Here is a 57671-nt window from a genome sequence, read left to right on the forward strand (position 1 = left end):
GATCTTACGGGGGCGTCAGCGGGCGCACTACCGTCCAGGCGCCGATCATCTGTCGGACTCGCGCCAGGGTCGGATCTCAACACTCCTATCTCCCGTCAACAGACCGAGCCTTGCAAACATGCAACTCTCCCGCGTCAGCGCCTTGGTTCAATCCTGTATGCCATAAATGGCGACCCGCTTTAGGGAACTGACGAATAGATCCTCCACGGGCCTGCCCAGCTAATGTCGGGCATGCAGCAAAGTTAGTAGAGAGATCCCGTTGTTTGGAAAGTGTTTTCTGGCACGATACGTGCATCGTTGCTCACAGCGGATTCACGGACTAACGAGAAATCGTGCCATGAGCAGGTTCACCGAAAATACCATCGCCGCCGTAAATACCCGGCTCTTCAAAAACCGCCGTCGATCAATTCGTCGGCCCCGATGTTTTCACACATGAATCCGGTGTGCATGCCGCAGCGCTGCTGAAGGATATTCGCACTTATAGTTCGATCCCGCTTTCGTGCCCCCCGCTGGCAGATTGTTATCGGCAAGCATTCCGGCGCGAACGCTATTGCCACTGTGCTGAAGGAAAAAGGTCGCGAGCTGGATCCGGGTCTCGCAGCTGCCCTCGTCGCTCGTGTCCGCGGCAAGGCGCGCGAGACGAAACCGACGGTCACTAAAACTCAACTGCTCAAAATTTACGACTAACTGTGCCGCGAGGCGCCCGGCCAAGCCTTGGAATCGAATAAGTCGGCAATGTCGAAGGAAGTGACCCGAAAAAGTGGGGCAAGCCGTTGGACGCTGAAGTGATCGGGCTCGCGGCAGCCTTCCTTGCCATCGCATTGGTATATGCGGCAGTCGGGCAGGCTGGAGCGTCGGGCTATATCGCCGCAATGGCACTTGTCGGTTTCGCCCCAGCGGCCATGAAGACTACAGCCCTTGCCCTGAACCTCTTGGTCGCAACGGTCGGCACCTTCCATTTCATGAAGTCTGGACGCTTATCGTGGCGGAATGTCTATCCTTTTGCCATTTTGGGCTTCCCATTCTCCCTGGTCGGCGGAGCAGTTCATCTTCAGGAAGAACTTTACTATCCGATTGTGGGTGTGATCCTCGTGCTCTCTGCGGCCCAAATGGCCCGGTCCGCACTTCGCAAAGGTGCAGCCGTCTCCTCACCAAACGTGCCGCCCTTCTGGCCTGCTTTAGCGACAGGCGCTATCATCGGTTTCTTCGCGGGAACAACCGGGACGGGCGGCGGCGTATTTCTTGCCCCATTAATGCTGGTTATGAATTGGGGAAACGCGCATCAAACAGCAGCTACAACCGCGGCTTATAATCTGATCAACTCTGCCGCCGCCTTGATAGGCGCCCATGCATATTGGAATGCCCTGCCAACGTCGTTGCCATTTTGGTTATTTGCCGTAGCGGCGGGCGGATCGATCGGCGCATTCGTTGGAAGCCGATATCTGGCAGATCGCTGGTTGCGCGCGATCCTTGCTGCTCTTTTGCTGATGTCGGGCCTCAAGCTGCTTTGGTAGCGAGGGCGCGAGCCTGCGCAAAGCCTGCTCGATCATGGCGAACGCTGCATCGAAAAAAAGCAGCATCACAGCGACTGAACTCGGCCGTGCGACTACGCATATCGTGGATGTTACAGTCGGGGGTGCTCCTGACTCCAGCCAAAGCACCGCAAATGACCCTGAACTTGAATGAAAGTGAGTTCATCCTAGTATAGGCCCGTATCAGGCGTACTTCCGTCTTCAGACGGGATTGACTCACAAGCTTCTCGCTACAAGGGGGAAGCTTGTGAGCCAGCGTGTGTTCATATTCTGTACGACACGCGGCAGAGCACCTCGTTCTAAGTCGAGGTGGCTTATTAATGCGGCTTCCACCACACCCGGTGCGCTGCCGAGTTGGGGCATCGCGTCCGTTAGCTTTGCGATGCTTCTCCCGAAAGAAGTTGAAATCTCAGATGCGGCTATTTCCATGCGTACAGTGTGAGTGCAAAAACAGAACTTGTCGATGATTTTGCACATCTCGCAATTTGATGCCGCCTGGGCGATTTCGGTGAAGATCGCTTCCGCCCTAAGTGCGAGTTCGGCCGGCGTCAATTCATCAAAGGGGGCGCAATGGCAGGCAGCCTGAGGCCGTACACGCGCTAATGCGAAGGCGAGAATTTCGCGCGCCACGGCATATGAGTCCAACAGAGCCCACTCGATGAGGGGCCTCGTGAAGTAGCCCCTTTGGGGAAGCGATACGATCTTTCCTTCAGCTGCAAGTCGGATAAGCGCTTCGCGTAGGGGAGTTCGGCCCATCTTGAGTTTCAACGCCAGGTCCCGGTCGCTGAGATGCTGTCCCGGCACCAAGGCGTGGCTGCAGAGCAATTGCACTACTGCATCGTAGGCTGCGTCGGCCTTTCCACGCGCCGCCGGTTCGGTGGGAAATTTTGATAGGTCTATTCCATGACACTGGGCGGCCTTTTCACAGAACCACATCTCTACGCTCTCCTTTGTCGACGTTTTTGAACGATATCCAAACGGCATGCCAGAAAGCTCGTTCTGTCACACACCCCATATATTTGGCGACAACACTTAATAGACGTTTTGTAGCTCGATTTAGAGCACCGTAATATTACGGCAATCATTCGGAGAAACGATGCGTTGTCAACGCCATATATTCTAAAATATAACGACGTACTATTATTGCTATCTTGCGATTGCAAATCGCTCATGGAATTCAGCGCGAGGATATTCTTTGAAATATACCTGGTTAGCTATTGCTTTTCATGAAAAATGCATTCAGCCTTAGCTTTTATGAAGGAGGAATGACAATGAATCGGGGAGCTTTTATACCCGGGCCGATCGCCGCCGTTGAGGACCCGACGACGACCCTCCGCGCTCTTGTCTGCTCCAGCGATCTGTCTTTCCTCATGGAGGCCCATGACGGGCTTTCGGCAGCAATCGCCACGCAGGCTGGCTTCAAGGGGCTTTGGGCCTCCGGACTTTCGATCTCCTCGGCGCTCGGCTATCGAGACGCGAACGAGGCGAGTTGGACTGAAGTCGTGGACGTGGTGGAGCGCATGGCCGACGCCAGCGGACTGCCAATCCTCGTCGACGGCGAGTCTGGGTTCGGCAACTTCAACAACGCCCGGCTACTGGCGATGAAGCTCTTGCAGCACGGTGGCGCTGGCGTCTGCCTGGAAGACAAGGCCTTTCCGAAGAGGAACAGTTTCGTGGGAGACCGCCACCCGCTGGTCGATATCGATGAGTTTTCAGGCCGCCTAAGAGCCGTCAAGGACACAACGGGGGACGACCTCTTGCTGGTCGCTCGCATCGAAGCGTTAATCGCCGACTACAGTCTGGACGAGGCGCTACACCGCGCGGACGCCTACGCTGACGCTGGCGCCGACGCGATCCTGATCCATTCGCGTAAGAGCGATGCGGACGAGATTCTCGCTTTCGCGAAAGAGTGGCAGACGCTTCCGATCGTGATTGTGCCCACGAAATACTACCGAACGCCGGTCTCGGCTTATCGAGATGCCGGCATCTCGACGGTGATCTGGGCCAATCATGCGATGCGGGCAGCAGTCGCCGGGATGCGCGCGGTGTGCGCTCGCATAGCCGCCGAAGAAAGCATTGCCGGAGTCGAGCCGGAAGTCGCCACGCTCGAGGAGGTCTTTGAACTGTTGCAATACGATGAATTGGCATCGGCTGAAGATCGCTATCTGCCGAAGCACTGATGACCGGGCAGAGCACTTTGAGACCGGCACAACTTCGACCATCAATTTCTTGAGGACGCGCACATGCTTGCGCAACGGACAGCCTTGTTCAAATCGTCGGGGACGGCTGCGGCGCGCGCTGCGGCTAAGGCGGCAGCCGAGCCGGGAAAAGAGATTATCGATTTGACTGCCGGCGAGATCTGGAGCGATCTTGCCCCGACGGTCCGGGTCGGTGCTCTCGATGCGATCCGCAGGGGCATCAACCGTTACACCGACACTATCGGAATGATAGAGCTTCGCGAGGCGCTCGCCCAGAAGATCTCCGGCCATACCGGCCAGGTCTGGCACGCCGACGAGGTCGCTGTAACGTGTGGCGCCAAACAGGCGCTGTTCAACGCTGCCATGGTGCTGCTCAACCCTGGTGACGAGGTCATCATTCCTGCGCCGTACTGGACGACTTTTCCGGCGCAGGTACTGATCGCTGGCGGAAAGCCCGTCCATGTGGAGACGCGCGCCAATGGCTATGTACCGAGGGTCGAGGATATCGCGGCCGCAATCACTGACCAAACCCGCGCCATGGTTATCAACACCCCGAATAATCCGACTGGCGCCGTGTATGATTCCGAAACGTTGCTTGGCATCGGAAAGCTTGCGATCGAACGCGACCTATGGATCATTTTCGACGAATGCTATGGCGACTTCATCCACGTTGACGATGCCCATTGTCCGATCGTCTCGATCCTCCCGGAAGCTCGCCCGCGCACTCTGATCGTCAACTCCTTCAGCAAGTCGCTGGCACTGACGGGCTGGAGGATCGGTTATCTCGCCGGACCAAAAGACGTGATCAGCGCGGCGAAGGCCCTGCAATCACATACAACCTCGAACCCGAATGTGATCGCGCAGCACGCGGCGCTCACATACCTTCTAAACAGCGATGGCAGCTATGAGAGCCATCTGCGGTCGCACCTCGCGAGAGCCAGGCAGACGGGTCTCAGCGCACTTTCGGCCCTGACGCGGATTCCCGTACCGAAGGCGACGGGGGGCTTCTATTTCTACCTCGACGTTTCCGGTCTGCTCGGCGTGAGATTCGGCAATGACGAGGCCAAGACGGTCGACAATGTCGTGCACGCTCTGCTGGCGAGAGCTGGGGTGGCCGCGGTTTCGGGCATGACATTCGGTGACCCGGCTGGCCTTCGCCTCTCCTACGGCGTACCGCCCGAAAAACTGGAGATCGGCCTCACCCGGCTCGTCGAGGTCCTGAACGCCTGGGAATGACAAGATCATGCAGCGGCGCCAACACTAGGGAACTACAAGAATGACGAATGCTCCCAAGACGGCCGTCATACTCGCCGCAGGTTGCGGATCTCGCCTGCGGCCTTTGACCGACCTTCGGCCAAAGCCGCTCGTCGAAGTCAACGGTACGCCGATCCTACACAACGCGCTGCGCAACCTTGAAGCTGTCGGCGTAAAGGACGTCACGATCGTCGTTGGCTACCGCAAGGATGATATCAAGTATTCCTGCGGCAACCACTTCGGTAATCTCGAAATCAACTATGTCGAGTCTTCGGTCTTCGACAAGACAGGCAGCGCGTATTCCCTTTGGTTGGCGCGCCATGCGCTGCTGACCGGCGACATCTACCTCCTGGAAGGGGACGTCTTTTTCGAGCTGGATGCACTTCACTATCTCGGGACGATAGGAGCAGAAAATGTCGCCGCGGTCGCACCGTTCGACCCGTCGATGGAAGGCTCTGCTGTTGTCCTGACAGAGAACGACTACATCGCCGAAGTTCGGATGAAGCAGACGGCGGCCAACCTGATTGACGGGTCGCCGCAGCTCTTTAAAACCATGAATCTGATACGCTTTTCCGGCACTGATCTCCGCGAGACGATCGTCCCGCATCTGGACCATCTCATCGGCTGTGGAGCCGTAAAGTCTTATACCGAAGAGTTGCTCTCCGACCTCGTGCAGATAAAGGACTTGCGTATCGCCGCCGCCAGATGTGACGGCGTTCGGTGGTATGAGATCGACAATGAGGACGATCTGCGCATTGCAGAGGCAATGTTCCTGACCGCCCGCGAAATCGTGTGCTAGCGGCTCGGTGGAGGAGAAGGTAATGCTTCGTTATCTCATCGATCCAGCCAATGCGATCACGATGTTTGGCCTGATATGCTCGTCGGTTGCACTTTGTTTCGCCTTGGACAGGCGCCTTGATCTCGCTGTTGCCGCCGGATTGTGGGCGGTCCTCGCGGACCACCTTGATGGCGTCGTTGCCAGTTATACGCGCAATCGCGAGCCTGATATAGCGAAGATGGGAAAAAGCCTCGATGGCTTTGGCGACATCATTTATGGGGCGATCCTCCCGGCTGTGATCGTTGTTCAGTTGAACAATGTCTCGCGACTCTCGTTTTTCATTGCGATACTGCTGTTGCTCACCGGCACAATCCGACTGAGCTACTTCGCGAATTTCGGGAAATCGAGTGAGGGGCGCTTTCTTGGTGTGCCTTTATCCTACGACATTCCATTGCTGGCGGCGCTGCTCCTGTTTCGGCCCCTCTTGCAGCCGGACGGCTTCGTGCCGATTGTCGATGTCGCGTTTATCGCGCTCGGCATTGCCCACGTAGCCTCCGTTCGCGTGCCGTCCCCCAACAAGGTCATGTACCTGCTGATCACTGTATTCGCCATCGCGGCATCAGCGATTCTACTTCACAGGGGAGCATTTTGATGCCGTCGCCCTCCGCCTCTGAGGTTCCGCATTCGTTCGACAAGATCGATCCGAAAACTCTAGGATGGGTCTACAGGTCACTCGGCGTTGAACCGGTCATCAACTGCGTCGGCGTTCGGACGAACTACGGTGCAAGCAACCCGAGCGGCGAAGTGATCGCCGCAATGACGGCGGCAGCAGAAGCCTTCGTGGACCTGGATGAGCTCGCCGAGGGTGTTGGCAAAAAAATGGCTGCGCTCACGGGCGCGGAATGGGGTGTTGTTACAGCGGGCACCGCCTCCGGTTTGGCACTCGCCACCGCGGCCTGCATAGCCGGCAACAATCCCGAGCTGATGTTGAAATTGCCGGACACATCAGGCCTTCGAAACAAGGTGGTTATCCCCGCCGACCAGCGTTTCGCCTACGAGCAGGCAATCCGTGTTGCCGGAGGCGACATCGTCTCGGTTTCGACGGCTGAGGAACTGCTGAATGCGATTGCCGGGGGGATTGCGATGATCTGCTTGCTCGGCCGCAAGCACGAGTCTTCGGCATTGTCTCTGGACTTCGTCAGGCCTGTGGCGCAAGCGAATGCGGTACCCATCCTGATCAATGCCGCGGGGCTCTCGCCCGAAAATCCGGACCGATTGATCACTCGTGGGGCTGATTTGGTCGTCTATGCAGGCGGAAAATACATCCGCGGCCCGCAGTCCACCGGCATTGTTCTCGGCAAGGAGCACCTCTGCCGGGCGATGTGGTGGAATGCTGCACCCCATCAATCCTTCGGTCGCCTAATGAAGGTCGGCAAGGAAGAGGCCATCGGCGCGGTCGTTGCGCTTGACCGATGGATCAATTTTCAGTCGGCTCGAACCGAGCGCGAACAGTGGCTCCCTCGGTTGAAGCGCATATCGTCCCATTTTGCCGCTGTACCAGGTGTTGCGACAAAAGTGATGACCTGGTCAGGTTCGGTGACGGCAACTCGTCTGAAGGTGAGTTGGGACCCAACAATGATTCCCTTTGACGCCGAGGCGCTACGATCTGCGATGCTCGAGCGCCGGCCACGGATACTCATCCATGATTTCTGGTCGACGCCAACATCAATCACGTTGGATCCCGTCAATCTTTCTGATGAAGAGGCCGAAATCGTCGGGGAGGCTCTGGCAACTGCATTTACCGTCCCTCAACTTATCGCCCGTTCAGTTCCCAAAACGGCCGCAACGGTCGACATCTCGGGAGCGTGGGAGGTCGACGTTGAATTTCTCCATGGGTCGTCGAGACATCGCTTTCAAATCGAGCAGAAGAACTCGAAGATCAGCGGCGTGCATCACACGGAACAGAGCGCCGGCGCAATTTCAGGCGAAGTCAGCGGCAGAGCTGTCCATTTCGAGGCTGCACACGAAAGGACACCGATCTGGCTATTCTACGCGTTCGACGGCGAAGTCACCGGGAGCGGCACAATTTCAGGGACCATGCGGATGGGCGGCGCGGCGAGCGAACACCTCGGACCCGTATTTAAGGGCCAATATGGCACCGCGAAGTGGCATGCGACCCGCGTTGCTCCGCAAGACCTTCGTCGATATGTCACCTCACCACCTCCCGCCAGTCGAGGGAGGGCAAAATGATCGCCCACGATATGGTCCAGTTCGACAGCCCAATCAGCTTGTACGGCGAAGTCGCACTCGTCGTCGGCGGGTATGGTGCGATCGGGACCACGATTTCGCAAATGTTGGCAAAGGCGGGCGCGACGAGCGTCATTGCCGGGCGCGACGGAAGTAAGGCCCGCGAGCTCGCCGCTGAACTCACCGACAAGGACTGTAGTGCCGAAGGCTTCGAGATGGACGCCTGTGATGTGACGGCCGTCCGAATGCTCGCGACCTCCATCTCGGATCGCTATGGCAGCATCGACATTCTGGTCAACTGCGTCGGCTTCAACAACGAGGAGAAGTTGCTGGATGTGACCGAGCGGGCCTTCGACGAAGTCTTTGCCAAAACACTGCGGCCGGGAATGTTCCTCTCACAGGCCGTCGCCTCCCATCAGGTGGCCGCCGGTAGGGGTGGCAGCCAGATCCACCTTCTCTCGGTTCGTTCGTCACTCGGCTTCCGCAACCGCGGGTACAGTGCGGTTTGCGCGGCGAAGGGCGGCTTGGCCGTTCTGCTGAAGCAGCAAGCAACCGAACTAGCGCCGCACGGTATTACGGTGAACGGCGTAGCGCCAGGACTTGTGCGCACGCGAAAGAACGACAAGGCGCTTGAGGATCCAACAGCATTTAAGCGCGCGGTTGGGAACATTCCGTTCGGCCGCCTGGCAACGCCAGTCGAAGTGGCTGGCGCTGTGCTGTTCTTTGCGTCTCCGCTTGCGCGGTACGTGACGGGGCAGATTCTATACGTCGATGGCGGCCTAACTGCGAGCGCCTAAGCCGATGAAACGACAATCTGAAGTGCAAAGAGGATCCCTCCACGCATCACTGCGTATTTGCTGAGACCACAACGATGACCAGTATCCAAGGCGCAGCCTCGATTAGTTCAAACGATAGTCGCGATTGTGGTCATCAGCGAATATTCTGACCGAAAAACCCTCTGAATCCTATCGTTTAGTATCGAATTCTTCTAATCGCCCTCGGAAAGTCAGGCCTCTCGAAGACCGATCCACCGGGCGGGCTGTGTTCGCGGTCGCATCACCGCCTGATGAAGCACCGCGGGCCGCGTCTTCATGAAGCGTCCTGAGCGAGGTGCCGCCGGTCAAGGTTTGCATTGTGATGCGAGTGGGTCAGATCCCCATTGCGAGCAGCGCTGCGCTTTTCAATGCGAACTGCGAACGTACAACGAAATCGGCCTTGTCGCGCTCCTGCGCAAACAGGGACAAGGTATCGAGGCGATAATCCTCAGACAGGTAATTTTCGAAGACCGTCTTCAGACGCGCTCTTGTCTGTGCTCGACCCTCTTCGGGAACGCGGCCGGTCAACGTCATATGAAATCGGAAACGATCGAGCACGTAGGGATAGCCCCACCGGACGAGATGAACTGTCTCGATCTCATCAAGCGGAGTTTGCAGCCGCCGCTGGAGTTCCGATGCAATCATCGGCGCCCGGAAACGATCGAACTCTTCTACGATCTGCGCAGCAAAATTACGCAAGGTCAGCATCGGATTGGCAGGAACAAGCGCAAAGAAACCGCCCAGGAGATCGATCCTTAGAGGCCCGATCGGACACGGGGGCCGTGAGCCAGCAAATTTGCTGAGCGCCTGTTCCAGATCCTCAACGGAAGTGCCTTCCTTCAACCGAAAGGGTGGCTTGATCGTTGCGTGAAAACCATACCGGCGCGGCTCGGAAGTTAGGAGGACGTCCGCTTCGGGCCGGGGGTCATTGGTAGCATCAACCCTGCCGAACGCATCGCGGCCAAGCCAGGAACTCGCCGCTACGGTCAGCGGATGCGCACGAGCTGGTGTGTAATAAATGGCGTAGCGGGGAGTGCTTGGTTGCGGCATCAGGCGCACGCCTTTGCTTCGGCAACACCGGACGCAGCGGTAGCGGCCGATTGATTGCCCATCTCTAACAGCCTGTCGGCAACGGCGTCGCGAACCTCCTCGTCATGAAAAATGCCCACGATGGCGGCGCCGCGGGATTTCGCCTCGTTGATCAGATCAACGACGGTCGCGCTGTTGGTAGTGTCAAGCGAGGCGGTCGGTTCGTCGAGAAGCAGGATCGGGTAATCGACGATAAAGCCACGGGCGATGTTGACTCGCTGCTGCTCGCCACCGGAGAAGGTGGCGGGGGCCAGCGACCACAAACGCTCGGGGATGCGCAAGCGGGTTAGCAGGGTTTTGGCAAGCGCCTTAGCCGCCTCGGCTGGCATGCCGTTTGCGATAGCTGGTTCGGCGACCACGTCAAGGGTTGGAACCCGGGGAATGACGCGCAGGAATTGGCTGACATAACCGATCGTACTGCGGCGGATTTCAATCACTTTCCAGGGTTCGGCGGCGAGCAAGTCGACCGTCTCGCCCACGTGCTCGACGAGGATCTTGCCGACATCCGGTTTGTAGTTGGCATAAAGCGAGCGCAAGAGCGTCGACTTGCCGGCGCCGGAAGGACCGTGAAGGCAAACGCATTCGCCGCACTTCACTGTAAGTTCGACATTGTCGAAGATCGGAAGGGTGATACCCTGGGTGTGGACCGTGAAGCTCTTGGCGAGGCCCTTGGCATGCAGTATCGCAGGACGGCTACGATATCCTGCCGGGTCTTGCAGTTGATCATCTGCCATCACAGCGTGATCGCCTTGGAGGCAGCTCCGAAACCGGCAAAGCGGCTACTGCGGGCAAATTCATAATAGAGCCTGGCGCCGTCATGGACCCAGTTGCCGACGTCGAAATCCACCATACGACGTGGTTCATGCATCTGGACTTCGATCTCCTTGCCTAGTTTCACCTCTGTCCAACCGACGCGTTTACGCCCGCCAAATTTCGGACGCCACTCTTCCATCATATCCGTCACAAAGGCCGTACTGGGAGCCCAGACATGCCGGACACCGTCGATCAGACGATCCCGGCTCTGGTGCATGTCACCGCTCAAGACGAGCTCGACCTTCCCCCCAAGGAGATAGGTACTTAGCATCGCGCGGCTTTCAGCCGGCATGAACCAGCCGGTTTTGTCAAATTCCGACAGCGCAACGTCGCAGACGGCCATGTGGGACAGGAGAGCGATCCGCCGAGAACCGGCCTCCGCAATCGCGTCCGCCAGGAATTTCTCCTGTTCCGCTTCTGCTGCGAACCCCGACGTGAGAATCATGCTGTTCAGCCCAATGATCCGCCACTCGCCTACGTCGAACGACCAGAAATCCCAGCCGATCGCTTCGAGATAGCGGTTCCGGCGTTCCTCGCTGACTGCGGTTTCCGGAACGGCCGATTTGGCGATATCGCCAATATCGTGATTTCCCGGAACCGCCAGCCACTGGCATGGCAGCCGATCGAGTTGTCGTCGCGCAAACCGTAGATCTGACGGGTTATTCGCCCCATCGAGCGCGAGATCCCCACCGACAAGAACCAGATCCGGCTGTCGCTGTGACAGTTCATCGAGCAGGATTTCCCAGTTGAACTGAAAGAAAGGCCGATCTGCGGACAAGTGAGGATCGGAGATAAAGGCGATAAATGAGGAATCGGTCATGATGTTTCACGGCGTTGGAGGTCAATAAACGAGGTTGCCGGCGCGCCACACGGATCGGATGACGGGCAGCCGGTTGTGAAGGCGGACCCGCAGGAGATCGGCACGCTTTCCCAGGACTATTTCGCCTCGATCATCGAGGCCCACGCATGCTGCGGGAGATGACGTTACCGTGGCGACCGCCTGAGGCAGCGTCCAGCCGATCGTCTCCCCATTCAGGAGAAAAGCGGCATGCAGAAGGCTTGCTGGAATGTAGTCGGAGGCCAACACGTCGAGCAGACTCGCTCTTGCGCATTCGCTGGCAGAGAGATTGCCGATATGCGATCCTCCGCGTACTAGGTTGGGCGCTCCCATCACAATCTGTACATCCCGCCTACGCGCTTCGGTCGCAGCCAGACGGGTGGTCGGAAACTCGGAAATTCTGTTACCGAGCTCTTTCGCCTCGAGAACATGGTCGAGCGTGGTATCGTCGTGGCTTGCCACGACAATGCCCTTCTCCTGGCAGATTTTAGAAATGGCGCGCCGATTTCGGATAGCGTATTGATCTCGTGCTTCCTGCCGTGCCGCCAAAATGGCGTCGAGTTCCGCATCGGAAGCGCCGGTCCTGCGCTTCTGGTGCATCTTCCACTTATTCGAGTCGGGAAAGGTCCTCTGTCCGGGCGTGTGGTCCATCAGGGAAACCAGCTTCAGCCGAGGATGCTCCTGCAAGGTAGCAAAACGCTCCACAATGTCGGCTTCGATGATTTCGCAACGCAGATGGATGAAATGATCAGCGCGTAGCAACCCTTCAATTGCGGCCTCCTCCATGCCCTGCAGCATGCGCCCGAGAGCGCCATTGCGGTCGCTATCGAACTCTTCCCCTACGAGTCCGAAACTGTCGAACATCGTCGTGATACCAGAACTGATCACCTGGGCATCGTATGAGACTGCCGCCGAAAGAGCATGCCAGTAGACGCCTGCTCGCGGCATAATATGCTTCTCGAGATGATCGCTGTGCAGATCGACCAGACCCGGCATGAGGAAATCGCCGGCAAAATCAATGGCTCCGACCGGCAATTTTCGCCCGGTATCGATGCTGGTGATCCAGCCGCCCTCGGCCGTCACATGGCCGTGCACGACATCGTTTGGCAACACGATCCTTGCGTTGCCAAGAACTATCCGCGTCATTTCTGCTCTCCAATATGTCTTGCGGTCATGCTCGCAACATCGACGACACGAGCAATTGCGTATAGGGGTGATGGGGGTCATCAAGGACCTGATCTGCGAGGCCATGCTCGACGATCATTCCTGATCTCAAAACGTACATCCGGTCCGCGAGCATGCGCGCAACTCCGAGATCGTGGGTAACGAGGACAACGGCCGCGCGGAGTTCGCGCACCAAATTGCGCAGAAGATCGAGAATCCGCGCCTGAACCGAGAGGTCGAGACCACCGGTCGGCTCATCCATGAGGAGCAGCGAGGGACGTTTGACCAAGCTGCGCGCGATCTGCAGGCGCTGCTGCATCCCGCCTGAAAAGGAGCCCGGAACATCGTCAACACGGCCGGGATGTATCTCGACACAATCGAGCCACTCCTTTGCGATCCGGCGCATCTGGGAAAAATCGCGAAGACCCGAAAGTGCCAAGGGTTCGACGATATTGGCGCCTGCGCTAACATTGGTGCGCAGTCCGTCGCGAGGACGCTGATGGACAAAACCGACGTGCGAGCGCAGGAGCCGGATACGTTGCTCTTCCTGAAGCGACCATATTGGATGTAGGGTGTCATCTTTGCTCCGAAGTTCCACGATGCCATGGTCGGGTCGCAGATGACCGCCAAGGCAACGCAGGAAGGTCGTCTTTCCGGAACCACTCTCCCCGACTATGGCGACGACTTCCCCAGATGCGATTTCCAGAGACATGTCGTGGCAGCCGAGCCGACCGCCACCGAAACATTTGGCGACCGATCGGGCCCGCAGCACCAACTGATTTCTAGCGAGGCCGGTCATGCTCGGCTACCTACGGGTTCGCCAATTCGCCGAGTGGCACAGAAGGAGGTATCCGAGCAGACGAAACCGCTAATGCCATTATCATCAGAGATCACATCCAGGTAGCTCTCAGTCGATCCGCACACGCTGCATCGGCCCTCAACCTTTCGCACGACAAACGGCCGGTCGCGGAATGACAGATTTTCGACGGAGGTGTGCGGCGGGATGGCGTAGATACGCCGATGGCGGCCGGCTCCGAACAACATCAATGCCGGACTGCGATCGAGTTTGTGGTTGTCGAATGTCGGGATCGGCGACGGGGCTGCGAAATACCGACCATTGACGAGTACAGGATGATTTGTTCCGCCGCCGGCATCACCGAGTCTCACCATGTCTTCATAGAGTCTGACATAGAGCATTCCGTAGTCTTGAAACGCATGGAGGCGTCGGGTCACAGTCTCCGAGGGCTCCAGCGATCGCATTGGCTCCGGCAGCGGCACCTGAAGCACGATGATATGGCCTTCAGAAAGTCGCTCCTCCGGTATGCGGTGCCGGGTCTGGATAATTGTCGCTTCGCGCGTCGATGAGGTGGTACGGCAATCTGTGACGCGCTCGAAGAATCTTCGGATGCTTGTGGCATTGATGGAATCGTCGGCGCCCTGATCGATCACCTTGAGTACGTCGGAGCGACCGATCAGCGCTGCCGTGATCTGCATACCGCCAGTCCCCCAACCGGGAGGAAGTGGCATCTCGTGCCCCGCAATCGGTACCTGAAAGCCTGGAATCGAGACCGCTTTCAAAATCGCGCGCCGAAGCATGCGCTTCGTGACTTCGTTTAAGTAACCGAAATTGTAGGAGCGCTGCTCCTGAAGACCTGCGTTCACGGGGATCATTGTGAATTCTCCCCTCGGAGTAGGTGTTTAGCTTGAATGTCCCTCAAGCGCTTGAGTTCTGCCTGAAAGCTGACATAGTGAGGCAACTTCAGGCTTTGCAGCAAACCGGCTGCCTCGACACCGTCAGCGTTTGACAGCACGAACTGCTCATCCTCGATGGGGCACTGGACAGCCTCACCTAAATCGCGGCCCTTCAATGCTCGGTCATTAACGGCCATCGCCATCGCCCGCCTTTCGCTCCGCCCTAAGGAGAGTCCGTAACCACGGGTGAAGCGAGGTTCATCGCTTTGCACATCCAGCTTCTTGTTGAGAATTTCGCATTCGCTTAGCGTCACTCGCCCAATCGTGACTGCAAACCCCAGTTCAGGGATCGTAAAATCCACTGCCACGTCGCCCACGCGCAGTTCGGTCACCAGCGGAAAGTTCTCTCCGTAACCCTGAAGGGTGGAGTTTGCTAGGCCGGTCAGGAAACCTTCGTCCGCCCTTGACAAGGACTGCAGCCTAACCTCCCGGTTGGCCGGATACATAACCGGATCGCGCGTGATGTCGAAAATGTCAGCGCCTGAATTTGCGGACGGCAATTTTTCAGCAATCCCGTCGCGGGCAAGTCGATCGGCAAGATGCGGCGCAATGATAGGATCGCTCTCGTTGTCAGTCGAAATCGGAGATTTATCGGGACCCGTCGGTTTCTCATCAAGAAGCCTGTGAATGTAGTCGTAGGTTGCTCCTAAGTATTGACCGCCGGGTGCCTCCTTTACGATCGGCGTAATCCGCCGCTCGATCTGCATAGAGGCGGTGTGGAGCGGCTCGGAGTAACCCGCTCGTGGCAACGTTGCCCTAAATGTCCGGAGAAGGAACGCCGCTTCTGCCGCATCGCCCTGTGCTTGCTTGAGAGCAAGGCTCGCTGCGTGTCTGTCATAAAGCGCGCCCTCATTCATCGTGCGATCGACGGCCAAGGATAATTGTTCGCCAATCTGTTCGACCGATAATTCTGAAATCGCGGGATCACCGCGGCGCTGCTCGATAAGCAGCCGCTCCGCATTTTCGATCGCCTGTTCGCCTCCACGGATTGCTACGAGCATTGAGAACTCCGGCGTATCGAGCGAGGAAGGCCCGAGAAGCTATTGGCATCGACAAGGAGAACGTCGACGCCCACGGGGAAGCGAGCTGCGTTTCCATCCCATGACGTCCAGAACCACGGCGGTAGGCCACTGGGGGCGACCGATACTGCGTTCTTGATTCCGGGTCCGCACAGCGATATCGGAGTTCCGCCCACGAGACTCGGTAGCTGAATGAGAAGCGTCGCTGAGCGATTTGGCTCCATCAATGTCCCTGCTCTAAACGTCCTCAGGTCTGGCATTTCCTGCGCATCGCCAATAAGAGCGAAATCGACATCAGTTGGATCAGGGCTGACCGAGACGCCCATCCGCAGCCGGAGGAATTCTTCAATTTCCGAGGTCCTGAAAGCCGGATCGAGCCACGTGGAAACCTCACCGTCCAAAAGACAAAGCACGGCAGACAACATGCCCTCGCTCATCGGCCCGACCGTCTGGGACATTCGCGGCGCCGCAACGATTTTGCCGGGATGGCTGAAGGCGCGCAAAATAGATCTGAAACTAGCCTGCGCAAGCTGAACCGCCTCGGACGGGGTCACAGTCGCACAGCGCGAGGCAAGGTGTGGCGCCGTCATGTTGGCTGCCCCGCGACTGACATTGAGAATGAGACCTCGGTCGCACGCACTTTCGCTGCCTTCCCCACTTGATATTTCCTGCTTGTCTCTGCGATGGAAAGCACTGCCTCGCGCGCGCGCTCACGCCATGGCGTCTCCTCTGGGCATAACATCATGGCGTCGAAGACTGCCGCAATTGCCGCATGCCGTTTATCCCGCCCGCCAATACACGCGATCCCCACGGTACCGGTGCGCAATGAAATGGAACATCGCGTGACAGTCATTTCGCCAAGATTGAACAACATTCCACTGCCGTCGGCGCGGGCGCGCAGCATGACCGTCTCGAACTGCGGAGGGCTGATCCAGGTAAAGTCCGGCTGGGCCGGCAGCGCCTGCCAGCTATCAGACAAAGCCGCCGACGGTGCCGTCGCAAGGGCGGACATCCAGCATCTACGATCTGAAAGCAGGGAAGTTTCACACATCATGGAGCCACAAAAACCGTAACGCCTCGGCGATCCGCGAGGCCGGTGCAGTGTCTACACCATTCTGACTGTGGCAGTCGTGAACACTGGATGACGAAAACCGGACAAGCGCGGCGGTGACACATATGCCGAGCCGGTCCTTCCCAAGGCAAAATCACTCCAGCTCATATTTTAGGCAGATCCCGCAACTTAGGCATGACGACCTGAGAGTCACGCGCTTGTTCATCCAACCGTCACGAATTTGTCACCGATCTGATACGAGCCTACCGCCAATCTCACTCCCGCGCTGGCTTTCGCTTGGCGATCAAGAATCAAGAATGAAGAGGGAGCGATGTCTGGACTTGAACTGCGCAACATCTGCAAGAATTTCGGCTCCACGAACGTCATTCGGAACCTTTCGTTGGATGTTGTTCCCGGCGAGTTCCTGACGCTGCTCGGTCCCTCCGGGTGCGGGAAATCGACGCTTCTGCGCATCATCGCGGGTCTCGAGCTTCAGGACGAAGGATCTGTCGCGATCGGCGGACGCGCGGTGGACGGATTGCGTCCGAAGCGGCGCGATGTCGCCATGGTGTTTCAGTCCTACGCGCTATATCCGCACATGAGTGTCGCCAGAAATCTCGCCATTCCGCTGCTGATGCGACGCTTGAATACATTGCAGCGCCTTCCGGTCTTCAGTGCATTCGTTCCGGGGACTGCAGCCAAGAAGGCGGAAATCGCCAGTGAGGTCGCGAGGATCGCGAAATCTATCGGCATTGACCACCTTCTCGATCGCAAGCCGAGCCAGCTTTCCGGTGGCCAGCGCCAGCGCGTCGCCGTAGGCCGAGCCATGGTGCGCCAGCCTGCGGTCTTCCTGATGGACGAACCGCTGTCCAATCTTGACGCTAAGCTGCGTGTCCAGATGCGCGCGGAAATCAAGGAGTTGCACCAACGGCTGGGCGTCACTTTCATTTACGTGACCCATGATCAAGTCGAGGCGATGACGCTTTCCGATCGCGTGGCGGTCATGCTCGACGGCGAGCTTCTTCAGGTTGCGCCGCCCCAAGAGATCTACACCAACCCACATGATCGTAGGGTGGCGGAATTCGTCGGTTCGCCGAAGATCAACATGATTGATGTTAAAGTGCGCGAAGGCGGGCTCGCCAAGATTGGTGGGCAGGTGCTGCCGCTTGAATTTGATGCAAAGCAGGACACTCTCACTATAGGAATTCGGCCAGAAGCGTTCCGTCTCACCGATAGCAGAGATCCAAATTCGCTTTCCTCCATAGTTCGCCTGATCGAGCACATGGGATCTGACCTTTTCGTCCACGTGGATCTGAGCGGTGTTCCTGATCCAGTTATCGCCCGCCTCCCCGCTTGGAGCAGCCACATCGCGCCGGGCAGCAGTCTACATCTGCGCATCACAACGGAGCAGGTGCTCCTCTTCTCAAAGGACGGCAAACGGTTGAAGCCGCAAGCCTCGGTCACACCTCTTCGGGGACTTGTACGATGACCGTCGTCGAGCAAGGCCCGCCGCCGAACCACGCAGATGCTCGGACATTTCGACCGACAGAGGTAGCGTTGCGCCGTTTGCGTCTTGCGGAGAGCCTAGTTGCCTGCGCGCTCGCCGCCCCCGGCCTATTTTTGCTTGTTGCACTCTTCATCTTGCCGGTCGCCGGCGTCCTGGTCATCGCCTTCACGGATTGGCAATTCGGTGCGGCGTCTCTGAATTTCGTCGGTCTCAAGAACTTCACCGAGATCTTTGCGGACGCGGCGTTTCGTAAAGCGCTCGCCAACACGATGCTCTATACGGCAATCGTCGTTCCAGGGACTATTGTCCTAGGCCTCGCCGTCGCGCTGGCAATCGAAAGCGGCCAAACCATGCGCGCCTTCTACCGTGCGGTCCATTTCCTCCCTTACATGGCAACATTGGCCGCCATGGCGATCACGTGGGAAGCGCTCCTTCATCCGACGATCGGCCTGGTCAATCAGGTCCTAACGGCGGCCGGATTACCGACCGCAAATTGGCTTCGCGATGAAAGAACCGTTCTGCCCGTCCTCGCGATCATCGGGATTTGGCAGAACCTCGGCTTCGCAATGGTACTCTTCCTGGCTGGCCTAACGGCCATTCCGCGCGACCTCTACGACGCCGCGGACGTGGATGGAATCGATTTCTGGTTCGACCGTTTCCGCCTGATTACTCTCCCCATGCTCGGGCCAGTGCTGATGTTCGTCGTCATCGTCGTAGCTCTCCATGGGCTTGAGATATTTGACACCGTGCAAACCCTCACCCAAGGGGGCCCCAATCACGCCTCTGACGTGCTGCTTTACACCCTCTATCGCGAAAGCTTTCAGTATCTGCGGACAGGATATGGCGCGGCGGTGACCGTCGTGTTCCTCATGATCGTTGTGGCGCTCACGCTGATCCAGACCCGGATCATGGATCGAAAGGTGCACTATCAATGAAGCCATTCACCATTTCACTCCGAAGCTTGGGTCGTCACAGTTTTTTGGCCATCACTACGACTTTCGTTCTTGTACCCTTCATTTGGATGATCAGCCTCTCATTAAAACCGCCGGGTGAGAGCTTTAACGGGTCGTTCTCGCTGCTGCCGCAAACTTGGCACGCGGCGCAGAACTATACTCGGGCTATGACGGCCTCGCCTCTTCCACGCTTCATGTTCAATGGCTTCTTTGTCTGTGGTGTCATCCTGACTCTTCAATTACTTGTCTGTACCCCGATCGCCTATGCACTAGCCAAACTCAAATTTCCCGGCCGCAATGTCCTTTTTGCGCTGGTGCTCATCGGCCTGCTCGTTCCGGGCCAGGTGCTCGCGCTGCCGCTCTTCATCTTGGCCCATCAGCTTAATCTGCTGAATACCTATGCCGCGCTCGTTTTCCCGTTCATCGTCTCCCCGTTTGGCATTTTCCTGTTTCGCCAGTTCTTCAACACTATACCGGACGACATCGTGCACGCGGCGCGGCTGGACGGCATGTCGGAATTCGCCATCGTCTGGCGGATAATGCTGCCCATGGCAGTACCGGCGCTGATCGCGTTTTCGATATTTTCAGTCGTGGGCCATTGGAACGATCTTTTCTGGCCGCTTATCGCGGTTCGCTCCCAGGAGCTTATGCCTCCTCCGCTGGGCCTCATGGCCTTCAAGAACGAAGACACTGGAATAGATTATGGCCCCTTGATGGCGGCCAGTACCATCGTGGTCGCGCCGCTGGTGATTGTTTTCCTGGTCGCGCAGAGCTGGTTCATCAGGGGCCTAACTGCCGGCGGCGTCAAATGACAGCTTGCCTGGGACTTCGATGAATACTTTCATAAAATCTTGTATCGGAGCTTGATCGTCGTCGGATTTTCATCATTGGCATCAGGTACATAATTGTGGCTGCCAACCGCAGAGCCACGATTATTTCTCTTACGGGCGAACGCTCGGAACTTCCCAGAATCTCCTCGCGCCCGCCGAAGGTGCCGTGAATGCGGCGCGCGAGTTCCTCTTCTGCCGCCAACCGTTCTCCTCAAGCAAGCCGGACGATGATGCAGTACTTATTGATGGCAAAAGAGACTTCCTGTTCACACGGTCCTTTGCGACGCCAACATGAGTGGTCGTTTTCTTCGGTTTAAGCTCCCATTGAAGTGCTTTTGGCTAAGACTCGCCTTCATCACTATCGCCTGCTTGGGGAACACCAGTGAAGACAGAAGGTGGGTATGAGTCAAGGGCTCATCCATTCTTCTTCACGAGGTGGTCACTGTGCCATCAACTCTGTAACATGAGACAATGCTTTTTATGTCGGCGCGGCCGAGATAACTGCTGGAAAGGGGACATTTTTCCAAAGCTGCTATCAAAGCTGAAGGCCATAAAGCATTACAGCCACTTGGGGAATGGATATGATTTCCGACCTTAACAGACGCGATTTTCTTCGCGGAACTGCCGCTATAGCCGCCGGTGCATTAGCTGCGCCGGCCCTGGCTCAATCAGCGCCGATCGCTCTTCGCATTATAACGAGCACGCCAAAGGAGCTCTACGATGGCCTCTGCGCCGATTTCGCGCAAAAACGGCCAGACATCCGCGTTACCGTAGACACTCCTTCACCGGATTATGACGATCTAACTCTACGTGTCAGGCGCGCATCGGTAATTGGCGACGTCCCGGACGTCGCGTTCCAGGGTTTCAACCGCATCAATCTACTTGCCCAGCCAGGCCCTGCCATCCCGCTGGATCCCTTCGTAAACGCAGAGGGCAACCAAGCATCCCTCGGCTACCAGCCATCGCTTCTCGACATGGCCAAAGTCAACGGCAAGACCTTCGGCCTGCCCTTCGCGATATCGTCGCCAACGCTGTTCTTTAATCTCGACCTTGTGGAGAAAGCGGGCGGCAACCCAGACAAGTTGCCTGCCGATTGGCCTGATATTATAGAATTGGGTAGAAGGATCCGTGGGCTCGAAAACGGCGTAATGGGCCTCCACTACGCCTATATCGGGCATTCGGGCGCCTGGACCTGGATGGCCTTGGTCATGAGCCAGGGTGGCCGAATCATGACGCCAGATCAGAAGGATGTCGGTTTCGACAGTCCGGAAGGCCTCTGGTCCTTGGAGATGTTCAAGCAGTTTGGCCAAGCCGGCCAAATCGAGATGTCGCTCAATCAGAGCCGGCAAGCCTTTTCGAGCGGCACCATGGGTATCCTCGGCACCGCCAGCAGCTATTTGCGCTCCGCCGAGAAGGCAGCCATGGGTGAATTCCAAATCCGCACCGCCAACCTGCCACTCAAGCCGAACGGCAAATTGCCAGTAGGCGGCAATGCGGCGATGATTGTGACCAAAGATCCTATCCGTCAGAAAGCCGCTTGGGACTTCATCAAGTACATGACGGGACCGGAAGCTCAGACGAAGCTCGTCAACACCACCGGCTATATTCCGGCCAACGACATTGCGGTAAGGACACCCGAATTCCTTGGAAGGTTTTATGCTGACAATCCGAACGCGATGGTGGGCGTTCAGCAACTTCCGATCCTGACCGCATGGCCCGGCTTCCCCGGTCAGAATGCGATCAAGATCACCGATCTGATTCGGGATCACATCCAGTCAGTCGTGACCTTGCGTCGCGAGCCGAAAGCGGTGCTGCACGACATGGTCCGTGACGTTCGAGCCCTCCTGCCGCCCACTTGAGCAGGTAACTCCAAGCACCTGATCACGCTATACAAAAGGCGAGCCATGGGTGGCTCGTCACTTCTCCTAAAATTCGGCTTAGTCGGCTACCAGCCAGTGCGCGTCCCGCTCAAATCACTTGACCGCATTGTCGGCAGCCCCACCAAACCGAAACCGCAGCGGTTGAGATAGGCTTCCATCTCTAGCGGTAGCACGATGCGGTAATCGCTGCTTTCGACATCGATCACTTTGTCGTCCACTGACCAGGTCCTCTCAAGATGGCAGGCGAAGTCGGCAGTTGCACCGCGCCGCGGCACCAGACGACCGCTGGACTCATTCACTCGCTCCAGCCTGGTATGCTCCGAAGCAGGTCGCATATCCCCACCCGCTATTTTCGCTTTCGGATTTCTTGGGCTCTCGGATTTTTACCATCAGCGGCAACGCGTCATCCCCACCGTTCAACTCGGAATCGGTAAGGGCGGACGAGGCCCGGCCCTGTGCCGCAACCGGCCTGTGAGCGAAGCGGTGAACCACCAGGAAGCAGTTCTGGGCTCATCCCGCTGGGATTGGACCACCGCTTCGGTCGATGGCATCGGCACGACGCCAGTGGGTCCTCAGCGCGTCACTTTGCAGCATAGGTCATATCAAACAAAGTTATGGCAAATCTCCGCAGGGCGTCTTTTCAACCGGACTTTGAGACTAAATGTTCGAGAAAACGCCGCACATCCAATGGCGGATTGTAGAAGACAGGAGAAATCAGCAGCCGCGCACCGGGGTGCGCGGCCCCGATGGCTTCAAGAACAGCGGCCTCGAAGTTTTTAGCGCGAACAACGGGCGGCATCATTCCACCCGTTTCTGCGAGTGTCCGCTCAATGATATCTCCGCCTTCGTCGAACAGCACGACGCTAGTCGCTTTTCTCAGAAGCGCTTCGCAAAACAGCCTTAGATCGCCCATTTCCAGTGCGCTATTGACTCGTTTTTCCCCGCCGACCGATTGGACTGCGCCTCCGGAGACCACTACCAGCGATTGATCGGGGAAAGTTTCCAAGCCATTTAACGCCTTTCGCGGATTCATGCCGATCGTGTCGTCGTATATCTCGATGCCGTCTCGAATCCCGAGAAATTGACACCGCTGAGGAAGGCCCTGGAAGATCACCAGTGCGTCGCGCAATGTTTCGGTCTTTACTCCGAGTTCGATGGCAACCGCCGCAGCGGCGAGAGCATTCGGTATATGATGGCGCGGCATCCTCAATTCCGAAACAGCGCAAATTTTGTGACATCCACCCCTGGAACGTAGGGCGATATGGCCATCAGCGACGACGATCCCATTCGCTATCTTGTCCATAGCGCTAAAGTAGAAGTTGCGTCCCCGCCCGAGCCCGTGAAAATGTCCGCGCACTTCCGGGTCGTCGAAATTTAGCACCGCTACGTCGCCGCTCTGCTGAAACCGCAACAGGTTCTGTTTGGCGCTTCGATAGGCTTCAAAAGAGCCGTGCCAGTCCTGATGGTCTGGAAAAAGGTTGGTAACAACCCCAATTGAGGGGCTGGTCGTGACATAACTTAGGTGGTGGCTGGTCAATTCGACCACGGCCCATGAGGCATCGTTGAGTGACGTGACTGCTTCCAGCATTGCTTTTCCGGGCCCGGATGGTGTGAGCCGATAGTCCGTCGAGCCAATGACGTCGAACCCCGCATTCCGCAGAATTGCCGACAGCAGAAATGTCGTCGTCGTCTTCCCGGCCGAACCCGTTACACCGACCGTTCCACCGGGCGCATCCCGCAGAACAGTGTCCGCGAGACTGGAAATAGTGAACCCCTTGGCGCGGGCATGATCGATAATGACATCATGCGATGGCGTCGAAGGGGAAACGAAGAGCGTTCCCGCTTCACCTATATTGGCGATTTCAGTTCGAAGCCGAAAATCGACGTTCCCGCCTTCGGCACGCAAAGCCCTTCGGGCGTTTTCTGGGTCGCCGTATTCAGTGTGAAGAACGGTCACGCGTTTGCCGCGACGGGAAAGATGCTGAGCAAGGGCGACCGCGTCCTCATTCACGCCGTCGATCAGCACATGTAAGTGTTCAACCGAAAACCTGCTCTCGCGATTGTAAACCGAGTTACCCATAGTCGCCGTCCCCTCCGTCCGGAAATGTGGTCGCTGAGGGACGACTAAGGATGCACTATCTCGCCCACAAGAGGGATTGGATACGACCGTCGGATACATCCAAATTTCTTAATAACGATGTCATAAACTGGGAAAACGTTGATGGTTTCGCGCGTGCACCGTGCGGCCCTCTGGCTAGAACGCTGCGCGCACAGCTCGGTCCAAGCCGACATTGGCACAGGCGAGTCTGCAGCTCGACCTCGATGCCACCCAGCTCAGGTTCATCGAACCGCAGCCAACCGCCTGCAAACAGGCTCTTTCCCGCTCTATCGGACGCACCAAAGCCGGCCTGAACTCCGAGCTTAACGCCGTCACCGGCGGGTTCAGTCGTCCTTTACGCCGCTGCTCACCGAAGGTAGGTCAGCGACTTTACGGGCGCGTGCCCGCTCATCGGACGCCTCCCCAAGGTCAAGGAGTTGTTAGTCGATCGCGGCTGTGATGCCTACTAGTTCCGCAATGAGCTGAGCAAAAGGGAGATCTCTCCCTGCGTCCCGCCCAAACGAAATCGCAGGCAATCCATCGTATACGACGCGGTTCTCTTCAAACAAGAACGATCCCGGATCGAAAACATGTTCGGCAGGGTCCACGACTGAAGATGCATCGCAACCCCGATGCTATCGATGTGCCCACACCGAGCGTGTCGGCAAGGGCCGAGGTGTCCGCGCTGACGCAGCCGACCAACCTTCCGAACCAGATATTCATCAGGCTGCCTGTCCATGTGAAGGCGCGACGTCGATGATGCCGTTCTCATGGCCTAGCGAAAAGGCTGATCCGATCGCAACTTCCCACGCCAATGTTGCATCGCCCGATGTTCTGTAACAAATCAATTTGCATATTTGGTGCTTGGTGGCTTGCCAACTTGATCGCATGTATCGTTCACTTAATGGGAAAATGAGCCATAAGCAAAAGTATACATCAGGCCATATTTCAGATAATTAAAGCTGCGGACAAAAAAGACAGATTAGCTAAAATGCACCCCAGTATATACTTAAATATATTCTAACGAAGCTCTTGCCTCAGCATCACTTCACGGTTATTGTTTGTTCTGACCGGCCGGAGCCAGATCGAGGCCCATTTGCCGACGCCGCTAAGTTTCAAGTTCATTACGCAGTGTTCGCGGCAGGTTCCCGAGCAACCGTAACGTGACATACGAGGGAACGAATGCAAGCCGTCCAGTTGCGAAAATGGGGCGACTTCGGAGCGGTCGCAAGTTACTATCACAATTGGCCATCTTATTCGCCAGCGCTGCTGAAGCATCTGATTGCTTTTGTCCGCGCCGAAAAGACCACGGTCGTGGCCGACATCGGAGCTGGCACGGGCACGCTCACGCGTATGTTGCAGGCGCACGGGCTGCATGGCTATGCGATCGAGCCTGACGAAAAAATGCGATCCGCAGGCATCGAACGTTGCGGGACGAACAGTTTCGAATGGACTGCCGGTTCCGCGGAAGACACGGGCCTTCCTTCTAAGTCCATTGATTGGATCGTCATGGGCAATGCATTCCATTGGATCGACAGCCATCGCTCGCTGGAAGAGTTCCGACGCGTTCTAAGGGATCGCGCAACGGTCAGTCTACTGTGGGTTCTTCGCGATATCCGCCGGGACGCGTTGCTTCAAGAAATCGAGAGCATCATTCATGACGCTGCCCCCAATATCCGCCGAACACTCGACTTAGTCCTAAAATGCATGGATAGCGTTGAAGACTGCCTGATGGCGGCCGGCTTTTCCGACTGCTATCGCCTGGAAATGCCCCATAAAGAGAAGATGAGCGCCTCTCGTTTCCGCGATGCGTGGAGAACCATCACCGATGTTCCATGCCAGGTGGGAGAAAAGAAATGGGCCGAAATTCTCAACCAAATCGACGCTTTAACGCTCGACGAAATCAGCATTGAAATGAGCATGCGAACGTATGCGTGGACTTTCCGCGCACTTTAGGCTTCCCGACCGAACTAACTTTACTGGTGGACCTGATATGCATGGAACCGGATTGTTCGAAGGTGCTGCAATATATTACTCGCAATATCAACCCGACTATCCCGCGGAGATCTTTACTCTCTTGACCGACCGTTTTTCCCTCAACGCGAAACATCGGCTTCTCGATCTGGGATGTGGCACTGGTCAACTCGGGATTCCCTTTGCAAGTCGCGTGGGACGCGTTCTGTGCATGGATCCTGATGCAGATATGATTTCCGAGGCACGACGCTCGGCGACAAAGGCGGGTGTGCGAAATGTTGAATTTGAAGTCAATGGCGTCGAAGCAATCGACGCATCATATGAACCAGTTCAACTGGTCACTATGGGACGATGCTTTCATTGGATGCCCCGAGAGCACGCCCTTGGGTTGCTGGATATGATAGTCGCCGAGGGAGGCGGCATTGCAATTATTGACAAGGAACGGTCGGCCGGCGAGCCCCCCGGATGGTGGGACGACATGTGGCGGTTCGTCCTTGACTGGCATGGAGGAACTCTTCCTGCGGGCAAAGGGCAAACTCGAGCACCTCTCCCGAGACCCCACATAGATGTCGTAGCTGCCTCTCCTTTTGCGGCGATGGAGCAATTGTCGATCCCATATTCTATCGAATGGGCCGTTCAAGACATGGTGGGCTACGTCCTTTCGACGTCACGGGCATGCCCTGGTGTTCTGGGCGATGGGCGTAAGACATTTGAAGAACGGCTGTATGGCCATTTGTCGGATCGTGCCAAGCACGGTTATCTGATCGAGACAGGAACGACAGTCCTGTTAATAGCCACGCGGAGGAAACCTCGCCATGGATTTGCAAGGAGACGATAATTCCCGCGGTGGACGAGAGCCATTAAAACTCGGCGGTTGGCATGAGTTCGTCGAACCATCGGCCAGTCAGGACGAAATCACAACGTTGAACGGCAGCATATTGCGCATAAGCACTCGTATCGTCGCTGCGGATCTTGCCCTCAGGTTGGCATCAAACCTGAGCTCCGCTTCGCCATTTTTTGCTTTTCATCGTCCGCTTTGTTTGCCACGAGCATGTCCGCCTTCGGTCAGGGGAAACTCTCGGGATATTGAGGTGCGGCGGAGGCACGAACATAGCCCTCGCTCGCCTTTCCTACAATTCGCTGTAGCGGATGATTAACTCGATCCATTTGGACGACATTCGGACCTGCGTAAACAGAATCGGCTGGTTAGCACTATCGACCACAATGTTCTTCACATTTAAGATTGGCTGCGATCTTGTTTGTTGGAGCAGTTCCGCCTCCGGGCGGCTCGCGTTCCTTGTCGAAATGCGTGTTTCATATCTAACCATCTCCTCTACCCCCAGTCGCTGCAGGCCCTCGGGAACAGAGCCTGTCTCCTTAATGGCCTTTTCGATTCCATGGAAACGAGGAAGCGGAAAAAAACCGGATGTCACCATGACAGGGTTGTCGTCGACAAAGGTCAGAAGATTGACACGCCTTACATATTGTCCTTGTTTTAGCTTGAGAGCGGAACCCACGTCGCGGGCGGGTCGGATTGTCGAGCTATCGAGCACATCCTCCCGACCGATGCGATTCAAGCCCTTGAGAATAATGGGCAGCGTCTGTCGGCTGCCCATCGGATGGGAGATCACTTTCTCCCGCACAAAACTGCCGTGCCCATGTTCCACCCGTATCAAAAATCTGTCTTCTAAGGCATCGAGTGCTCGGCGGACGGTATTGCGATGGACCTGGAACCGAGCTGCCAACTCCTCTTCCGTGGGAAGACGGGCGCCGGGTGCAATTCTCCTCGACAGTATATCTTTCTCGAGCGCCACATAAATTTCCTCCCAGAGGTACAGAGCCCCCTTGCGTTCTCGGCGGTTTCCTACCGTGGGTGGATTAGCAGTTTTCCCTGCCATCGTGTGGTTCCCATGTTGTTAACACATAGGGCAGAACTTTTAGTGCGGCCATATCATGGCGCAAGCTAGTGCAACAGGTATCAGTTGCGAACTTGTCCATTATTCTTGTCGTACAGCTAAAGAAAGTGCGAAGAAGTCGTTACCTCATTGAATATGGATGAGTTCAGCGGTTCGCGTTTGATGTGATTGCCATGCCAAGCGTTCAACCGGGCGCCAGGTCCTCCGCAACGTTGCACACGGCCTCTTTTCTCGGCAGAGCGTATTAGCCCTTACATCCAAGTTCATTGGAACCCGAGGGCTCGTTTCCTTCCCGTCGTACAGCACAAGGTTGTACAGCATGCAGCATGCATGGAATAGACGCAAATTCTCGTGCATTCTCGCATAGTGTCGGCCTGTGTGAGTACCGCACAGTTACAAGTCTGTTCATCGATCAGTCATGCAGTCGTAACGTTACTGAAATATCGCTGCCGTTATTGTTCAGCGCATACAGTCCTCAAGTCTAGAACTTCCGCACCTGAATGCTCAGAGGCCGCAATAGCCTCGTTAGGGCAGTCATTGCCAATATCAAACAGGATCTTGCGATGCCTCAAATTACCCGCCGCACTTTCGGTGTCGTTGCAGCTGCAACTGTTGTTACCGGTCTATCCCATGCCGCATATGCACAGACACGCCGAAAGCTTGTTGCCGGCTATTCTGATTTCGCGCAGATGTACGATGAGCTTGCGCGCCATTTCCAAGCTTCAAATCCAGATATTGAAATCTCCTACCTCTCCTCGGCAACGACCTACGATGAACTTATCCAGCGCGCAATTCGAGACACGCTGGTCGGCCAGCAGCAAGATATCCTTTTCATGGGGTTTGGACAGCTCCCGCTACTCGCAAAGCGCGGCATGGCCGTTCCGCTCGACGATTTCATCGCCCGCGACCGGAGTTGGCAAACTGACGGGATCGCCGACGTCAGCCTTCAGCTCGGTAAATTTGATGGCAAGGTGGTCGCACTGCCATTCGGGATCGCTGCACCGATCGTCTATTACAATCAGGACCTGATCGCAAAATCGGGTTATAGCGGTTCGATGCCGAGCACATGGGAAGAGATCCTTGCGTTAGGTCAGCGGATCAACAATCTTGGCAGCCCAATAGCAGGCGGTTGGTTTCAATATCAGGGCAACTGGTTGTTCCCAGCCTTTTTGAACGCTCGCGGTGGCCATCTCACTGGCCCGGACGGATCCGTTGGCTTCAATAACGAGAACGGTCAGTATGCCCTGGAAATCCTGCAACGCTTTGGCCAGATTGGAATGACGGATATGTCGCCGGGGCAGGCCCGGCAGGCATTCGTCGCCGGTTCGCTTGGTCTTCTGGTTGGTTCCAGCTCTTGGAGCGGTCGTCTGACGAGCCAGATAGGAAACGCTTTCCGAATGGGCGTCGGCCCATTCCCCTGTACCGAACAGGGATTTCTTCCGGCTGGCGGAAACGCAATTGCTATCATTTCGAAAGACGCTACACATCAAAGCGACGCTTGGAGATTTATCCGATTTGCAACCGGTCCGGTCGGCCAATCGATTTTGCTTAACAACTCCGGCTACGTGCCGCCGAAAGCGACTGGTGCACCGCAGTCGTCCACTCTGAACGCATTCCTCGCGACCCACCCAAGTCAGGCATTTGCCATTTCGCAGGTTAGCCGGCTGGGACCGTGGGAACAATTCCCCGGGGATAACTCGACTGCCTTGAATACGGTAGTCGAGAACAGCCTACAGGCAGTCATCACACAACGAGTTGCGCCCAAGGACGCCTTGGTAAGCTTGGTTAGGGACGTCTCGGCAAAATTGCCGGACCACTGATGTTTCGTTGTTCGATTTCCCTTTTGCCAAAACCCATCGGGTCTAACCGGGCGGCGACCTGCATGCGGCCGGGCGCATTAGCAGATGCCGGAAATAGCCCATAGGAATTTTCATGACCGCCTTAGCATCTCGCCAGCCCGCTGACACCACGTTTCTCAATCCAGGAGAAAGGATGGTCGAAGCTGACGGCGTTCCCGCAGTACAGTATTTCCGCCCCGGGGAGCCGGACAAACCGTTGCTGGTATTTTTCTCCGGCGGCGCGCATCTCGCACGAATTGCTTACGGACATCCCGGATGCATTCGTGAAGATTTTCTTGACGCGTGGCTGGAACGACAAGGCTGGGGGCTTCTTGCGCTGTCGCATCCGATAGCGCACCCAGTTTTTGCATTTATCCCGAATGGCATCGATGTCTCGCGTTGGGCGGCCGCCGCAGCCAAATTTATTCTTGATGTCCTTGCAACCCATCCAAACCACCGCGTTTTCGCAGCAGGTTGGAGCATGTCTGGCCGACTGGCGCAGGCAATATCTGCCGCTCTTCAGAAAAAAGGCTGCCTTCTCAGTGGATTCCTTGCACTAGCCGGTAACCCGCCAGTGCCGGGTTTGGGCCCGATTGATACTGCCGAAACACCGATCACCAGCGAGGGGCTGCGCAGCTTTACCGCGCGTAATGCTCATGGCACGGACTACGTGGAACGTTGCTTCGAGCCTGAGCTTAAATTTCAAAACCAGCTCAATGGTCATGTCATTATACCGATCGATATATACCGTTCCCAATACGTCGGCGACAATCCTCTCCATCTGCACGGTGAACCCCTTAGATTTCGCAATACTTCACTGGCGTCTTCTTATGAGGAAGCCATTGCGGATGTCGGAACCTTCCAATTTGCCCAATATCCCGTGATGGGCGCGATCGTACCGACAGAAAGAAGCGATTTCCGGAGCGCACTCGTTGACCGTGCACTCTGGGGCGCGATGAATGCATTGCGACTGGCCGATCTCTGGAAACATCGAGATGCGCTGGATGCCGCCGACCAGGAACGGCTTTGGGAAGACCTACGCCACATTGTCGAAGCTCTGCCCGGCGCACTGTGCCGAACGATCCGAGGCGGCCACTTCTTTTTTGTGGGGGCCGTTGGTGCGAATGCGACTGTGGTAGCAATCGAGGATCTTGCCACGACAATCGCGGACCTACGCCTCGATAGATTTAGCTGACATCCCTTTTGCGCGGTCGCTTCGCCGGCCTCTTGCGCGACGGGTTTCGACGCGCCGGCGCCCAAAGGCGCCCGTCTTGCCTTGGGGACGGGTTGCGAGGCGGACCGATTGCGCTCGAAGGCCTGGCGTCCAGGAACGTGTCGCCAACCCCATGTCAGGGGGCGTTCGCCAGAACATCGCCGCGGCGGCACTCTGTTATATCTCACTAGGTTGGCGGCAGGAGCAAGCTCTACGGCAGAAGCCGACTGCGACAGGTCTATGCGGCAACAATTCACCATTAAATCCCCACGGGGGGTGCGACGTTGGCGTGACGGGGGCGAAGGGCTCATGTAGGATGCGACAAGTGATTTGCATTTCTTGGAATATTCATCACCCCTCTGCCGCTATTGTCCCCATTACGCGAAGCGATAGGCATCATGCGCTGACGAACCGAGCTCGCCGGTTTTTCTTCAACGCTAATGTGGGCTAGGTCCATACACACGCAAATACACATGCGATTGGTACGTTAGCTGCGTCAATACTCAACGATATCGCGCAAGAGCAATTCGAGGAGACTGTTCCCTTGTTAGCAAAGCAGGTGACTCCGCGACATCGTAAGCATTCAGCAGCCGCAGTGCCGGCTGTCGAATCTGAACTACCAGTCCACTCGTCAATACGTTCGGGGCGAGTCACAACGTGGCAAACAGCGAGGTGGAGTGATGAACAACAATACGGATAACGATTTAAAGCGAGAAATTAGCTTGGTCCGCTCCACGCCTCCAGCCGTTGCCGACATTGAGGGCGCGTTTAAGAAAGCGCTCACGCAAATTGCAGATGACTCATTTTGCGCGAGGTTGATCCAACAGCATCGCTTTGGAGGGACTCTCCGTGACAAAGAGGCAGCCTCACAATGGCTCGAGCGGAGGTTTGGAGAACGTATTGATCCGGATCGGGTCATCGTCACGGCAAGCGCACAGAACGCAATGTCGATTCTGCTGTCTTTTTTAGCAAGACCCGGCGACGCTGTTATGGTTGAAGATCTAAGCTATCATGGCTTACGCATGATCGCGAGTTCTAGGGGCAATATCCTTCTCCCAGTGCGAATGGACGAGGAGGGAGCGTTGCCGGCGGCCGTCTTGCAAGCAATACGACAAAGGCGGCCCAAAGCGGCATTTTTCATGCCTACGCTACATAACCCTACGACGGCGATTATGTCCGAGGAACGTCGATCGGCCATTGCGGAGATCGCGAGGCAAAATGGCGTCGTGCTTATCGAGGACGATGTGTACGGTGGGTTGGTCCGCAATGCACCCCGACCAATCGCCGCTTCAGCTGGAGACGTGACTTGGCATATCACCAGCTTTGCCAAAACCGTTGGCCCCGGGGTAAGACTCGCATATATTGTCGCTCCAACTGCGCCTGCAGCCGATATCCTTGTCAAATCTTTGCAAGGAGTTTCCTATTGGTTTCCGGCTCCTCTCGCTGCGGAAATCGCGCAGCGGTGGATCTTTGAAGGAACGATGGCGGCGCTTTGCGAGAGCGTTCGACAAGAAGCTCTCATCCGTCAAGAAATCGCTGGAGACTGCCTAGCTCAGCTTCGAATGAAAACTAAGCCAGAGTGCCTGTTCTCGTGGCTTGAGTTGCCGGATGGCATTAAACAGGCCCATTTGGTAAACGAAGCGCGAAAACAAGGTATCATCCTCCGACCCGGAAAGATCTTTGAAGAAGCGCCTGGGGCATCTAAAGGGCACATCCGGTTGGTATTTGGCAGCCCGGACACGCGCCAGGATTTACGCTATGCGCTTGAAATGCTGGTCAAGATCATTCGAGAAACCGCCTCATGAGTGAGAGTAGCTTCTTGTGAGCTCCACGCTCGTGCCGCGACAACATCACGCCGGGTTGTCCGCTACTGAACTGTGCCGCAAATGCAAACGGCGGTCGAAGTTGGGGCCCATGGACTAGCGGGGCCAAGCTGCTGAAGGCTCTCGAGGATGAGAATGCCAACCAAAAGCGTCTCCTGGTCTGCGGCGATAGGACATCGTTGCCATTACGGAGATGTTCCGGCTGCAGGGGCCGATGAGAAACGCTTCCTGCAACAGGAGCTTACGAGGGCCGCGCAGCGACAACAGCGATTTCGACAAGTGTTCCGGGCGATAATATCGCGCCAACGCAGGCGCGCTGAGGCCAGTGATGTGGATTGTCCCCAATCCACTCCTTCCACGCCGAGTCGAATGCTTTCTTGTGCTTGAGATCGGAGAGCAGAACGTTTGCCGAAAGCAAATACCGTTTGTCTGTCTTCAGCTCAGCCAGCAAACGGTCGATCTTGGCAAAGGCGGCCGCGATTTGTCCCCGCAGTTCCAGCTGCTTGTCGTCTGATGTGGCGACCGCCCACACTAGATTGCCGTACGCCGAACCAGAACTGCGCCCCGGTGCGACACCTGATGCACGCTCGATTGGAAATAAGATATCGTCCATTTTTGCCTTCCTGCTCTTTTCGCTGAACTTAACATGGACACGTCCAAGGGGACACAAGACAAATAGCAGGCGAAGCTATTTTTATTGTCACAAGAGTATATTTTTCAAATATACCTGTACCATATTTCGCCTGTTCCGCCTTACGCTGATGTACAATATCAACGTTGCCACTCGTCTAACGCGTTACAGATGGGAATCGTCCGGCCGGGAGCGGGTGTAAATTCGGATACTTTCGGGGATTTTTCTTTCTAGCAGCATTGACGAGCGGCTTTTCCCGGCAGATCATTTTAAATTGAGGCGACTAAACCGAAAAATAATGTCTAAGCAACGTGACTGCCAACATGCGTGGTGAATCAGATACGTGCTCCAGGACCTTCGACGTTTTGATCATCGGAGGCGGCGTCGTTGGCTTCAGTATTGGTTATGGCCTGCTACAAAGAGGCGTCAGCGTCGCCATTCTTGACGGGACCGATCGAGATTTCAGCGCCACACGCGGTAACTTTGGAATGGTTTCGGTTTCCAACAAGGGCTTCAACAATATCCCTTACTTTCGCCTCTCACTGGCTTCTCGCAACTTATGGCCTTCCTTAGCGGATGAGGTCCACGACCGATCTGGAATCAATCCACATTTCGAAGGTCGGGGGAAAGTTTACCTCTCGATGGGGGAACAGGAACTAGCAGATCGAGTGAGCCATATTCAGGAGTTCCTACTGCGAGCTGGCGACGAGTACCATCAGGAAATACTCAGCAAAGACGATCTGGACCATTTGCTGGGTCACGTTGGTTTGGGCGATCGCGTCGTTGGGGGAGCGTTTAGCCGGCTCGATGGCTCTGTCGAGCCGCTCCAGTTCTACTCAGGCCTCTTTCGAGCCTATCTGAGCCAAGGCGGACATTATTTTTCCAGCCAGATAGTCAGGAAGATTGTCAGCAAGAACGCGTCGTTTTCAGTGCAGACGCCATCGGACACGTTCTCCGCGCCTAAGGTCGTGATTGCCAGCGGACTTGGAACGCCACCTCTGGCGTCACAAATAGGCCTTCGCCTGAACGTTCGGCCGGAACGCGGGCAGATCATGGTCACAGAGCGAATTGAGAGAGTCTTCAACTATCCCATCAGCGGCTTTTTGAGGCAGAACGTTGAAGGCACGATCATGATCGGGAGCTCCAGTGAGTACAACGGATTCGATGATCACACATCTGTAGGGGTACTCACAGGACTCGCGAAAGGCGCTGTTGAACGACTGCCATTGTTGCGATTTGTGCAGATCAATCGATGCTGGGCGGCACTGCGGCCGCGGACAGACGACGGCTATCCAATCTACCAGGAATCACAGCAGCGGCCCGGGGCTTTTGTCGTATCGTGCCACAGCGGAATCACGCTCGCGGCGCTCCATGCCCGCCTGCTACCCCGATGGATATTGGACGACGTCAAGGACAACTTGCTTCAACCATTTGGAACAGGAAGGCTGCAGGATGAGTGCGCAACGTGAGTCAATCGAGATCTTTCGCACTGTGCCGCTATGTTTCCAAGGCGACATGATTACTGCGAAAGAGGGCGAACCTGTCGCGGCGGCTATCCTCGCCACGCATCCAGATTTTACTGGGAAGAGCCCCGTTAGCGGGCGCCGCCGCAGCCCCTATTGTATGATGGGGCTTTGCTTTGAGTGTCTGATGGAAATAGACGGAATTCCCAATCAGCGTGCATGCGTGGCTTCAGTGCGAATGAATATGACGGTCCGAAAGCAGATCGGAACCCGCTCCTTCTCTGCTGGGTCCAAGTAGATGAGCTGGGACGTGGTTGTCATCGGCGCAGGTCCGGCTGGTCTAGCCGCGGCACTGCAGGCAGGAGAGTTTGGCTTGTCGGTTCTTGTGCTCGACGAGCAACCCGCCCCTGGGGGACAGAGGTTTCGCGCGATCGAGGCGTTCGAGCAACGTTGCTTGGTGAATCAGGCACATCTGAGCAACGAGGACAACCACGGAGCAACGCTCACGCGGGCTTTTCGTCGAAGCGATATTACGTGTTTAAGCCAGGCGTCGGTTTGGGACGTCTCCCCCGGTGGGCGGCAAATTAGCTATCTTCATCAAGGTCGCAGCTATTCGATCCGACCCAAAGCAATTATTGTAGCAACCGGAGCGATCGAAAGGCCAACGCCGATCCCCGGTTGGACCTTGCCGGGTGTGATGACGGCGGGTGCAGCACAAATTCTGCTAAGGACGTCGGGGCGCATCCCCGAGGGGCGTATTGTCTTGCTGGGATGTGGCCCACTTTTGCTCCTCGCGGCTCAGCAGTTGCGAGATGCAGGGGCGAATGTCGTCGCTTTGCTGCAAACCACGTCGCTAGCGGACTTTGCTCGCGCAAGCTTGCATTTGCCGAGCGCGATGTGGGCGCCAAAATTGCTATTGGACGGATTAAAGCTCTTCGCTCGGACTGCGAGTAACCGGACCGTCTCCTCCGTGCGCGGCGTAAAGATCCTTGGTGAAAATCAAGTTAGATCCGTGGAGTACGTCGCTGGCTCGCAGAGCGAGACCTTCGATTGTGACGTGGTGCTGCTCCACTTTGGCCTAATACCAAATATCCAGATCCCCCGCTTGGCCGGAGCCGAGCTTAAATGGGATGACGAGTTGAAATTTTGGCAGCCCGTCACCGATGACTGGCAGGAAAGTTCGATCGAAAATTTGATGATCGCGGGTGACAGCGGAGGCATTCTTGGGGCAGAAGCAGCGGAAATTTCTGGTAAGCTGGCCGTCCTCAAGATCGCCCGCCGACTTGATGCAATCTCCGAATCGACGCTAGAGAAAATTGGCCGCAATCTCCAACGCGAGCGTCACCGCTATGCCATGGCCCGAGCCTTTATGGATGCAATTTATCGCCCGCCGCTCGATCGATTTTTGCCGATAGCGGACACCGTGGTCTGCCGTTGTGAGGAAGTTACCGCAAAGATGATTGAAGCCGGAGTGGCAAATGGTGCCGATGGTACGCGAAGGCTCAAGGCGCGTGTCAGGGCCGGCATGGGGCCTTGCCGCGGTCAGATGTGCTCAATGGCTACAGCGGCGATTTTGAGCAAGAAGCTTGGCATCGGAGCGGGAGATATTGAGCTAGCAACCGTACGGCCGCCCATCCGTCCGTTGACGATCGGCCAGTTGGCGGAAAACGCTTTGGAGGATTGAGACGCCGTTAATCCTGGTTCAAATCCCGGTTCCCCAGCCAATTCTCGCTAAATCCCTTAATCGCTTGATTTTCCAGTCGTGCCGGACATCGTTTTGGCGTCATCGGCGACCTGATGCCCAAAACTGTAGCCCACGCCGAAAACACGCGGCGGCGTCGCAGGTGGCAGGCAAGGGCAACAAACCCATGGCGGCCCGCCACGGCGTCGAAAACCCTATTCGCCTCGGCAATATCTTTTACTGGCGCGCGCGCGTCCCCACTTCGTTCGCGCGGTGTCGGCCGGGCAGCCGGCTTTCACTGAGCCTTCGCTGTTCGGACCATAAAAAGGCCCAGGCGATCGGCCGGAAGCTCAACATGCTGATGGCCGAGATGAAGATGAAATCGAAGGAATCAATGTCCAAGGAGCAGCTCCAGAAACTTTTCGAACAGAGCGCAACGTCATGCTCGCGCATCTCGAGGACGTCGCAATCGCCGCCAGGCGGAACCGTCCCGCGGACATCGAAGGCTGGAACTCGACCTTGAGAATGGTTGGACTTACAAGCTGCTTGCCATGTTTGGCATCCGCCATCCTACGCGACCCGGCGCCTAGCTGCACATACATTGACCCGCATCTGCACGACTTCCCTGGAGGCACCATAGAACGTTGCCGCCTGAGATACCGACATGCCGCTGCTCACAATAAACAGAGCGGCCTCGTCGGATATCAACAAGGCTGGTCCGAGCCACTTAGCCTCTTCCTCATCCGCCTTATGCGATCGCTGGCCATCGTCGCTAAACAAGGCGGGTATCGGATGATTTAGCAATGCGTGGGCAATCTCGTGCGCAATGTTCGCAGCTTGCCTGCCGTCGTCATGCGCGTCGTTATGAATAATCCATCGTCTGCCACCCACGCTCAGCGTGACAGCCGAAAACGTTTTGCGACCCTCCCCGGCAAGGAAGTAGGCCAGATGGGCCGGATTTGCCTCTACCTTGCTCAGTTTTAGCAGCGGCAGCTCAAGGTATTCACACAAGCGGCGGGTGCAAATCGCACTCTGCGCAGACAAGCCCATTTCGCGCCTCAGATCACGCGACCATGCGTTGGCTTCCGCCTTGAATCCGTGCCGCAACGCCATGGGCTGCTACCCCCGAATTTTTCGAATCTGTTCGTAGGCAGCTTTGATAATGGCCTCCATCGCGATCGCCCCTTCCTTAGATAGGTTGGGGTCTGCCCGAAACAAAGCGGTAACCTCCGCCAAGGTCTCGGCTTTTTGCTTTTTTCCATTGGTGAAGAAGTCGTCCGCCTTGATGCCCGACCAGGCGCACAAAGCCGAAAGACTGTCTACATCTGGCTTGCGACCCTGCGACATGCGGGTGAGGGTCGATGCAGGCACCTTCGCCTGCTCCGCGACTTTCTTCCATGTGAGACCTCGAGCGGCTCGAGCGGCATCGAGTGCAGAGAAAAACCGCTCTCCGTCGAACCTTGGGGATAATTCTTCGTTGCTATCTTGCAATTCGATTCCTGAGAAGCAATATGGCGGTTGATTGCAATATCGCAATCCTGATCCGCATCGGCAATCGATGCGTAGCTTAAGGAGCAGTCGCATGTCAAAGGGAAAAGGTGGCGGTAGCTACCGCAGCGCGATCAGCGGCCGTTACGTAACGGCGGCACATGGAAAGCGCAGCCCTCATACCACGGTGCTGGAAGCACCTGGTCGTAGCGGAAGCACAGGCGGGGCAACCCGGAGTGCCATTACCGGACAGTTTGTCCGAAGCGGCAACCCCAACACTAGCACGCGGGAGAAATAAGTGGCTGCGGCCACAAAACGATCCTCCCCCGAGACCTGATAGCGGCCTGCGACGTGGGCCGCTAGAGCGAAATCCTGACTAAGATCACGAAGATGTTCTATTGGGAGTACACATGGCAAGATGCACAGCACCAGTAAATGGCCATCGCACAGCGAGCGGCGCAGCGGATTGTCCCGCATGTGGTGGCCGCTATCGCGGCTACAGCAGCTACGGGTCATACTCGTCCTACTCCTCTCCTTCCTACTATTCCTCGCCGGTAAGCAGCGGGGGTGGTCGGACCAGTGGCGGCGGGTCTAGCAGCAGCACAAAGCCGCGCTGGTCGCGAGCAGGTTCGTCCGTGGTGTACACGGACGCCCAAGTGCGGACGCTCACGCCGTTCCGCGAAAGCGTCGAGGAGCGAGCGTCCCTGCCCGACCTTCGGGATATCTTCCTCTGCCACGCATGGGACGATCGGAGAGGGGCCGCCAAGGAGTTGCATGATCTGCTTGAGTCACTTGGCGTCTCGGTCTGGTTCAGCGAGAAAGATGTCGCCCTCGGCACGGGATTGCTCCGCGAAATCGATAAGGGACTGGCGAAGTCGCGAGTGGGGATCGTGCTGGTGACCCCTGCGTTGCTACGCCGCCTCGAAGGAGAAGGCATCGCCGACAAAGAGCTTTCAGTGCTCCTGGCGCGCGATCTGCTCGTTCCCATTGTGCACGACACGACGTATGACGCTCTCCGCGAAGTCAGCCCCATGCTGGCCTCGAGAAGCGGCCTGAGCACTGCAGAAGATACGATGGCGAATCTCGCGGCCAAGCTCGCCGAGCTGGTCACCCTCTAGGGTGGCCGATCGCGCCAACACCGGACATTCTGCCGTGTGTCGATTGGCTGTTCTGAGTAGCTATCCGGCATTGAGTGGGTAAGATTGGAAGATCCTCTATATCGGCTCGGCTGACGCGGACGAGATTGCAAAGGTCCACCGCGCAATCGGCGAACGCGGCTTGTCATTTGATGTGAATGACACGAAATGGCGAGTACTCTGCACTGCGGTGCAACAGGAGCTTAGTCGTAGCGGCCCCCTTTACTAAGCGTTGACGGGTATCGACCTACGGGTGGCAATCTATAATCGATCCATTCATCGAGGGTGCCATGTGGAGCCAGGAATCGTTTGAACTGATAGCTGGAATTACCCGAGACATCATCCGGAAGAACTGTCACGAATATGCGCAACGGGTGATAAAGCAGGAAACTGCCTTCACGGCATCTCTTCTAACAAGGCTACGAGACAACTTGAATGGCCTGACCCTGACCGCCAACTACAAACTACAACATGGTTTCCGACCCTCAGGGCCGCCACGTTATGAGATCCGAGCGACCGAGACACTTTCCAACGCGGTTCATTCCGAGGAGAATCTATCTGGCGCCGATATGGTGTTCGGCTTCAAAGGCGAAGTGCATGACGATGTGGTAGATAAGGCCGCCCTGGTGCAGGCAAAAATTTGGGATGGGACAGGACAGTTTCTAGGCCTTCCGAAAGGAAAGGCCAAGCGAGACGAGCTTCTCGCGCAATGCAAACGGATGAGAAGGATCAGTCAGGCATCCTATGTTTTCATCTACACGAAGGATGCTATTCGTTGCTATCACGCTGATGATATCATTTCCAAATCGCCCGAAGGAGTCAATTATAGCGACGGCTGGGATTTCACGACTTTCATGCATAAGTTTTTCCATTGCACCATCGGCGACCGGAATCTGAACTATATGGTGGAAGGTGACTTTAGACCTCACCTGAGGGAACTTGGCATCAGCGACGGGTTCATGGTCGAACTCGAACAAGTATGAGATCCCTGAATCCCCCTTTTGCAGAATACCCCATAGATCCCGATCCTTATCCACTCCGCGGATATCATATTCGTCCGAACCCTCACTTCGAGACCAGAGGCACCGCCTTCGTCAGCAAACTCCTGCGATGACTACCGAAGCAGTGTAATCCAGCAATCGAACTACTTGCAGACACCCAAGACAAACTCATCGGCATGAAGCCGAGGCGCCAATCTTCATTGGTATGGTGGATTGTCTAGCGGCAACAGGTCAGCGGGTTTCGTTCGTAGCCATGGCGCAAACGTGCTGCTTGGTCGCCGTCAGGCCGGAAACGTCGTCTACAAAGGGCGGCGTGAACGCCTTAACACGGACGCTGTGCTTGGCGAGCGCAGCAACGCTTTCCAGAAGTGGCCGTGGAGTGCCTGGGCCTCTTCCAAAGCCGCGCGTGCGGCCACTGCGGTTGCGGGGTGTCAGGGCGAGGTTAGCTTCAGTCGTAATCGTATTATCCTTCATCGCGATGTTGATGTTTGGGCTTGCGTCCGCTCTTGTCAGCCGACGTGATGGCGGTCACGTCGGCTGAAACTTACAGGGACGCGAACAATCTTCGGGCCGGGCGAGCTATGCCGGACAAATTGGGATTCGGATGCTGTGAGGGAATGCCCATTGGTAACAGGTGATTTTGGTTTTCAACAGACAACTTCAGTCCGCTTTTAATCAAGGCATTAGCCAGTCTCTTCAAATGACCGGCATCGCCGCAGGGCGGGTCGGGCGTGTCGCTTGTCGGGAGATCGCGCCAACTTCCGCAAGCGCAAGCTTCACCGGATCCGTCTCAAGGGTTCCTGTCGCCGCGCCCGGTTCCCCCATCAACAAGCTGCCCATAGGGTTCGCCGCGACACGGCCATTGACGACACACGATTTCGATCGGAATCCCATCCGCTTAATTCTTGGAATGGCGACCGATGGACCGGCCCCTGGGGTACTTTTGGGCGGCTTCCGACATACTTGTCCGGCTTCTGACAGGAAGGTTTGCGGATACACGAGGGGAGAACAAAGCCTCAAGCGTGCAAACCGAGGTCTTGGCGAGGGCGCGACCCTCCCGCGCAAACCAAGGCTGGCCCCGTGCAAGAGCAGTGTGCTTCCTGCATTCAATGAAATGGCATGGCACTTGCAGGACCGGCATGTCGAAGGTCCGTTCACATCAGGCGCAATCGAGAGCGATGCGCCCGTTTTTCTCAGAGGAGCAATATCGATGCCTGTGAAAAAGAAGGTTCCCTTCGTCACCTTTCGCACGCGTGTTCGCGATGATTCTATCGCGGGGCCAAACCCGTACCGGTGGGAAGACAAGACATCCGACGATTATTTCAGCGGCAAGCGCGTCATCCTGTTCTCGCTGCCAGGCGCCTTCACCCCGACCTGCTCCACCTATCAACTGCCCGATTTCGAGGACCTTTACACCGAGTTCCAGAAGGAGCGCATTGACGAAATATACTGTGTCTCCGTCAACGATGCATTCGTGATGAGCGCCTGGAGCAGGGCTCAGGGGCTGAAAAAGGTCAAGCTCATTCCCGACGGCTCGGGAGAATTCACGCGCAAGATGGGCATGCTGGTCGCCAAGGATAACCTCGGATTCGGAATGCGCTCCTGGCGCTACGCTGCCGTAATTAATGACGGCGTGGTCGAGCAATGGTTCGAGGAGGAAGGTTTCTCCGACAACTGCGAAGCCGATCCCTATGGCGTCTCTTCTCCGCAGAACGTTCTTGAAAGGCTAAAGGCCCCGGCCGCCGCATGACCTAAAGGAGCCAACGTCCCGCCTCTTTACGCACAGCCCAGTAGTCGCTCGACAGGAGTTTTGCTCTACATGGAGTCCGTTGTAAGCCTTCTTCAACGCCAGCAGCAATCGCTGGTTATGACGCCGCAACTCATCGCGTCGATACGCTTGTTGCAACTGGCGCATGCCGAACTACATCAGTTCGTCGAGCAGGAAGTAGAGAAGAACCCGTTCCTCGAGTTGGCGTCAGACGACAGTACGACGTCTGGCGATCTATCGCCGGTCTCGGATCTATCGCCAGTCTTGGGGGGAGACCAGAACATCGGCGCGCGCGAGAACGACGGCGATGGGCCGATGAGGGCCGAGACCTCAGAACTGCTCAGGCAATGGAAATCAATCCGCGACACATCCAATGTTGCCGCGGGGGAAAGGCCCGCCCTCGAAGAGTTTGCCGCCTCAGCGGAAACATTGCACGACCATGTCGCTCGTCAGGTGGCCCTTACTGTATTCACCCCGCAGCAGCGGCTGATCGCTAGCCAGCTCACCGATCATCTGGAAGACACCGGGTATATTCATGTTGACCTTTTGGAGGTGGCGCAGAGGCTGGATGTCGGGGAGGCTGATGTAGAGCGGGTTCTCGGAACATTGCAGCTCTTTGATCCACCGGGAATATTCGCACGAACTCTCAGCGAATGCCTCGGGATACAACTGCGCCAGCGAGACCGTTTCGATCCCGCGATGGCAGCGTTGGTTGCCAATCTTGAGATGCTGGCGCAACGCGATTTTCAGGCACTGAAGCGGCAATGTGGTGTCGATGAGGACGACATCCTCGACATGTTGCATGAAATCCGTACCCTCGATCCCAAGCCCGGAAACCGATATCAATCCGGAGGTCCGGACTATATCATCCCCGACGTCTGGGTCCTGCCCTCGCCCGAAGGTGGATGGCAAATCGAGCTTAACCCGGACATGCTGCCCAAAGTCCTGGTCAACCAGACCTATTTTGCCGAAGTCTCCCGGCTAACGGCACACAATTCAGAAGATCAGGCATTCCTCAACGAGTGCTTCCAAAACGCAAGCTGGCTAGTTCGCAGCCTCGATCAGCGCGCCAAGACAATTCTCAAGGTAGCGACTGAAATCGTCCGCCAGCAGGATGTGTTTCTGGAGCATGGCATTGCCCATCTTCGGCCTCTCAATCTTAAGACCGTCGCTGACGCGATTGACATGCACGAGTCGACCGTTAGTCGGGTGACATCGAACAAGTACATGCTCACTCCGCGCGGCGTATTCGAACTAAAGTATTTTTTCACAGTCGCAATCGCCTCCTCCAAAGGCGGCGAGGCACACTCCGCCGAAGCTGTCCGCCATAGCATCAAGGCCATGATCACCGCAGAAACGCTCGATCATGTGCTTTCAGACGAGGAGATCGCGGCCCAACTTCGGAAAACCGGTATCGACATCGCGCGCCGCACCGTTACAAAATATCGAGAGGCGATGAACCTCCCCACCTCCGTGCAGCGCCGCCGGGAAATGCGGCTGGGCCTGTAAAGGCGATCAAGCCCTGCCGGCCTCCTGCCGCCGGCGAACACGGCTCTAGTCCAAATCGGTCCCGCTCTTGATCGGTGCAAGGCGGCTCTCGCCTTCCTCCGAGCCAAAGCAACTCTTGAACTCGTGGCATTCCCGGCAACTGGGCGCCGAACAAAGCGAAAAACCCTCAGCCTCACAAAGCTTGTAATAGAGATACTTCTTCCATTTCATGTTTTCGGTGTTGCCGGCCGCCAGATTCGGGAAGTGCGTGGCAAGCAAGCGGCTGAGCTCGGATCGGTCGAAGAGGCCGAGGTCCTGCCAGAGATGGTCGTTGCGCAAGGCACGCCGCGCGATGATCTTGGCAAAGCGGGCGCTCGCGGGATCGCCGGGGCGGGCATGCGTTAGCAGCAGTCCGCGCAGAAGTTCTTCCTCCACACCAATCTCGGGATCGCTCACGTCTCCCAATGAGAACGAGTGGATGAAACTGGCCGGGAAATTACGGGTCAGGATATCCCGCAACTCGGCGCGTGAAAGGCCGGTTGCCTCCGTCGCCGACGCTTCGCCGGCATCGATCTCCTCGAGCGCACGCGAAAGGACACAGGCAAGTACATAATCGTCGAAATCCATCTCCACATCCATCCGCGGCCATCGGCTGGGGCCGAGCAACTGTGAGTGTCGTGCCCGGCGGGGCAGATAGGACATTCGTACTCCACGAGTGATGCCTGGTCCCCATAAAATGCGGATCTGCCGCTGATCTGACATCGTGCTTGTCCTTCCATTCCCATCGACCGATGTCCTATCGGTCGGCAGCTCCGGCCGCCTTGTCAGAGAGGACCTTCAAAAGTCGTGCCAGCTGCGTAGCAAAGCTCTCGGAACTGATTTTCCGAGATTTATGCGACACCTTAACTGAGCATGCAGCGGGAAATGGATCGAATACGACGTCTGGGAATCGACAAAAGTCGACAGCGCCGCGGCCTCTTGCACCGAATACGATCGTCGAGAAGCGGACTGTCGGCATCCGAAGACCGACGGGAAGACCCGAGCAAGCTGTCATGATCGCGGAAACCTGGGTGCTGCTTGGTATGATCCTTGCAAATGACCCTCGAGGCAGATGCAAGCGCTGTGGCTCCAGTCGAGCTGATCGCCGCGACAATCAACACCTGGAAGGCTGGATTAGCCATATGAGGAGCACAGCGGATGACATGCATTGTCGGTTTAATCGACAACGGGTCAGTTCACATTGGCGGCGACAGCGCTGGCGTGGCCGGCCATTCACTGACCATCCGGGCCGATCGCAAGGTCTTCCGCAAACAGGACTTCATCTTCGGTTTCACGGCCTCGTTTAGGATGGGCCAGTTGTTAGCGCATTCCTTCGAGCTGCCAAAAAGGCATGCCGATACTGATGTCTACGCTTTCATGGTAACCGACTTTGTGAACGGGCTCCGCCAATGCCTGCGAGATGGTGGCTACGCACAGCGGCACAACGAAGCCGAGCGCGGTGGCACCTTCCTCGTCGGCTATGCCGGACGGCTCTTCAAAATCGGTTGGGACTACCAGGTCGGCGAGTCGGTCGATGGCTTTGACGCCTGTGGATGCGGACAAGAAATAGCACTGGGCGCGCTTTTTGCCCGCTCCCACTCTCCGCCTCTCGAAAGGTTAGCAATAGCTCTCAATGCGGCTGAGCGTCTTTCTACCGGCGTACGCGGCCCGTTTCACTTCGAGACGTTGGACTCGACCGAGTGAAGAGGTCGAAGCACAAGGCCGGACCTTACGACACACAAGGTCTACACTAATGCTGAAGCACCGACCGCACCTGACGGCCCCTCGCTCGCATGTCCGCAGCGACATGGCCGGGAGTGACTAGCATGCGGAGACCGAGGCGTCCTTCGGCCCACTTCAACAAGACCAAGAAATTTTTGCTGGCGCCAAAGGAGATGTCCAGAGCACACTCTTGCCCCTCCATGCCGTCGTTCCACCGAGGCGCAGGCCGGTAACACAAACCATATCGGGCATGCCAGCGAGCGCTGGCGCACGCACGGCAGCATTTCAGACGATCTCGCCGAAAGGCGATCATGATCTAACACCGGGTAGATCGGACAAGGGTGTCGGCACGTCAGCCGGTCGCAAGCGCTGGGGCGTGACAACACGCACTTGTTACGAGGTCGGTCAGCGATCTTCAGCGTCCGATCGATGATGACCTGACAGCGCCGCGCAAGGCCAAGGCGAGGCGAAGACCGGCATGTTCGGCAAACCACACGACGCTACGGGTTTCAAAGCAGATAAAGGAATTGGCCGGCCTTCGCACCCAGTATTGTCCCATGTTCGACGATGTCGGACATGGGACACAAGAGTGTTAGAGCATGATGTCGTTTATGCATGTCTTTCTCCTTGGCACGGTGGTTGCTTGGTTATCCCGCTAAACCCCTTCGGAAATGAGGAGAAACCATCGCATGATCACGCTCACCGAGAATGCCGTCGCCGGCATGAAAGCTGCGCTTTCCCGAGCCACCGAGCCGGTGCAAGGGTTCCGCATCATGGTCCAGGCAGGCGGCTGCGCGGGCTTCAAATACGTGATGGGAATGGAACGCTTGGCGCGTGAGGGCGACGCGGTCATCGAGACCGATGGGGTTACGGTGTTCGTGGACGCAGGTTCCCAACCCCAAATTGCCGGTATGACCGTCGACTTTGTCACCGGGGTCGAATCCTCCGGGTTTGTCTTCGACAATCCAAACGCGCGAGAGAAGTGCTCCTGCGGCAAGTCCTTTGGCTGATCACCCGACATAGTGAGCGGACCCATGTGGGACTATTGGGAAATGGTCGAGGAACACTTTTTAAACGCGATGAATGCCGGCATTCTTAAGGCCACTGCGATCGGCGCCATCTCCTGCAGCAAAACGCTTGAACGGATGAGCAGAGTCGATCCTGTTGCCGAAGCGGTCACTGCCGCAAAATCCCAGTCTTTGCGCTGCAGCTCTGCGATCCCCTCTTCGTCGGTGATTGCCGAACTCATCATCGCAACAACGGCCGACGAAGCGCATCGCCTCATCCATCGGGTGAAAGCGGGGCTCATCGACGGCCGGCCGCCGGACAGGACGCACCGTTCGGCTTTGATTTTTACTAGGAGCGCCGATGTCTGTGGCAGGGGGCGCTTCTGGGATCGCGAGCCAGGCGCCCTCGTCTGCAAAAGCCTTGGTGTCGATGACGGCGTGATCAGAATGACATCCGTATCAACTGGCTCGCTACCAGCGAGCAGGCCATTGCGACACGGAGCCTGTCGGCAGCTGGGGCGCGTGCTCCAAAGCAGTGGAGCAAATGCTTGTCGGCGGCCATGCAGCAATGTTCACGGAAGGCGCCACGACGTGAGAGGAGGCCCGTACGCAAAACAAAGGCCGCCGTCGATGCGGCAAATTCAACGTATCGAAACACCGTCAAGGGCATGCGTTCACCTGAGAGCCGCGGGGGCTGCAACCTTGTCAACGTCGGCCATGATCAAGTCCCCTCACCCCGACGCGCGCCTCGATCCCGTGTCTGCAGGCCTCGGTCATCATCGATCGCACGCGCAACCAGGGTCGCCGAGCACACGAATGCTGACGTCAATCCCCACCCGCCGAGAATGCAACCATGAGATCTATCTATCTCGACAACAACGCGACGACACGGGTCGATCCTGAAGTAGTTGAAGCCATGCTGCCATTCTTCACGGATCGATTCGGAAACCCTTCTTCGACGCACGCTTTTGGCTCCTGCGTCGGCGTGGCAGTGAGAAAGGCGCGCCAGCAGTTGCAAGCGCTGATCGGCGCAGAGTTCGATTATGAGATCGCGTTCACTTCGGGCGGGACGGAAAGCGACACTACGGCGATCCTTTCGGCGCTCGAGGTGATGCCTGACCGCACAGAGATCGTTACTTCCGCAGTCGAACATCCGGCCGTGCTGACGCTCTGCGCGCACCTTGAGATCACCCGCGGCATCAAGGTGCACCGCATTCCGGTGGATCAACAGGGCCGTCTCGACCTCGATGCCTACAGGGCCGCCCTCACCACGCATGTAGCAATCGTTTCGCTCATGTGGGCGAATAATGAGACCGGTACAATCTTTCCCGTGGTTCAGCTTGCCGCGCAGGCCAAGCTGGTCGGTGCCCTTTTTCATACAGATGCGGTCCAGGCGGTCGGGAAGATTCCACTGGACCTGAAATCGACTGCAATCGACATGCTTTCGCTCTCCAGCCATAAGCTGCACGGTCCAAAAGGGATTGGCGCACTCTATGTAAAACGCGGCGTACGCTTCCGCTCGCTGATCAAGGGGGGGCATCAGGAGCGCGGCAGGCGCGCGGGTACAGAGAATACGCCCGGCATAGTCGGACTCGGCAAAGCGGCCGAACTTGCCTCAAAATTCATGAATGACGAGAACACACGGGTAAAAGCCCTTCGAGACCGGCTGGAGAAGGGCATTCTCGAGCGCGTTCCAGCCGCCTTCGTCACCGGCGATCCGCTGGAGCGGTTGCCGAACACCGCCAACATCGCCTTCGAACATGCCGAAGGCGGTGGCATCCTGCGTCTACTAAACCGCTATGGCATTGCCTGCTCTTCCGGCTCGGCCTGCAGCTCCGGCTCGCTGGGATCGAGCCATGTCCTGCGCGCGATGAATATTCCTGAAACGGCGGCACAAGGGACAGTGCGGTTCTCCTTCTCACGCGACAATGGCGAGGAGGATGTCGACCGGGTGCTCGAAGTTATGCCCGCAATCGTGGAGGAGATGCGTGACACTCCCCGTCCTAAGGCACGTGCGCGAAGACCACAATCCGGACAAAGCAAACCAGAAGATGCGGGCCGCCGCTCATGAAGCGTTCAATCTTTCTTTCTAAACGATGCGTCCCTGCGCGACGGCGAGGACGCGCCGTGGTGGCGCCTTCACTACGGCAGAAAAGTTCCGGCTTTCCGGATCTCTCGCTGCAGCCGGCATCCCGGCTGGCGACGCGATCGCTCGCCAGCCGACTGCATCACCTCCCTCGAAGCGCGCACTTTACCGCTGAAGCCTGAGATGCGGGAACACTTGAGACCACCGATTGGGAGAATGCAATGAGCAGGTGTTTTGATGAGAGTCATCATATTGATGTCAAGGATATCCTCGCGCGGCTAAAGGGTCTGTCGGCTGCAGAGGAGTTCTTCGCAACGCTTGGCGTCTCCTACGACCCGAAGGTGATCAACGTCTCACGTCTCCATATCATGAAGCGTATGGGCCAGTACCTCGGCGAAGAGGACTTCTCCGGTCTGCCCGACCAGGTGATCGCGGCTCGGGCCCGCGCCATGCTCGAACGGGCCTACGAGGATTTCGTGACTTCCTCCCCGCTCGCGCACCGGGTCTTCAAGGTGCTCAAGGACCACGACCCGGACAAGCCCGCTACACCGGGGCGCACCTTCGTCCCGTTCGACTCCGTTCTGAAGCCGTTCGGGAAGAAATGAGTCCGTCGCAGTTGCGACACGTCGATGTCGCGAAACCGACATTTGCGACTATGACGCCGTGCCGCTGAACAGGAAACGCCCCTCTTTTCAAAACGATAGGGGGGCGCGGACACGTTTGGCACAAATCCTGCTGGCAAGGAAATGAAGTGGCAAGCCCGCCATCAAAACAGGAGGGAGTAAGAACCCGCCATGCACATCGTAATCTGTATCAAGCAGGTGCCGGACTCCGCACAGATACGAGTCCATCCGGTGACGAACACAATCATGCGGCAAGGTGTGCCAACCATTATCAACCCTTATGACCTGTTCGCCCTGGAGGAGGCACTCAGATTGCGCGACGCCCATGGCGGCGAGGTCACCGTGCTCACCATGGGGCCACCCATGGCAGAGGACGCTTTGCGCAAGGCGCTCACTTACGGCGCCGACCGCGCGGTACTTTTGACTGACCGACATTTTGCCGGCTCCGACACTCTGGCGACCTCATTCGCTCTTTCTCAAGCTATCGCGAAGATCGGAGAGACATTCGGTTCGCCTGATATCGTCTTCACGGGCAAGCAGACGATCGACGGCGACACCGCCCAAGTGGGGCCCGGCATCGCCAAGCGCCTCGATCTCCTGCAGCTCACCTACGTCGCGAAGATCGTCTCCATTGATCTAAACAAGCGCGAGATTACGGTGGAGCGCCGTTCGGAAGGCGGCACGCAGACACTGATGAGCAAGCTCCCTTGCCTCATCACAATGCTGGAAGGCACCAATGAGATCCGCCGCGGCTCGCTCGACGACGCGCTACGCGCCGCGCGCAGCCGGATCGTGAAGTGGAACGCGGCCGACGCAGGTATCGAGGACCTCACCAAATGCGGCCTGCGCGGATCTCCAACCGTCGTCAAGCGCGTCTTTGCCCCTGCTACGCGGGCCGAAAAGGCGGAGCAAATCGACACCACGGAAAAGACGCCGCGCGATCTTGCCGATGAGTTGATCGCCGGGATCTTCTCGCGCCAGCCGGCGCTGGAAGACGAACTGGCCTTCGACGGCGACGCGTAAAGGCATGGAGCGACGATGTTGAACATGAAACGAGACACCCCTCCTCCAGCTGCTGGCCGCGCCAGCACGAAGAGGGAGCTGCCCGAGCATTTCAAGGACTACCGGCACGTTTGGGTCTTCATCGAGCTGGAGCGGGGCCAGATCCATCCTGTCTCCTTCGAGCTGCTCGGCGAAGGCCGCAAGCTCGCTGACAAGCTGGGCGTCGAGCTTGCCGGCGTCGTTCTCGGACCGGCGGGAGAGGCCACCCTTTATGCCGTTGCCGAGGCCTTTGCTTATGGCGCCGATCTTGCCTACCTGGTCGAGGCGCCGCTCCTCGAAGACTACCGCAACGAGCCTTTCACCAAAGCAATGACGGACTTGGTCACGACATACAAACCGGAGATCTTGCTTCTCGGCGCGACCACGCTCGGCCGCGATCTTGCCGGTTCCGTGGCGACGACCTTGTTGACGGGACTGACGGCCGACTGCACCGAGCTTGATGTGGATGCGGAAGGCTCCCTCGCCGCGACTCGGCCGACTTTCGGCGGCTCCCTGCTATGCACAATCTACACCCTCAACTGCCGTCCGCAGATGGCAACAGTGCGGCCGAGGGTCATGGCCATGCCGCAGCGCGTGAACAAGCCGATCGGGCGTGTCATTCAGCACGACGTCCCGATGGTAGAGGAAGAGATCGTTACCAAGGCCCTCGGCTTCCTGTCCGACGGCCAGTCGTCGAACGCCAATCTCGCCTATGCCGACGTCGTGGTTGCCGGAGGCCTTGGTCTCGGCGCGGCAGAGAACCTGAAGCTTGTAAAGAATCTCGCGCGGGCGATTGGGGCCGAATATGGTTGTTCGCGCCCGCTGGTCCAGAAGGGCTGGATGCCGGCTGATCGGCAGATCGGCCAAACTGGCAAGACTATCCGGCCGAAGCTCTACATAGCGGCCGGCATCTCGGGCGCCATCCAGCACCGGGTTGGCGTCGGGGGCGCTGATCTCATTGTCGCGATCAACACCGACCGAAACGCGCCGATTTTCGATTTCGCTCACCTCGGCGTGGTGACCGATGCGATCCGTTTCCTACCGTCCTTGACGGAAGTCTTCACCCATAGGCTGTCGCCGCACAGTCGCGATAAGCTTGCGAACTGAGGGGCACGGCCATGACCGAAAAGTTCGACGCCATAGTTATCGGGGCCGGTATGGCCGGCAACGCAGCCGCTTACACCATGGCGAGCCGCGGCCTGAAGGTGCTGCAGCTGGAGCGCGGCGAGTATCCGGGCTCCAAGAATGTCCAGGGCGCCATCCTGTACTCAAATATGCTGGAGAAAATCATCCCGGACTTTCGAGATGATGCACCTCTCGAGCGGCATCTGGTCGAGCAGCGCTTCTGGATGATGGACGACACATCCCATATCGGGATGCAATATCGCTCCGATGACTTCAACGAGTCGAGGCCCAACCGCTATACGGTCATTCGCGCCCAGTTCGACAAGTGGTTTTCGCGCAAGGTGCGCGAGGCGGGAGCGACGGTTCTGTGTGAAACGACGGTGACGGAAGTCGCCCGCGATGCAGATGGAAAGGTGATCGGCGTTCACACCGACCGCATCGGCGACGTGATCCTTGCGGACGTGGTCGTTCTGGCAGAGGGCGTGAATGGGCTGCTCGGCACGCGGGCGGGCTTGCGTGAGACACCGAAACCCGAAACCGTGGCGCTCGCAGTCAAGGAAATGCACTTCCTGCCCGAAGATGTGATCGATCAGCGGTTCGGCCTTAAAGCGAACGAAGGCTGCGTGATCGAGGCAGCCGGCACCATCTCCCGCAGCATGGCGGGGCTCGCCTTCCTCTACACAAACAAAGAGTCGATCTCGATCGGCATCGGCTGCCTCGTCTCGGATTTCGCCGCGACAATGGAGAGCCCTTACGACCTGCTCGAAAACTTCAAGAAACATCCGTCGGTCCAGCCGCTGATCGCAGATTCGGAGGTCAAGGAATATGCCGCTCATCTCATTCCCGAAGGTGGTTACAAGGCAATCCCGCAGCTCTTCGGCAATGGCTGGGTGGTTACGGGCGACGCCGCGCAGCTCAACAATGCCGTGCACCGGGAGGGATCCAACCTTGCCATGACGTCCGGGCGCCTCGCCGGTGAGGCCATCGTCCAGGTCAAGACACGGGGGGACCCAATGATCAAGGAGAACCTCGCCCTCTACAAGTCGAAGCTGGACAAGTCCTTCGTCATAAAAGATTTGCGGAAATACAAGGACATGCCCGCCCTGCTCCACACCAATTCCCGCAATTTCTTCACGACTTATCCGCAATTGCTGTCGCAGGCTGCACAGAACTTCATGCGCGTCGACAGCACCCCGAAGATCGACAAGGAACGGGCGACTACGGCGGCCTTCATCAAGGAGCGCTCGCGCTGGGGGCTCGTTAGTGACGCAGTCCGTTTCGCATTCGCCTGGCGCTGAAGGAGAGATGACATGACGATCGCAGTCACCAACTTGCGCGTGGAGGAAAAGCTCTATCAAAATCGCTATGTAGTCGATTCAGGACGCCCGCACATTAAAGTGCGACCGCACCAGTCGCCAAGCGTGAAGCTGTACGCCCTCACAAGCGTCTGCCCGGCCAAATGCTATGAGTTGAATGACAATGGCCAAGTGGAGATCACCGCCGACGGGTGCATGGAGTGCGGCACATGCAGAGTCCTTTGCGAGGCAAGTGGTGAGATCGAGTGGAATTACCCGCGCGGCGGCTTCGGTGTCCTCTTCAAGTTCGGATGACTAGCTCGCAGGCACTGCAAAGCCCTCCCGTGAATATCGGAAGCGGCATTGGATTTTTCGGGTTGTCGAAAATAGCTTTGGAATCCTATGCTTCCAGAGTTCAGAAGAAAAAGGCGCTTGGAGGAGCACCTGACAACCCTTGAGGAGTTTCAATGGCTCACATGCTGCACGATCGGTTCGATAAAGGAGGGCCGTCTGATTCATCCATCAAAACCAAGGCGGATATCTCCAGCGCAATTTACCAGATATCGAAAGTCCTGACGGCCCCCACCCGGCTGGAGATCACGCTCACAAATGTCGTGAACATCCTCTCCTCGATACTCGAAATGCGTCATGGAGAAATCGTCGTCCTCGACGATGAAAATGAGCCGGAAATTGTCGCGACTGCCGGCGTCACGCCCTCACCTCAATCCGGCCGTGACCGAGTTATACCGCAGGCCGCAATAGACGAGATCGTTGCTACGGGGGCACCCGTCGTCATACAGGATGCTAGAAAATCGGAACTCTTGTTGGCCGATCTTCCGACGTCTCCGAGCGGCAGCACCATCCGAGGTCGCCTTATTGGTGTTCCGGTAAAGGCCGAGCGCAAAATTCTTGGAACGCTAGCGATCGTCCGCGTCGGGGGCGACGCCACTAGCTTGCCCTATGACGAAGACGTACGCCTTCTCACAATGGTCGCCAACCTTGTCGGCCAGACAATCTGGCTCCATCGCACTCTTGACACGGTTCAGCGGCTCGTGGAGGAGCAGAGCATACGGGAGAAGTCCGCCGACGATGAGGAGAACGACACCGGCGGGCGTCTGCCTGCCAAAATCGACTGGATCGTCGGGGAAAGTCCCGCAGTCAAGCAGGTGCTCGAAACCGTCTCGGCCGTGGCCCCAACGAACACCACCGTACTTCTGCGGGGCGAAAGCGGCACCGGCAAGGAGTTTTTCGCACAGGCCATCCATGAGCTTTCACCTCGGAAGAAGAAACCTTTCGTAAGGTTGAACTGCGCCGCACTGCCTGAAGGCGTTCTGGAATCAGAGCTGTTTGGGCATGAAAAGGGTGCCTTCACCGGGGCTATCTCGCAGCGCGCGGGCCGTTTCGAACTTGCCAATGGCGGAACGCTGTTGCTTGATGAAATCGGCGAGATCTCGCCTGCATTTCAGGCCAAGCTGTTGCGCGTCTTGCAGGAAGGGGAGCTGGAGCGGGTTGGCGGCACCAGAACGCTAAGAGTCGACGTGCGGCTCATATGCGCCACCAACAAGGACCTCGAGACGGCTGTCGCCAATGGAGAGTTCAGGGCTGATCTTTATTACCGTATCAGTGTGGTGCCAATTGTTTTGCCGCCGCTCAGAGAGCGACCCGGCGATATTTCGCGCCTTGCAAGGGCATTCCTCAAACGATTCAACAAGGAGAACGGCCGCGACCTCGCCTTCGCGCCGTCGGCGCTTGACGTCGTCTCGAAATGCCGATTCCCTGGGAACGTCCGTGAGCTTGAAAACTGCGTGCGAAGAACGGCAACACTCGCACAGTCCACGACGATCGTTCCGTCGGATTTCGCCTGCCAGAACAGCCAGTGCCTCTCTTCGCTACTGTGGAAGGGAGCCGACGGTTCAAGCGCCGGCAATGCCGTCGATGACCTCACTAGGGGGAGCGCGATGCCGACTGGATCGCCGCTCACAGTCAGGCGTGTCGGCGCCTCCGACAGCGAGGTGTCGTCCAATACCTGTGACCCGAACGATCCTGCTTGCCCCGCTATGGGTGCGCGTCTGACCGAGCGCGAACGACTGATCGACGCTATGGAGAAGTCCGGCTGGGTTCAGGCCAAGGCGGCTCGCGTCCTCGGCCTCACCCCGCGTCAGGTCGGTTATGCTCTACGCCGGCATCAAATCGAGATAAAGAAGTTCTAAGCCTGCTGGTGACGTCACCGCTCGTGCGCTTCAGGCGCGCTGTCTTTGGAACACTTGTCTGGCCATAGTCGGAAACCTAACAAAACCATGTCGGAGAGAAATGGATGGAATCGGACAAGAAAAGCTAACCGATTGAAGGGAATAGCGCTTTTTGTTGGCATGGCGCTTGCGTTTTGTACCGCGACGTTATGCAGCAACGGAGCCTTTAATGTCCTCACCGACGATTTCGCTTAAAAGCCTGGCCAGCACGACAACCATGAATGAGCTGCTGGCGACCGCGAAGTCCGGTGCTTGCGCATCCTCATCCTGCGGCTCGCCCGCAAAGCCACACGACGTGGACCCTGCTACCTGGGAGAAGATCAAGGACCATCCCTGCTATTCAGAAGAAGCGCACCACTATTTCGCACGCATGCACGTCGCGGCCGCGCCAGCCTGCAATATCCAGTGTAACTATTGCAATCGTAAATATGACTGCGCCAACGAAAGCCGGCCCGGGGTCGTCTCGGAAAGGCTGACGCCGGACCAGGCGCTGCGAAAGGTCATTACGGTCGCCAATGAAGTCCCGCAGCTTTCCGTGCTCGGCATCGCCGGACCGGGCGATGCCTGTTATGACTGGAAGAAGACAAAGGCGACATTTGAACGAGTCGCCAGGGAAATTCCCGACATTAAGCTGTGCCTTTCGACCAACGGTCTAGCATTGCCGGACCATGTCGGCGAGCTTGCTGACATGAATGTTGATCACGTGACGATCACCATCAACATGGTCGATCCGGAAATCGGCGCGAAGATATATCCCTGGATTTTTCATGACCACCGCCGCTTCACCGGAATCGAAGCCGCCAAAATCCTGCATGAGCGACAGATGTTAGGTCTGGAAATGCTCACCGCGCGCGGCATCCTCACCAAAGTCAATTCGGTAATGATCCCGGACATCAACGACGAACACCTGCTTGAAGTGAACAAATGGGTCAAGGAGCGTGGCGCGTTCCTGCACAACGTGATGCCGCTGATTTCCGACCCCGAGCATGGCACCTATTACGGCCTGACCGGGCAGCGCGGCGCGCGGGCGGTCGAACTCAAGTTGCTTCAAGATCGTCTCGATGGGGGCGCCAGGCTGATGCGCCATTGCCGTCAGTGCCGGGCCGATGCGGTCGGTCTGCTGGGCGAGGATCGTGGCCAGGAATTCACCCTCGATCAGATTCCCGGCGAGGTGAGCTACGACGGCAGCAAGCGCGAGACCTATCGGGAAGTGGTGGCGCGCGAGCGAGGTGACCACGTGGCGGCCAAGAGCGAGGCGATCGGGATGGTCAAGGCGGCAGGCTCCAGTGGATTACTCCTCGTCGCCGTAGCCACTAAAGGCGGCGGTCGTATCAACGAGCATTTCGGCCATGCAAAGGAATTCCAGGTTTATGAAGCCTCGGCCATCGGGATCAACCTCGTCGGGCATCGCAAGGTCGAGCAGTATTGCCGCGGCGGCTGGGGCGAGGAGTCCACCCTCGACGACGTCATCGCTGCGCTCGAAGGTATAGATATCCTGTTGTGCGCCAAAATCGGAGATTGCCCCAAGGATCAGCTCACCGAGGCCGGAGTCCGAGTAACGGACGATTATGGCTATGACTACATCGAGACGGCCATCAGCGCGCTTTACGCCGCCGAATTTGGGCTCGAGCCACTGGCGGCTACGGCCTGAGCCCCCGTCATTCCAACAAAACGAGGAGCTGAAAATGGCCTTCCGGATCATCGCATCGCAATGCACCCAATGCGGTGCCTGTGAGTTCGAATGTCCCTCCGGCGCGATCAAGTTCAAGGGAGAAGCCTACGTGATCGATCCGGAAAAGTGCACCGAATGCAAGGGAGAATTCGAACTGCAGCGATGTGCCTCCGTATGTCCTGTACCAAAGACCTGCATTCCTGCCTGACCTCCAGGCGGTTTACCGGCTAGTCACGGTGTCCTCCAGAGGGCGCCTCGTGTTCCTTTTGACTTCAATGGAGGAAAGGCCATGGGCATTGCACGCGAACAGGAGGTGGAAATCCGCAAGCCGCCCCGATTCAAGCCGGGTGAGCGGGTCTGTGCTACACGCCACGTCAAGAATGACGGCACCTATCCCGGCAAAAATATCGGCGAAAACCTGGTGCGGAAGGGCGACGAGGGTTATGTGCGCGACATCGGTACCTTTCTCCAGCAGTTCTACGTCTATGCCGTCGAGTGGGTCGATCGCGGCACCGTTGTCGGCATGCGCGCGCGTGAACTGACGAGCCTCCAGAAAGCTGCCACTGTCCTCAAAGAAGGGATAGCCAAATGAAGGTAATGATCCGCAGAACCAGCGCCGGCTTGTCGGCCTACGTTCCCAAAAAGGATCTCGAAGAGCCAATTATCAAAGTCGAGAATGAAGATCTATGGGGTGGGGCTGTAACGCTAAAGAACGGCTGGCGCATCGCCCTGCCCGACCTCCCCCGGGATACGCCTCTGCCGATCACCGTCGAGGCTAAGAGGATTTTCGACAAGGACTGATGCTCCAGATAGCAGGACGAGCGGCGGGAGAAAACAGCATGAACACGATCCTGACCTCGGACCGTCTCGTGATTTTTCGCAACATTGACGCCGAAAGGCGGCTTGAACTACTGAAGGAAGCGCTTACCGCCGATGGGATCGTCCCTTATCTCGGTCCGGGTCTCCTCCGGCTCAGCTCCGCAGAACCGACTGTACCGGACACGCCGGAAGCCGTCGCCGCGGCACTTAACATGCAGGCGCCAGCTCCTTCCAAAATACGCACCAACATGTGGTCGGTCGCGCAGTTCATAGAACAGCGCCGGCATCGCCGTACGCTTCAAACCTGGATGGCAGAGATCTTCGCAGCGCTGGCCGCTCCGACCATGCTCCACACCTGGCTCGCGACCCTACCGCTCTCCCTCATCATCGATAGCTGGTACGATGGGACGATGCGCGCGGCCCTTGCTCAGACCGGTCGAACAGACGTGGTTGAGATACAAGGCGTCACGCGGGCGAACGAATTCGGCGACATTTGGACAAAAACCTACGATCTGTCCGGTAGGGAACTCGAATTCGGACCAGCGGCAAAGACGGTTCTCTATACGCCTCACGGCAGCGTTAGGCCGGCCGCAAACTTCCTCGTCTCAGACTCCGACTATGTCGAGGTCCTGACCGAGATCGATATCCAGACCCCAATCCCTGAAGTGGTGAAGAACCGGCGCACCACGCGGGGTCTGTTCTTCGTCGGCTGCCGCTTCAACGACCAGATGCTGCGCACCTACGCCCGACAGATC

Annotated in this window: 56 protein-coding genes (1 of these 56 cut by a window edge); 39 read left to right on the forward strand and 17 right to left on the reverse strand. The window is 57.3% G+C overall.

Translation table 11 applies throughout. The annotated features are described in order from the left end of the window. The first annotated feature begins 773 nt into the window (after positions 1–773). Entirely contained in the window at positions 774–1514 is a 741-nt protein-coding gene (locus QN222_RS26990) for a sulfite exporter TauE/SafE family protein (protein ID WP_283965293.1), read from the forward strand. 234 nt (positions 1515–1748) lie between these two features. Here the strand turns inward: QN222_RS26990 and QN222_RS26995 are convergent, their stop codons facing one another. Next, complete coding sequence (locus tag QN222_RS26995) at positions 1749–2468, reverse strand: GntR family transcriptional regulator (protein ID WP_283965294.1); 720 nt, start codon at positions 2466–2468, stop codon at positions 1749–1751. Positions 2469–2803: 335 nt separating this feature from the next. Between QN222_RS26995 and aepX the strand changes: the two genes are divergently transcribed. The 6 genes from aepX to QN222_RS27025 all read left to right on the forward strand — a co-directional run bounded on the left by aepX (position 2804) and on the right by QN222_RS27025 (position 8806). Beyond that, positions 2804–3712, forward strand: coding sequence for a phosphoenolpyruvate mutase (aepX, locus tag QN222_RS27000; protein ID WP_283965295.1), 909 nt, complete (start codon positions 2804–2806; stop codon positions 3710–3712). Between the two features lie 63 nt (positions 3713–3775). Then, the gene (locus QN222_RS27005; protein ID WP_283965296.1) at positions 3776–4966 is read left to right on the forward strand and encodes an aminotransferase class I/II-fold pyridoxal phosphate-dependent enzyme; all 1191 of its coding nucleotides are present in this window, start codon (positions 3776–3778) and stop codon (positions 4964–4966) included. 40 nt (positions 4967–5006) lie between these two features. Then, complete coding sequence (locus tag QN222_RS27010; protein ID WP_283965297.1) at positions 5007–5783, forward strand: phosphocholine cytidylyltransferase family protein; 777 nt, start codon at positions 5007–5009, stop codon at positions 5781–5783. A 22-nt stretch (positions 5784–5805) separates the two neighbouring features. Beyond that, positions 5806–6414 carry a CDP-alcohol phosphatidyltransferase family protein gene (locus tag QN222_RS27015; RefSeq protein WP_283965298.1) on the forward strand — a complete coding sequence of 203 codons (609 nt, stop codon included), beginning with the start codon at positions 5806–5808 and terminating at the stop codon, positions 6412–6414. Next, positions 6414–8012, forward strand: coding sequence for a hypothetical protein (locus tag QN222_RS27020; RefSeq protein WP_283965299.1), 1599 nt, complete (start codon positions 6414–6416; stop codon positions 8010–8012). Before QN222_RS27015 ends, QN222_RS27020 begins: the two co-directional genes overlap by 1 nt. Before the next feature lie 11 nt (positions 8013–8023). Further along, positions 8024–8806 carry an SDR family oxidoreductase gene (locus QN222_RS27025; RefSeq protein ID WP_284005671.1) on the forward strand — a complete coding sequence of 261 codons (783 nt, stop codon included), beginning with the start codon at positions 8024–8026 and terminating at the stop codon, positions 8804–8806. Positions 8807–9157: 351 nt separating this feature from the next. Here the strand turns inward: QN222_RS27025 and QN222_RS27030 are convergent, their stop codons facing one another. The 9 genes from QN222_RS27030 to phnG are packed head-to-tail and all read right to left on the reverse strand — an operon-like array spanning position 9158 to position 16553. Further along, positions 9158–9874, reverse strand: a complete 717-nt coding sequence (locus tag QN222_RS27030; protein ID WP_283966011.1) for a DUF1045 domain-containing protein — start codon at positions 9872–9874, stop codon at positions 9158–9160. After that, positions 9874–10647 carry a phosphonate C-P lyase system protein PhnL gene (phnL, locus tag QN222_RS27035; protein ID WP_283966012.1) on the reverse strand — a complete coding sequence of 258 codons (774 nt, stop codon included), beginning with the start codon at positions 10645–10647 and terminating at the stop codon, positions 9874–9876. The genes QN222_RS27030 and phnL overlap by 1 nt, the downstream gene beginning before the upstream one ends. Then, positions 10647–11546, reverse strand: a complete 900-nt coding sequence (locus tag QN222_RS27040) for a metallophosphoesterase (RefSeq protein ID WP_284005672.1) — start codon at positions 11544–11546, stop codon at positions 10647–10649. Before QN222_RS27040 ends, phnL begins: the two co-directional genes overlap by 1 nt. 21 nt (positions 11547–11567) lie before the next feature. Beyond that, positions 11568–12815 carry an alpha-D-ribose 1-methylphosphonate 5-triphosphate diphosphatase gene (locus QN222_RS27045; protein ID WP_336621042.1) on the reverse strand — a complete coding sequence of 416 codons (1248 nt, stop codon included), beginning with the start codon at positions 12813–12815 and terminating at the stop codon, positions 11568–11570. Next, on the reverse strand, positions 12736–13527 hold the full coding sequence (locus QN222_RS27050) for an ATP-binding cassette domain-containing protein (RefSeq protein WP_283965932.1): 792 nt from the start codon (positions 13525–13527) through the stop codon (positions 12736–12738). Before QN222_RS27050 ends, QN222_RS27045 begins: the two co-directional genes overlap by 80 nt. Further along, on the reverse strand, positions 13524–14399 hold the full coding sequence (locus QN222_RS27055) for an alpha-D-ribose 1-methylphosphonate 5-phosphate C-P-lyase PhnJ (RefSeq protein ID WP_283965931.1): 876 nt from the start codon (positions 14397–14399) through the stop codon (positions 13524–13526). Before QN222_RS27055 ends, QN222_RS27050 begins: the two co-directional genes overlap by 4 nt. Next, positions 14396–15481 carry a carbon-phosphorus lyase complex subunit PhnI gene (locus QN222_RS27060; protein WP_283965930.1) on the reverse strand — a complete coding sequence of 362 codons (1086 nt, stop codon included), beginning with the start codon at positions 15479–15481 and terminating at the stop codon, positions 14396–14398. The genes QN222_RS27055 and QN222_RS27060 overlap by 4 nt, the downstream gene beginning before the upstream one ends. Further along, entirely contained in the window at positions 15472–16089 is a 618-nt protein-coding gene (phnH, locus tag QN222_RS30425; RefSeq protein WP_369292082.1) for a phosphonate C-P lyase system protein PhnH, read from the reverse strand. Before phnH ends, QN222_RS27060 begins: the two co-directional genes overlap by 10 nt. Next, entirely contained in the window at positions 16086–16553 is a 468-nt protein-coding gene (gene phnG / locus QN222_RS27065; RefSeq protein WP_336621043.1) for a phosphonate C-P lyase system protein PhnG, read from the reverse strand. The genes phnH and phnG overlap by 4 nt, the downstream gene beginning before the upstream one ends. Before the next feature lie 328 nt (positions 16554–16881). On the opposite strand from phnG, the gene QN222_RS27070 reads away from it, so the two are divergent. From QN222_RS27070 to QN222_RS27085, 4 genes are all read left to right on the forward strand, one after another. Continuing rightward, entirely contained in the window at positions 16882–18039 is a 1158-nt protein-coding gene (locus tag QN222_RS27070) for an ABC transporter ATP-binding protein (RefSeq protein ID WP_283962972.1), read from the forward strand. Positions 18040–18107: 68 nt separating this feature from the next. Next, entirely contained in the window at positions 18108–18992 is an 885-nt protein-coding gene (locus QN222_RS27075) for a sugar ABC transporter permease (RefSeq protein ID WP_283962971.1), read from the forward strand. Further along, positions 18989–19822 carry a carbohydrate ABC transporter permease gene (locus QN222_RS27080; protein WP_283962970.1) on the forward strand — a complete coding sequence of 278 codons (834 nt, stop codon included), beginning with the start codon at positions 18989–18991 and terminating at the stop codon, positions 19820–19822. The genes QN222_RS27075 and QN222_RS27080 overlap by 4 nt, the downstream gene beginning before the upstream one ends. Positions 19823–20421: 599 nt before the next feature. After that, positions 20422–21699, forward strand: coding sequence for an ABC transporter substrate-binding protein (locus QN222_RS27085; RefSeq protein WP_283962969.1), 1278 nt, complete (start codon positions 20422–20424; stop codon positions 21697–21699). 86 nt (positions 21700–21785) lie between these two features. On the opposite strand, the gene QN222_RS27090 is transcribed toward QN222_RS27085, so the two are convergent. After that, positions 21786–22019, reverse strand: coding sequence for a hypothetical protein (locus QN222_RS27090; protein WP_283962968.1), 234 nt, complete (start codon positions 22017–22019; stop codon positions 21786–21788). Between the two features lie 341 nt (positions 22020–22360). Continuing rightward, the gene (locus QN222_RS27095) at positions 22361–23800 is read right to left on the reverse strand and encodes a Mur ligase family protein (RefSeq protein WP_283962967.1); all 1440 of its coding nucleotides are present in this window, start codon (positions 23798–23800) and stop codon (positions 22361–22363) included. A gap of 1200 nt (positions 23801–25000) precedes the next feature. Here QN222_RS27095 and QN222_RS27100 point away from each other — a divergent pair. Next, positions 25001–25774, forward strand: a complete 774-nt coding sequence (locus tag QN222_RS27100; RefSeq protein ID WP_283962966.1) for a class I SAM-dependent methyltransferase — start codon at positions 25001–25003, stop codon at positions 25772–25774. A 37-nt stretch (positions 25775–25811) separates the two neighbouring features. Continuing rightward, on the forward strand, positions 25812–26630 hold the full coding sequence (locus QN222_RS27105) for a class I SAM-dependent methyltransferase (protein ID WP_283962965.1): 819 nt from the start codon (positions 25812–25814) through the stop codon (positions 26628–26630). Between the two features lie 292 nt (positions 26631–26922). On the opposite strand, the gene QN222_RS27110 is transcribed toward QN222_RS27105, so the two are convergent. Continuing rightward, entirely contained in the window at positions 26923–27690 is a 768-nt protein-coding gene (locus QN222_RS27110; protein ID WP_283962964.1) for a GntR family transcriptional regulator, read from the reverse strand. Between the two features lie 581 nt (positions 27691–28271). On the opposite strand from QN222_RS27110, the gene QN222_RS27115 reads away from it, so the two are divergent. The 3 genes from QN222_RS27115 to QN222_RS27125 all read left to right on the forward strand — a co-directional run bounded on the left by QN222_RS27115 (position 28272) and on the right by QN222_RS27125 (position 32564). Continuing rightward, on the forward strand, positions 28272–29528 hold the full coding sequence (locus tag QN222_RS27115) for an extracellular solute-binding protein (RefSeq protein ID WP_283962963.1): 1257 nt from the start codon (positions 28272–28274) through the stop codon (positions 29526–29528). A 112-nt stretch (positions 29529–29640) separates the two neighbouring features. Next, the gene (locus tag QN222_RS27120) at positions 29641–30741 is read left to right on the forward strand and encodes a hypothetical protein (RefSeq protein ID WP_283962962.1); all 1101 of its coding nucleotides are present in this window, start codon (positions 29641–29643) and stop codon (positions 30739–30741) included. A gap of 698 nt (positions 30742–31439) precedes the next feature. Beyond that, positions 31440–32564, forward strand: coding sequence for a PLP-dependent aminotransferase family protein (locus QN222_RS27125; RefSeq protein WP_283962961.1), 1125 nt, complete (start codon positions 31440–31442; stop codon positions 32562–32564). 259 nt (positions 32565–32823) lie between these two features. Here the strand turns inward: QN222_RS27125 and QN222_RS27130 are convergent, their stop codons facing one another. After that, positions 32824–33195, reverse strand: coding sequence for a Rid family hydrolase (locus QN222_RS27130; RefSeq protein WP_283962960.1), 372 nt, complete (start codon positions 33193–33195; stop codon positions 32824–32826). 383 nt (positions 33196–33578) lie between these two features. Here QN222_RS27130 and QN222_RS27135 point away from each other — a divergent pair, with 383 nt between their 5' ends. The 4 genes from QN222_RS27135 (at position 33579) to QN222_RS27150 (ending at position 36880) form a co-directional block, all read left to right on the forward strand. Further along, positions 33579–34682 carry an FAD-dependent oxidoreductase gene (locus QN222_RS27135; protein ID WP_283962959.1) on the forward strand — a complete coding sequence of 368 codons (1104 nt, stop codon included), beginning with the start codon at positions 33579–33581 and terminating at the stop codon, positions 34680–34682. Then, complete coding sequence (locus QN222_RS27140; RefSeq protein WP_283962958.1) at positions 34666–34974, forward strand: (2Fe-2S)-binding protein; 309 nt, start codon at positions 34666–34668, stop codon at positions 34972–34974. The genes QN222_RS27135 and QN222_RS27140 overlap by 17 nt, the downstream gene beginning before the upstream one ends. After that, positions 34975–36360, forward strand: a complete 1386-nt coding sequence (locus QN222_RS27145) for an NAD(P)/FAD-dependent oxidoreductase (RefSeq protein WP_283962957.1) — start codon at positions 34975–34977, stop codon at positions 36358–36360. Positions 36361–36520: 160 nt separating this feature from the next. Next, positions 36521–36880 (forward strand): DUF6538 domain-containing protein, encoded by a 360-nt coding sequence (locus QN222_RS27150; protein WP_283962956.1) that lies wholly within the window; start codon positions 36521–36523, stop codon positions 36878–36880. 47 nt (positions 36881–36927) lie between these two features. On the opposite strand, the gene QN222_RS27155 is transcribed toward QN222_RS27150, so the two are convergent. Both QN222_RS27155 and QN222_RS27160 read right to left on the reverse strand, forming a co-directional pair. Next, the gene (locus QN222_RS27155; protein ID WP_283962955.1) at positions 36928–37470 is read right to left on the reverse strand and encodes an ImmA/IrrE family metallo-endopeptidase; all 543 of its coding nucleotides are present in this window, start codon (positions 37468–37470) and stop codon (positions 36928–36930) included. A 6-nt stretch (positions 37471–37476) separates the two neighbouring features. Further along, on the reverse strand, positions 37477–37848 hold the full coding sequence (locus QN222_RS27160; protein WP_283962954.1) for a helix-turn-helix domain-containing protein: 372 nt from the start codon (positions 37846–37848) through the stop codon (positions 37477–37479). Between the two features lie 407 nt (positions 37849–38255). On the opposite strand from QN222_RS27160, the gene QN222_RS27165 reads away from it, so the two are divergent. The 4 genes from QN222_RS27165 to rpoN all read left to right on the forward strand — a co-directional run bounded on the left by QN222_RS27165 (position 38256) and on the right by rpoN (position 43259). Next, entirely contained in the window at positions 38256–38963 is a 708-nt protein-coding gene (locus QN222_RS27165) for a toll/interleukin-1 receptor domain-containing protein (RefSeq protein WP_283962953.1), read from the forward strand. A gap of 308 nt (positions 38964–39271) precedes the next feature. Continuing rightward, a complete protein-coding gene (locus QN222_RS27170) occupies positions 39272–39964 on the forward strand; it encodes a hypothetical protein (protein ID WP_283962952.1) in 693 nt (230 codons plus the stop codon). A 1228-nt stretch (positions 39965–41192) separates the two neighbouring features. Further along, positions 41193–41732 (forward strand): peroxiredoxin, encoded by a 540-nt coding sequence (locus tag QN222_RS27175; protein ID WP_283962975.1) that lies wholly within the window; start codon positions 41193–41195, stop codon positions 41730–41732. A gap of 69 nt (positions 41733–41801) precedes the next feature. Then, positions 41802–43259, forward strand: a complete 1458-nt coding sequence (gene rpoN / locus QN222_RS27180) for an RNA polymerase factor sigma-54 (protein WP_283962951.1) — start codon at positions 41802–41804, stop codon at positions 43257–43259. Positions 43260–43304: 45 nt separating this feature from the next. Here rpoN and QN222_RS27185 read toward each other — a convergent pair whose 3' ends face one another. Further along, positions 43305–44000, reverse strand: coding sequence for a nitrogen fixation protein NifQ (locus QN222_RS27185; RefSeq protein WP_283962950.1), 696 nt, complete (start codon positions 43998–44000; stop codon positions 43305–43307). 435 nt (positions 44001–44435) lie between these two features. Here QN222_RS27185 and QN222_RS27190 point away from each other — a divergent pair, with 435 nt between their 5' ends. From QN222_RS27190 to QN222_RS27260, 15 genes are all read left to right on the forward strand, one after another. Then, on the forward strand, positions 44436–44981 hold the full coding sequence (locus QN222_RS27190; RefSeq protein ID WP_283962949.1) for a hypothetical protein: 546 nt from the start codon (positions 44436–44438) through the stop codon (positions 44979–44981). Between the two features lie 707 nt (positions 44982–45688). Beyond that, complete coding sequence (locus tag QN222_RS27195) at positions 45689–46009, forward strand: iron-sulfur cluster assembly accessory protein (protein WP_283962948.1); 321 nt, start codon at positions 45689–45691, stop codon at positions 46007–46009. Positions 46010–46078: 69 nt separating this feature from the next. After that, positions 46079–46909, forward strand: coding sequence for an iron-sulfur cluster assembly scaffold protein (locus QN222_RS30430; protein ID WP_369292084.1), 831 nt, complete (start codon positions 46079–46081; stop codon positions 46907–46909). Further along, positions 46860–48077: a cysteine desulfurase NifS gene (gene nifS / locus QN222_RS27205; RefSeq protein WP_283962946.1), complete on the forward strand. Its 1218-nt coding sequence runs from the start codon at positions 46860–46862 to the stop codon at positions 48075–48077. The genes QN222_RS30430 and nifS overlap by 50 nt, the downstream gene beginning before the upstream one ends. A gap of 236 nt (positions 48078–48313) precedes the next feature. Beyond that, positions 48314–48697 (forward strand): nitrogenase stabilizing/protective protein NifW, encoded by a 384-nt coding sequence (nifW, locus tag QN222_RS27210; protein WP_283962945.1) that lies wholly within the window; start codon positions 48314–48316, stop codon positions 48695–48697. Positions 48698–48886: 189 nt separating this feature from the next. Beyond that, complete coding sequence (locus QN222_RS27215) at positions 48887–49738, forward strand: electron transfer flavoprotein subunit beta/FixA family protein (RefSeq protein ID WP_283962944.1); 852 nt, start codon at positions 48887–48889, stop codon at positions 49736–49738. A 15-nt stretch (positions 49739–49753) separates the two neighbouring features. Beyond that, positions 49754–50863 (forward strand): electron transfer flavoprotein subunit alpha/FixB family protein, encoded by a 1110-nt coding sequence (locus tag QN222_RS27220; protein ID WP_283962943.1) that lies wholly within the window; start codon positions 49754–49756, stop codon positions 50861–50863. An 11-nt stretch (positions 50864–50874) separates the two neighbouring features. Continuing rightward, the gene (locus QN222_RS27225; RefSeq protein WP_283962942.1) at positions 50875–52179 is read left to right on the forward strand and encodes an FAD-dependent oxidoreductase; all 1305 of its coding nucleotides are present in this window, start codon (positions 50875–50877) and stop codon (positions 52177–52179) included. Positions 52180–52191: 12 nt separating this feature from the next. Next, a complete protein-coding gene (locus tag QN222_RS27230) occupies positions 52192–52491 on the forward strand; it encodes a ferredoxin family protein (RefSeq protein WP_283962941.1) in 300 nt (99 codons plus the stop codon). A gap of 152 nt (positions 52492–52643) precedes the next feature. Beyond that, on the forward strand, positions 52644–54386 hold the full coding sequence (gene nifA, locus QN222_RS27235; RefSeq protein WP_283962940.1) for a nif-specific transcriptional activator NifA: 1743 nt from the start codon (positions 52644–52646) through the stop codon (positions 54384–54386). A 208-nt stretch (positions 54387–54594) separates the two neighbouring features. Then, on the forward strand, positions 54595–56076 hold the full coding sequence (gene nifB / locus QN222_RS27240) for a nitrogenase cofactor biosynthesis protein NifB (protein ID WP_283962939.1): 1482 nt from the start codon (positions 54595–54597) through the stop codon (positions 56074–56076). Between the two features lie 34 nt (positions 56077–56110). Beyond that, positions 56111–56305 carry a 4Fe-4S binding protein gene (locus tag QN222_RS27245; RefSeq protein ID WP_336621045.1) on the forward strand — a complete coding sequence of 65 codons (195 nt, stop codon included), beginning with the start codon at positions 56111–56113 and terminating at the stop codon, positions 56303–56305. A gap of 81 nt (positions 56306–56386) precedes the next feature. Then, entirely contained in the window at positions 56387–56689 is a 303-nt protein-coding gene (locus QN222_RS27250; protein ID WP_283962938.1) for a nitrogen fixation protein NifZ, read from the forward strand. After that, a complete protein-coding gene (gene nifT, locus QN222_RS27255) occupies positions 56686–56898 on the forward strand; it encodes a putative nitrogen fixation protein NifT (protein ID WP_283962937.1) in 213 nt (70 codons plus the stop codon). The genes QN222_RS27250 and nifT overlap by 4 nt, the downstream gene beginning before the upstream one ends. 38 nt (positions 56899–56936) lie before the next feature. After that, positions 56937–57671 carry the 5' portion of an SIR2 family protein gene (locus tag QN222_RS27260; RefSeq protein WP_283962936.1) on the forward strand. It continues 141 nt past the right edge of the window, so the window shows 735 of its 876 coding nt (coding positions 1–735); its start codon is at positions 56937–56939; the stop codon falls past the right edge of the window.

It is taken from the genome of Sinorhizobium sp. 6-70, assembly GCF_030124375.1.
Classification (GTDB): Bacteria; Pseudomonadota; Alphaproteobacteria; order Rhizobiales; family Rhizobiaceae; genus Sinorhizobium.

Bases quoted from the DNA above. Each gene is read 5' to 3' on its own strand.
- QN222_RS27195 (WP_283962948.1), top strand. From the start codon at position 45,689: ATGATCACGCTCACCGAGAATGCCGTCGCCGGCATGAAAGCTGCGCTT.
- nifW (WP_283962945.1), top strand. From the start codon at position 48,314: ATGAGCAGGTGTTTTGATGAGAGTCATCATATTGATGTCAAGGATATC.
- QN222_RS27165 (WP_283962953.1), top strand. From the start codon at position 38,256: ATGGCAAGATGCACAGCACCAGTAAATGGCCATCGCACAGCGAGCGGC.
- nifB (WP_283962939.1), top strand. From the start codon at position 54,595: ATGTCCTCACCGACGATTTCGCTTAAAAGCCTGGCCAGCACGACAACC.
- QN222_RS27030 (WP_283966011.1), bottom strand. From the start codon at position 9,874: ATGCCGCAACCAAGCACTCCCCGCTACGCCATTTATTACACACCAGCT.
- QN222_RS27220 (WP_283962943.1), top strand. From the start codon at position 49,754: ATGTTGAACATGAAACGAGACACCCCTCCTCCAGCTGCTGGCCGCGCC.
- QN222_RS27015 (WP_283965298.1), top strand. From the start codon at position 5,806: ATGCTTCGTTATCTCATCGATCCAGCCAATGCGATCACGATGTTTGGC.
- QN222_RS27120 (WP_283962962.1), top strand. From the start codon at position 29,641: ATGACCGCCTTAGCATCTCGCCAGCCCGCTGACACCACGTTTCTCAAT.
- QN222_RS27225 (WP_283962942.1), top strand. From the start codon at position 50,875: ATGACCGAAAAGTTCGACGCCATAGTTATCGGGGCCGGTATGGCCGGC.
- QN222_RS30430 (WP_369292084.1), top strand. From the start codon at position 46,079: ATGAATGCCGGCATTCTTAAGGCCACTGCGATCGGCGCCATCTCCTGC.
- QN222_RS27005 (WP_283965296.1), top strand. From the start codon at position 3,776: ATGCTTGCGCAACGGACAGCCTTGTTCAAATCGTCGGGGACGGCTGCG.
- QN222_RS27185 (WP_283962950.1), bottom strand. From the start codon at position 44,000: ATGTCAGATCAGCGGCAGATCCGCATTTTATGGGGACCAGGCATCACT.
- phnH (WP_369292082.1), bottom strand. From the start codon at position 16,089: ATGACGGCGCCACACCTTGCCTCGCGCTGTGCGACTGTGACCCCGTCC.
- QN222_RS27245 (WP_336621045.1), top strand. From the start codon at position 56,111: ATGGCCTTCCGGATCATCGCATCGCAATGCACCCAATGCGGTGCCTGT.
- QN222_RS27215 (WP_283962944.1), top strand. From the start codon at position 48,887: ATGCACATCGTAATCTGTATCAAGCAGGTGCCGGACTCCGCACAGATA.
- QN222_RS27175 (WP_283962975.1), top strand. From the start codon at position 41,193: ATGCCTGTGAAAAAGAAGGTTCCCTTCGTCACCTTTCGCACGCGTGTT.
- nifT (WP_283962937.1), top strand. From the start codon at position 56,686: ATGAAGGTAATGATCCGCAGAACCAGCGCCGGCTTGTCGGCCTACGTT.
- QN222_RS27080 (WP_283962970.1), top strand. From the start codon at position 18,989: ATGAAGCCATTCACCATTTCACTCCGAAGCTTGGGTCGTCACAGTTTT.
- QN222_RS27230 (WP_283962941.1), top strand. From the start codon at position 52,192: ATGACGATCGCAGTCACCAACTTGCGCGTGGAGGAAAAGCTCTATCAA.
- QN222_RS27025 (WP_284005671.1), top strand. From the start codon at position 8,024: ATGGTCCAGTTCGACAGCCCAATCAGCTTGTACGGCGAAGTCGCACTC.
- QN222_RS27060 (WP_283965930.1), bottom strand. From the start codon at position 15,481: ATGCTCGTAGCAATCCGTGGAGGCGAACAGGCGATCGAAAATGCGGAG.
- QN222_RS27125 (WP_283962961.1), top strand. From the start codon at position 31,440: ATGAACAACAATACGGATAACGATTTAAAGCGAGAAATTAGCTTGGTC.
- QN222_RS27020 (WP_283965299.1), top strand. From the start codon at position 6,414: ATGCCGTCGCCCTCCGCCTCTGAGGTTCCGCATTCGTTCGACAAGATC.
- QN222_RS27190 (WP_283962949.1), top strand. From the start codon at position 44,436: ATGACATGCATTGTCGGTTTAATCGACAACGGGTCAGTTCACATTGGC.
- phnL (WP_283966012.1), bottom strand. From the start codon at position 10,647: ATGGCAGATGATCAACTGCAAGACCCGGCAGGATATCGTAGCCGTCCT.
- rpoN (WP_283962951.1), top strand. From the start codon at position 41,802: ATGGAGTCCGTTGTAAGCCTTCTTCAACGCCAGCAGCAATCGCTGGTT.
- QN222_RS27250 (WP_283962938.1), top strand. From the start codon at position 56,387: ATGGGCATTGCACGCGAACAGGAGGTGGAAATCCGCAAGCCGCCCCGA.
- QN222_RS27070 (WP_283962972.1), top strand. From the start codon at position 16,882: ATGTCTGGACTTGAACTGCGCAACATCTGCAAGAATTTCGGCTCCACG.
- QN222_RS27115 (WP_283962963.1), top strand. From the start codon at position 28,272: ATGCCTCAAATTACCCGCCGCACTTTCGGTGTCGTTGCAGCTGCAACT.
- QN222_RS27040 (WP_284005672.1), bottom strand. From the start codon at position 11,546: ATGACCGATTCCTCATTTATCGCCTTTATCTCCGATCCTCACTTGTCC.
- nifS (WP_283962946.1), top strand. From the start codon at position 46,860: ATGAGATCTATCTATCTCGACAACAACGCGACGACACGGGTCGATCCT.
- QN222_RS27045 (WP_336621042.1), bottom strand. From the start codon at position 12,815: ATGGCCTCGCAGATCAGGTCCTTGATGACCCCCATCACCCCTATACGC.
- aepX (WP_283965295.1), top strand. From the start codon at position 2,804: ATGAATCGGGGAGCTTTTATACCCGGGCCGATCGCCGCCGTTGAGGAC.
- QN222_RS27100 (WP_283962966.1), top strand. From the start codon at position 25,001: ATGCAAGCCGTCCAGTTGCGAAAATGGGGCGACTTCGGAGCGGTCGCA.
- QN222_RS27140 (WP_283962958.1), top strand. From the start codon at position 34,666: ATGAGTGCGCAACGTGAGTCAATCGAGATCTTTCGCACTGTGCCGCTA.
- QN222_RS27055 (WP_283965931.1), bottom strand. From the start codon at position 14,399: ATGATCCCCGTGAACGCAGGTCTTCAGGAGCAGCGCTCCTACAATTTC.
- QN222_RS27110 (WP_283962964.1), bottom strand. From the start codon at position 27,690: ATGGCAGGGAAAACTGCTAATCCACCCACGGTAGGAAACCGCCGAGAA.
- phnG (WP_336621043.1), bottom strand. From the start codon at position 16,553: ATGATGTGTGAAACTTCCCTGCTTTCAGATCGTAGATGCTGGATGTCC.
- QN222_RS27085 (WP_283962969.1), top strand. From the start codon at position 20,422: ATGATTTCCGACCTTAACAGACGCGATTTTCTTCGCGGAACTGCCGCT.
- QN222_RS27050 (WP_283965932.1), bottom strand. From the start codon at position 13,527: ATGACCGGCCTCGCTAGAAATCAGTTGGTGCTGCGGGCCCGATCGGTC.
- QN222_RS27155 (WP_283962955.1), bottom strand. From the start codon at position 37,470: ATGGCGTTGCGGCACGGATTCAAGGCGGAAGCCAACGCATGGTCGCGT.
- QN222_RS27095 (WP_283962967.1), bottom strand. From the start codon at position 23,800: ATGGGTAACTCGGTTTACAATCGCGAGAGCAGGTTTTCGGTTGAACAC.
- QN222_RS27170 (WP_283962952.1), top strand. From the start codon at position 39,272: ATGTGGAGCCAGGAATCGTTTGAACTGATAGCTGGAATTACCCGAGAC.
- nifA (WP_283962940.1), top strand. From the start codon at position 52,644: ATGGCTCACATGCTGCACGATCGGTTCGATAAAGGAGGGCCGTCTGAT.
- QN222_RS27105 (WP_283962965.1), top strand. From the start codon at position 25,812: ATGCATGGAACCGGATTGTTCGAAGGTGCTGCAATATATTACTCGCAA.
- QN222_RS27010 (WP_283965297.1), top strand. From the start codon at position 5,007: ATGACGAATGCTCCCAAGACGGCCGTCATACTCGCCGCAGGTTGCGGA.
- QN222_RS26995 (WP_283965294.1), bottom strand. From the start codon at position 2,468: ATGTGGTTCTGTGAAAAGGCCGCCCAGTGTCATGGAATAGACCTATCA.
- QN222_RS27145 (WP_283962957.1), top strand. From the start codon at position 34,975: ATGAGCTGGGACGTGGTTGTCATCGGCGCAGGTCCGGCTGGTCTAGCC.
- QN222_RS27130 (WP_283962960.1), bottom strand. From the start codon at position 33,195: ATGGACGATATCTTATTTCCAATCGAGCGTGCATCAGGTGTCGCACCG.